Source organism: Bradyrhizobium sp. 199 (assembly GCF_023073355.1).
GTDB lineage: Bacteria > Pseudomonadota > Alphaproteobacteria > Rhizobiales > Xanthobacteraceae > Bradyrhizobium.
In genome coordinates, this window is the sequence record NZ_JADPJI010000005.1 from 1,799,306 (window position 1) to 1,854,491 (window position 55,186).

58 protein-coding genes and 3 pseudogenes (2 of these 61 cut by a window edge) are annotated in these 55,186 nt (G+C 63.8%); 26 read left to right on the forward strand and 35 right to left on the reverse strand.

The genetic code is table 11. The features are described from left to right. Positions 1–106, reverse strand: partial view of an SDR family oxidoreductase gene (locus tag IVB28_RS17195; RefSeq protein ID WP_247527702.1) — the beginning only. Its footprint begins 680 nt before the window's first position; the window shows 106 of its 786 coding nt (coding positions 1–106); its start codon is at positions 104–106; the stop codon falls past the left edge of the window. Positions 107–236: 130 nt separating this feature from the next. Here IVB28_RS17195 and IVB28_RS17200 point away from each other — a divergent pair, with 130 nt between their 5' ends. Both IVB28_RS17200 and IVB28_RS17205 read left to right on the forward strand, forming a co-directional pair. Continuing rightward, entirely contained in the window at positions 237–626 is a 390-nt protein-coding gene (locus tag IVB28_RS17200) for a hypothetical protein (RefSeq protein WP_247527703.1), read from the forward strand. A 113-nt stretch (positions 627–739) separates the two neighbouring features. Then, positions 740–985: a hypothetical protein gene (locus tag IVB28_RS17205; protein WP_247527704.1), complete on the forward strand. Its 246-nt coding sequence runs from the start codon at positions 740–742 to the stop codon at positions 983–985. Positions 986–1,378: 393 nt separating this feature from the next. Here IVB28_RS17205 and minE read toward each other — a convergent pair whose 3' ends face one another. From minE to IVB28_RS17230, 5 genes are all read right to left on the reverse strand, one after another. Next, the gene (minE, locus tag IVB28_RS17210) at positions 1,379–1,660 is read right to left on the reverse strand and encodes a cell division topological specificity factor MinE (RefSeq protein ID WP_212326333.1); all 282 of its coding nucleotides are present in this window, start codon (positions 1,658–1,660) and stop codon (positions 1,379–1,381) included. Further along, on the reverse strand, positions 1,657–2,472 hold the full coding sequence (gene minD / locus IVB28_RS17215; protein ID WP_247527705.1) for a septum site-determining protein MinD: 816 nt from the start codon (positions 2,470–2,472) through the stop codon (positions 1,657–1,659). The genes minE and minD overlap by 4 nt, the downstream gene beginning before the upstream one ends. A 19-nt stretch (positions 2,473–2,491) precedes the next feature. Next, a complete protein-coding gene (minC, locus tag IVB28_RS17220) occupies positions 2,492–3,190 on the reverse strand; it encodes a septum site-determining protein MinC (RefSeq protein ID WP_247527707.1) in 699 nt (232 codons plus the stop codon). Positions 3,191–3,430: 240 nt separating this feature from the next. After that, the gene (locus IVB28_RS17225; protein ID WP_247527709.1) at positions 3,431–4,522 is read right to left on the reverse strand and encodes a substrate-binding domain-containing protein; all 1,092 of its coding nucleotides are present in this window, start codon (positions 4,520–4,522) and stop codon (positions 3,431–3,433) included. Between the two features lie 179 nt (positions 4,523–4,701). Continuing rightward, on the reverse strand, positions 4,702–5,283 hold the full coding sequence (locus IVB28_RS17230; protein WP_247527710.1) for a MarR family transcriptional regulator: 582 nt from the start codon (positions 5,281–5,283) through the stop codon (positions 4,702–4,704). A 312-nt stretch (positions 5,284–5,595) separates the two neighbouring features. Between IVB28_RS17230 and IVB28_RS29370 the strand changes: the two are divergent. Together IVB28_RS29370 and IVB28_RS29375 are read left to right on the forward strand one after the other, a co-directional pair. Further along, positions 5,596–6,240: pseudogene (locus IVB28_RS29370) on the forward strand (tannase/feruloyl esterase family alpha/beta hydrolase); the annotation flags it as partial. 82 nt (positions 6,241–6,322) lie between these two features. Continuing rightward, on the forward strand, positions 6,323–7,420 hold the full coding sequence (locus IVB28_RS29375; RefSeq protein WP_253075162.1) for a tannase/feruloyl esterase family alpha/beta hydrolase: 1,098 nt from the start codon (positions 6,323–6,325) through the stop codon (positions 7,418–7,420). 243 nt (positions 7,421–7,663) lie between these two features. On the opposite strand, the gene IVB28_RS17240 is transcribed toward IVB28_RS29375, so the two are convergent. Continuing rightward, positions 7,664–7,921, reverse strand: coding sequence for a hypothetical protein (locus IVB28_RS17240; protein ID WP_247527711.1), 258 nt, complete (start codon positions 7,919–7,921; stop codon positions 7,664–7,666). 73 nt (positions 7,922–7,994) lie between these two features. After that, positions 7,995–8,942, reverse strand: a complete 948-nt coding sequence (locus IVB28_RS17245) for a DUF2778 domain-containing protein (RefSeq protein WP_247528575.1) — start codon at positions 8,940–8,942, stop codon at positions 7,995–7,997. Positions 8,943–9,142: 200 nt separating this feature from the next. On the opposite strand from IVB28_RS17245, the gene IVB28_RS17250 reads away from it, so the two are divergent. Beyond that, a complete protein-coding gene (locus tag IVB28_RS17250; protein WP_247527713.1) occupies positions 9,143–9,583 on the forward strand; it encodes a DUF1810 domain-containing protein in 441 nt (146 codons plus the stop codon). 88 nt (positions 9,584–9,671) lie between these two features. Further along, complete coding sequence (locus tag IVB28_RS17255; RefSeq protein WP_247527715.1) at positions 9,672–11,753, forward strand: methyl-accepting chemotaxis protein; 2,082 nt, start codon at positions 9,672–9,674, stop codon at positions 11,751–11,753. 6 nt (positions 11,754–11,759) lie between these two features. Here the strand turns inward: IVB28_RS17255 and IVB28_RS17260 are convergent, their stop codons facing one another. The 3 genes and pseudogenes from IVB28_RS17260 to IVB28_RS17270 form a co-directional block, all read right to left on the reverse strand. After that, a complete protein-coding gene (locus IVB28_RS17260) occupies positions 11,760–12,344 on the reverse strand; it encodes an NADPH-dependent FMN reductase (RefSeq protein WP_247527717.1) in 585 nt (194 codons plus the stop codon). Between the two features lie 72 nt (positions 12,345–12,416). After that, positions 12,417–12,770: a hypothetical protein gene (locus IVB28_RS17265; protein ID WP_247527719.1), complete on the reverse strand. Its 354-nt coding sequence runs from the start codon at positions 12,768–12,770 to the stop codon at positions 12,417–12,419. Continuing rightward, positions 12,751–13,369, reverse strand: a pseudogene (locus tag IVB28_RS17270) (nitroreductase). Before IVB28_RS17270 ends, IVB28_RS17265 begins: the two are co-directional and overlap by 20 nt. On the opposite strand from IVB28_RS17270, the gene IVB28_RS29500 reads away from it, so the two are divergent. Both IVB28_RS29500 and IVB28_RS17275 read left to right on the forward strand, forming a co-directional pair. Further along, positions 13,305–13,436, forward strand: coding sequence for a hypothetical protein (locus IVB28_RS29500; protein WP_346730749.1), 132 nt, complete (start codon positions 13,305–13,307; stop codon positions 13,434–13,436). The pseudogene IVB28_RS17270 and the gene IVB28_RS29500 overlap by 65 nt on opposite strands. 112 nt (positions 13,437–13,548) lie before the next feature. Beyond that, positions 13,549–14,511, forward strand: a complete 963-nt coding sequence (locus IVB28_RS17275) for an alpha/beta hydrolase (RefSeq protein WP_247527720.1) — start codon at positions 13,549–13,551, stop codon at positions 14,509–14,511. A gap of 6 nt (positions 14,512–14,517) precedes the next feature. On the opposite strand, the gene IVB28_RS17280 is transcribed toward IVB28_RS17275, so the two are convergent. Continuing rightward, a complete protein-coding gene (locus IVB28_RS17280) occupies positions 14,518–14,982 on the reverse strand; it encodes a cupin domain-containing protein (RefSeq protein WP_247527721.1) in 465 nt (154 codons plus the stop codon). 199 nt (positions 14,983–15,181) lie between these two features. On the opposite strand from IVB28_RS17280, the gene IVB28_RS17285 reads away from it, so the two are divergent. Then, on the forward strand, positions 15,182–15,430 hold the full coding sequence (locus IVB28_RS17285) for a hypothetical protein (protein ID WP_247527722.1): 249 nt from the start codon (positions 15,182–15,184) through the stop codon (positions 15,428–15,430). Between the two features lie 194 nt (positions 15,431–15,624). Here the strand turns inward: IVB28_RS17285 and IVB28_RS17290 are convergent, their stop codons facing one another. Further along, positions 15,625–16,500, reverse strand: coding sequence for an MBL fold metallo-hydrolase (locus IVB28_RS17290; protein ID WP_247527723.1), 876 nt, complete (start codon positions 16,498–16,500; stop codon positions 15,625–15,627). A 510-nt stretch (positions 16,501–17,010) separates the two neighbouring features. Between IVB28_RS17290 and IVB28_RS17295 the strand changes: the two genes are divergently transcribed. From IVB28_RS17295 to IVB28_RS17305, 3 genes are read left to right on the forward strand one after another with little or no spacing between them, the layout of a single operon-like run. Next, positions 17,011–18,801, forward strand: coding sequence for an adenylate/guanylate cyclase domain-containing protein (locus tag IVB28_RS17295; protein WP_247527724.1), 1,791 nt, complete (start codon positions 17,011–17,013; stop codon positions 18,799–18,801). 40 nt (positions 18,802–18,841) lie between these two features. Further along, the gene (locus IVB28_RS17300) at positions 18,842–19,687 is read left to right on the forward strand and encodes a PA-phosphatase (protein ID WP_247527725.1); all 846 of its coding nucleotides are present in this window, start codon (positions 18,842–18,844) and stop codon (positions 19,685–19,687) included. Positions 19,688–19,722: 35 nt separating this feature from the next. Next, positions 19,723–21,129: a S8 family serine peptidase gene (locus IVB28_RS17305; protein ID WP_247527726.1), complete on the forward strand. Its 1,407-nt coding sequence runs from the start codon at positions 19,723–19,725 to the stop codon at positions 21,127–21,129. Positions 21,130–21,349: 220 nt separating this feature from the next. On the opposite strand, the gene IVB28_RS17310 is transcribed toward IVB28_RS17305, so the two are convergent. Next, entirely contained in the window at positions 21,350–22,972 is a 1,623-nt protein-coding gene (locus tag IVB28_RS17310) for an ABC-F family ATP-binding cassette domain-containing protein (protein ID WP_247527727.1), read from the reverse strand. A gap of 263 nt (positions 22,973–23,235) precedes the next feature. Further along, positions 23,236–24,012, reverse strand: a complete 777-nt coding sequence (locus IVB28_RS17315) for an alpha/beta hydrolase (protein ID WP_247527729.1) — start codon at positions 24,010–24,012, stop codon at positions 23,236–23,238. Positions 24,013–24,851: 839 nt separating this feature from the next. On the opposite strand from IVB28_RS17315, the gene IVB28_RS17320 reads away from it, so the two are divergent. After that, entirely contained in the window at positions 24,852–25,187 is a 336-nt protein-coding gene (locus IVB28_RS17320) for a hypothetical protein (protein WP_247527731.1), read from the forward strand. A 191-nt stretch (positions 25,188–25,378) separates the two neighbouring features. Here IVB28_RS17320 and IVB28_RS17325 read toward each other — a convergent pair whose 3' ends face one another. The 5 genes from IVB28_RS17325 to IVB28_RS17345 all read right to left on the reverse strand — a co-directional run bounded on the left by IVB28_RS17325 (position 25,379) and on the right by IVB28_RS17345 (position 30,214). Then, positions 25,379–26,212 (reverse strand): class I SAM-dependent methyltransferase, encoded by an 834-nt coding sequence (locus tag IVB28_RS17325; RefSeq protein WP_247527733.1) that lies wholly within the window; start codon positions 26,210–26,212, stop codon positions 25,379–25,381. 265 nt (positions 26,213–26,477) lie between these two features. Next, positions 26,478–27,182 carry a hypothetical protein gene (locus IVB28_RS17330; protein ID WP_247527735.1) on the reverse strand — a complete coding sequence of 235 codons (705 nt, stop codon included), beginning with the start codon at positions 27,180–27,182 and terminating at the stop codon, positions 26,478–26,480. A 397-nt stretch (positions 27,183–27,579) separates the two neighbouring features. After that, complete coding sequence (locus tag IVB28_RS17335; protein WP_247527736.1) at positions 27,580–28,263, reverse strand: substrate-binding domain-containing protein; 684 nt, start codon at positions 28,261–28,263, stop codon at positions 27,580–27,582. A 17-nt stretch (positions 28,264–28,280) separates the two neighbouring features. Further along, positions 28,281–28,982, reverse strand: a complete 702-nt coding sequence (locus IVB28_RS17340) for a GrlR family regulatory protein (RefSeq protein ID WP_247528577.1) — start codon at positions 28,980–28,982, stop codon at positions 28,281–28,283. Between the two features lie 197 nt (positions 28,983–29,179). Beyond that, on the reverse strand, positions 29,180–30,214 hold the full coding sequence (locus tag IVB28_RS17345; RefSeq protein ID WP_247527737.1) for a glutamine synthetase beta-grasp domain-containing protein: 1,035 nt from the start codon (positions 30,212–30,214) through the stop codon (positions 29,180–29,182). 540 nt (positions 30,215–30,754) lie between these two features. Between IVB28_RS17345 and IVB28_RS17350 the strand changes: the two genes are divergently transcribed. Then, positions 30,755–30,958 (forward strand): DUF2735 domain-containing protein, encoded by a 204-nt coding sequence (locus tag IVB28_RS17350; RefSeq protein ID WP_247527738.1) that lies wholly within the window; start codon positions 30,755–30,757, stop codon positions 30,956–30,958. 112 nt (positions 30,959–31,070) lie between these two features. Here IVB28_RS17350 and IVB28_RS17355 read toward each other — a convergent pair. Continuing rightward, positions 31,071–31,381, reverse strand: a pseudogene (locus tag IVB28_RS17355) (MliC family protein). Between the two features lie 73 nt (positions 31,382–31,454). Here IVB28_RS17355 and IVB28_RS17360 point away from each other — a divergent pair. Further along, on the forward strand, positions 31,455–32,198 hold the full coding sequence (locus IVB28_RS17360; protein WP_247527739.1) for a tyrosine-protein phosphatase: 744 nt from the start codon (positions 31,455–31,457) through the stop codon (positions 32,196–32,198). Between the two features lie 14 nt (positions 32,199–32,212). Here IVB28_RS17360 and IVB28_RS17365 read toward each other — a convergent pair whose 3' ends face one another. Then, positions 32,213–32,932 (reverse strand): SGNH/GDSL hydrolase family protein, encoded by a 720-nt coding sequence (locus tag IVB28_RS17365; RefSeq protein ID WP_247527740.1) that lies wholly within the window; start codon positions 32,930–32,932, stop codon positions 32,213–32,215. A 118-nt stretch (positions 32,933–33,050) separates the two neighbouring features. Here IVB28_RS17365 and IVB28_RS17370 point away from each other — a divergent pair, with 118 nt between their 5' ends. Then, on the forward strand, positions 33,051–33,731 hold the full coding sequence (locus IVB28_RS17370; protein WP_247528578.1) for an SDR family oxidoreductase: 681 nt from the start codon (positions 33,051–33,053) through the stop codon (positions 33,729–33,731). Here IVB28_RS17370 and IVB28_RS17375 read toward each other — a convergent pair whose 3' ends face one another. Further along, complete coding sequence (locus IVB28_RS17375) at positions 33,732–34,079, reverse strand: GrlR family regulatory protein (protein ID WP_247527741.1); 348 nt, start codon at positions 34,077–34,079, stop codon at positions 33,732–33,734. It lies immediately after the preceding gene. A gap of 127 nt (positions 34,080–34,206) precedes the next feature. On the opposite strand from IVB28_RS17375, the gene IVB28_RS17380 reads away from it, so the two are divergent. From IVB28_RS17380 to IVB28_RS17390, 3 genes are all read left to right on the forward strand, one after another. Further along, positions 34,207–34,893 (forward strand): DUF2161 family putative PD-(D/E)XK-type phosphodiesterase, encoded by a 687-nt coding sequence (locus IVB28_RS17380; protein WP_247527742.1) that lies wholly within the window; start codon positions 34,207–34,209, stop codon positions 34,891–34,893. 23 nt (positions 34,894–34,916) lie between these two features. Further along, positions 34,917–35,216, forward strand: coding sequence for a putative quinol monooxygenase (locus tag IVB28_RS17385; RefSeq protein WP_247527743.1), 300 nt, complete (start codon positions 34,917–34,919; stop codon positions 35,214–35,216). A gap of 85 nt (positions 35,217–35,301) precedes the next feature. Continuing rightward, positions 35,302–35,607 carry a hypothetical protein gene (locus IVB28_RS17390; RefSeq protein ID WP_247317233.1) on the forward strand — a complete coding sequence of 102 codons (306 nt, stop codon included), beginning with the start codon at positions 35,302–35,304 and terminating at the stop codon, positions 35,605–35,607. Positions 35,608–35,693: 86 nt separating this feature from the next. On the opposite strand, the gene IVB28_RS17395 is transcribed toward IVB28_RS17390, so the two are convergent. The 7 genes from IVB28_RS17395 to IVB28_RS17425 all read right to left on the reverse strand — a co-directional run bounded on the left by IVB28_RS17395 (position 35,694) and on the right by IVB28_RS17425 (position 42,331). After that, entirely contained in the window at positions 35,694–36,305 is a 612-nt protein-coding gene (locus IVB28_RS17395) for a GNAT family N-acetyltransferase (RefSeq protein ID WP_247527744.1), read from the reverse strand. 150 nt (positions 36,306–36,455) lie between these two features. Continuing rightward, complete coding sequence (locus IVB28_RS17400) at positions 36,456–36,857, reverse strand: PaaI family thioesterase (RefSeq protein ID WP_247527745.1); 402 nt, start codon at positions 36,855–36,857, stop codon at positions 36,456–36,458. Positions 36,858–37,116: 259 nt separating this feature from the next. Further along, the gene (kynU, locus tag IVB28_RS17405; RefSeq protein ID WP_247527746.1) at positions 37,117–38,319 is read right to left on the reverse strand and encodes a kynureninase; all 1,203 of its coding nucleotides are present in this window, start codon (positions 38,317–38,319) and stop codon (positions 37,117–37,119) included. Between the two features lie 8 nt (positions 38,320–38,327). Continuing rightward, positions 38,328–39,167: a tryptophan 2,3-dioxygenase gene (gene kynA, locus IVB28_RS17410; RefSeq protein WP_247527747.1), complete on the reverse strand. Its 840-nt coding sequence runs from the start codon at positions 39,165–39,167 to the stop codon at positions 38,328–38,330. A gap of 36 nt (positions 39,168–39,203) precedes the next feature. After that, positions 39,204–40,013 carry an alpha/beta hydrolase gene (locus IVB28_RS17415; RefSeq protein ID WP_247527748.1) on the reverse strand — a complete coding sequence of 270 codons (810 nt, stop codon included), beginning with the start codon at positions 40,011–40,013 and terminating at the stop codon, positions 39,204–39,206. 261 nt (positions 40,014–40,274) lie between these two features. Then, a complete protein-coding gene (locus tag IVB28_RS17420) occupies positions 40,275–41,552 on the reverse strand; it encodes an ArgE/DapE family deacylase (RefSeq protein ID WP_247527749.1) in 1,278 nt (425 codons plus the stop codon). Positions 41,553–41,605: 53 nt separating this feature from the next. Next, on the reverse strand, positions 41,606–42,331 hold the full coding sequence (locus IVB28_RS17425; protein WP_247527750.1) for a pyridoxamine 5'-phosphate oxidase family protein: 726 nt from the start codon (positions 42,329–42,331) through the stop codon (positions 41,606–41,608). 75 nt (positions 42,332–42,406) lie between these two features. On the opposite strand from IVB28_RS17425, the gene IVB28_RS17430 reads away from it, so the two are divergent. Together IVB28_RS17430 and IVB28_RS17435 are read left to right on the forward strand one after the other, a co-directional pair. After that, positions 42,407–43,879, forward strand: coding sequence for a PLP-dependent aminotransferase family protein (locus IVB28_RS17430; protein WP_247527751.1), 1,473 nt, complete (start codon positions 42,407–42,409; stop codon positions 43,877–43,879). A gap of 66 nt (positions 43,880–43,945) precedes the next feature. Further along, entirely contained in the window at positions 43,946–44,191 is a 246-nt protein-coding gene (locus IVB28_RS17435) for a DUF6719 family protein (RefSeq protein ID WP_247528580.1), read from the forward strand. Between the two features lie 12 nt (positions 44,192–44,203). On the opposite strand, the gene IVB28_RS17440 is transcribed toward IVB28_RS17435, so the two are convergent. From IVB28_RS17440 to IVB28_RS17450, 3 genes are all read right to left on the reverse strand, one after another. Next, complete coding sequence (locus tag IVB28_RS17440; protein ID WP_247527752.1) at positions 44,204–44,566, reverse strand: hypothetical protein; 363 nt, start codon at positions 44,564–44,566, stop codon at positions 44,204–44,206. 34 nt (positions 44,567–44,600) lie between these two features. Beyond that, positions 44,601–44,765: a hypothetical protein gene (locus tag IVB28_RS17445; RefSeq protein WP_247527753.1), complete on the reverse strand. Its 165-nt coding sequence runs from the start codon at positions 44,763–44,765 to the stop codon at positions 44,601–44,603. 650 nt (positions 44,766–45,415) lie between these two features. Further along, the gene (locus IVB28_RS17450) at positions 45,416–45,964 is read right to left on the reverse strand and encodes a CreA family protein (protein WP_247527754.1); all 549 of its coding nucleotides are present in this window, start codon (positions 45,962–45,964) and stop codon (positions 45,416–45,418) included. A gap of 206 nt (positions 45,965–46,170) precedes the next feature. On the opposite strand from IVB28_RS17450, the gene IVB28_RS17455 reads away from it, so the two are divergent. From IVB28_RS17455 to IVB28_RS17470, 4 genes are all read left to right on the forward strand, one after another. Then, positions 46,171–47,784: a L,D-transpeptidase gene (locus IVB28_RS17455; RefSeq protein WP_247527755.1), complete on the forward strand. Its 1,614-nt coding sequence runs from the start codon at positions 46,171–46,173 to the stop codon at positions 47,782–47,784. 88 nt (positions 47,785–47,872) lie between these two features. After that, positions 47,873–48,442 carry a glutathione peroxidase gene (locus IVB28_RS17460; protein ID WP_247527756.1) on the forward strand — a complete coding sequence of 190 codons (570 nt, stop codon included), beginning with the start codon at positions 47,873–47,875 and terminating at the stop codon, positions 48,440–48,442. 165 nt (positions 48,443–48,607) lie between these two features. Continuing rightward, the gene (locus IVB28_RS17465; RefSeq protein ID WP_247527757.1) at positions 48,608–49,630 is read left to right on the forward strand and encodes a polysaccharide deacetylase family protein; all 1,023 of its coding nucleotides are present in this window, start codon (positions 48,608–48,610) and stop codon (positions 49,628–49,630) included. A 7-nt stretch (positions 49,631–49,637) separates the two neighbouring features. Continuing rightward, a complete protein-coding gene (locus IVB28_RS17470) occupies positions 49,638–50,189 on the forward strand; it encodes a dihydrofolate reductase (RefSeq protein WP_247527758.1) in 552 nt (183 codons plus the stop codon). A 9-nt stretch (positions 50,190–50,198) separates the two neighbouring features. Here IVB28_RS17470 and IVB28_RS17475 read toward each other — a convergent pair whose 3' ends face one another. Together IVB28_RS17475 and IVB28_RS17480 are read right to left on the reverse strand one after the other, a co-directional pair. Beyond that, positions 50,199–50,651: a DoxX family membrane protein gene (locus IVB28_RS17475; RefSeq protein ID WP_247527759.1), complete on the reverse strand. Its 453-nt coding sequence runs from the start codon at positions 50,649–50,651 to the stop codon at positions 50,199–50,201. Between the two features lie 304 nt (positions 50,652–50,955). Next, positions 50,956–53,265: an NADP-dependent malic enzyme gene (locus IVB28_RS17480; protein ID WP_247527760.1), complete on the reverse strand. Its 2,310-nt coding sequence runs from the start codon at positions 53,263–53,265 to the stop codon at positions 50,956–50,958. Between the two features lie 245 nt (positions 53,266–53,510). Between IVB28_RS17480 and IVB28_RS17485 the strand changes: the two genes are divergently transcribed. Continuing rightward, positions 53,511–55,186 carry the 5' portion of a hypothetical protein gene (locus tag IVB28_RS17485; RefSeq protein WP_247527761.1) on the forward strand. 292 nt of this gene lie beyond the right edge of the window, so 1,676 of the gene's 1,968 nt are visible here — the first part of the coding sequence; its start codon is at positions 53,511–53,513; the stop codon falls past the right edge of the window.

Consider the following 55,186-nt stretch of genomic DNA (forward strand, 5'->3'; position numbering starts at 1 on the left):
CCTCGCCGACCAGGGCCTGCGCGATCGCACGGCCGATGCCGTTGCCCGCGCCGGTCACGAGTGCTGTGTCACGGGCAGGATCGAACGGCGTGCTGAACAGGCTCATGTCGCTCTCCTCGGTCGGATCTCGGGCGACGATAGCGCACTGCGGTCGGAAGCGACAAATTCGCCCCGGCACCATTGCGGAGCAGCCCGCCGGACGCTAGCCTCCCAAAAAACGGAGGAGATACCTGAGGATGCGCTACGGTTTGCTGATCGCCAGCCTGTTGCTGATCGCCGCTCCGGCCGAGGCCGAGGACCACCCACGTTCAACCTACGTCACGCTGGTGTTGCAGGCCTTTGCCGCCAAGATCGAATGCCCGGGCACTGATGTCGTCTACCAGGACCTGGTACAGAAGGCGGAGCAGATGCACCTGCCCGACGGCACCACCGAAAAGGTGCGCAAGGCGATCGCGTGGATGCACACCGGCGGCAAGATGGGCGAGAAGCAGGACGACGATTTGATGGCCGAGGTCGCGGTCGCGACCCAGGCGACCGATCTCAACCAGCGCCGCCTCGGCATGCCCAATTGGTGCGAGGCCCAGAAGACCAACCTCGCCGGGCTGATCCGCGCCAAGGGCGGCTAGCAGGCCGGCTGTCGCGGCACTAAGCACGCGCAGCAAGGTTCTGCGCCGGCCAAAAATTGTCACAATTCTGGAAAGCATGCGGGGCCCTCTTCGAATTCGAACAGGAGCCTCTCATGCGGATGATCCATGTCGTCTTTGCCGGCGCGCTCGCGACCGCCACCGTGCTGACCGGCCCTGTGCTGGCGAAGAATTCAGACAGCCAGAAAACCGAGGGCAATTCGCCCTCCTCGCCCTGCAGCGCGTATCAACAGGCCCCTGACGGGACTTGGGAGCAGCTTCCCTGCAAGGAGGCGGGGGACCGGAGCCAGTCGCAAACCCGGAGATCCCAGTCTCAGGGGAACGAGCGCGAGGGCCGTTAAGGCGACCGCACATCCAGGTGGTTCAGCTCTGGTGAGGCCCGCGGATGATCTTCATGGTGTCGGCGGTGTGACGCCACTGCCTGGCCTCATCGCCCTCGCTGCGGCCCTCGCAAGCCTGGGCCTGCTCGGCGGCCTTCACGATCGCAGCAAACCGCGCTGTTCGAGCATCTGCCGCGCGATGGTATGGACCTGGACCTCGTCTCTCGAAACCACGGGGCCAGGCTCGGCTCTCCGTGGTCTTCGATCACGATTTGGCCGCAGGCCCCGTTTCGCCGCCGTCGATCACATCGGCAGGCTCCGGGATCGTGCATGACGCGAAAGACAAGGCGGCCCGCTATGCCCAGCGGACCGCCTTCTCACCCACCCCAAATGGGTCGTCCTTAGTCGCGTGCCCTATGCGACCGCCGCCTTCTTGCGCTCGAAATCGTTGGGCACCTCGATGTCGACCTCCAGGGTCGACACCTCGTCGCCGCGCTCGAGCCGCACGATGACCTTGGTCGGATCCAGCATCACATGCTTGGAGACCACAGCGAGAATTTCCTCACGCAGCACGCCGAGCAGATCGGGCTGGCCGCGCATTCCGCGTTCATGAGCAAGCAGAATCTGCAGCCGTTCGCGTGCGACGGGTGCAGAGGCCTTGTTGCCGCGGAGAAGCCGAAGCAGACCCATGCTCATGCCGCCCTCCGTCGCAGCAGACGATCCATGAAGCCCTTGCGCTCGGTCGGCACCTGCATCGGCACGGTGTCACCGCACAGCCGGCGGGCCGCGTCGATATAGGCCCGCGCCGGCGCGCCATCGGCGTTCGCCAGCGTCACCGGCGTGCCGACGTTGGAGGCGCGCAGCACGTCCTGGCTCTCGGGGATGATGCCGAGCAAGGGTGTCGCGAGGATCTCGAGGATATCCTCGATCGTCAGCATCTCGCCGCGCGCAGCGCGCGAGGGATCGTAGCGCGTGATGAGGATGTGCTTCTCGACCCGCTCGCCCTTCTCGGCCCGCACCGTCTTGGAATCGAGCATGCCGATGATGCGGTCGGAATCGCGCACCGATGAGACTTCCGGATTGGTGACGATCACCGCCTCGTCGGCAAAGCGCATCGCCATGGAGGCGCCGCGCTCGATGCCGGCCGGGCTGTCGCAGATCACCCAGTCGAAACGGGCGCGCAGATCGTCGATGACCTTACCGACACCCTCTTCGGTCAGCGCGTCCTTGTCGCGGGTTTGCGAGGCCGGCAGCAGCCAGAGGTTCTCCAGCCGTTTGTCCTTGATCAGCGCCTGCGGCAGCTTTGCAACCCCCTGCACCACGTTGATGAGGTCGAACACGACGCGGCGTTCGGCGCCCATCACCAGGTCGAGGTTGCGCAAGCCGACGTCGAAATCGACGACGACGACCTTTTCGCCGCGTTGCGCGAGCGCAGCTCCCAGTGCGGCGGTCGTCGTGGTCTTGCCGACGCCCCCCTTGCCTGACGTTACGACCAGTACCTTGGCCATCTCTCAAATCTCCTTCTGGTCAGTTCAGCGCGGTAATTCGCATGGTGTCGCCCTGCAGGAAGGCTTGGGCAGGCCGGCCGCGAAGGGCGGCGTCGATATCGTCGGCGGTCTGGTAAAACCCATCGATCGCAAGCAGTTCGGCCTCGATCTTCTGGCAATAGATGCGCGCGCTGGTGTGACCGTTCACGCCGGCCATGGCGCGGCCGCGCAGCGCGCCGTAGATATGAATGGAGCCGCCAGCGACGACCTCGGCGCCGGAGCCGACCGAGCCCAAAATGGTGACGTCGCCTTCAGGAAAGATCACGGTCTGGCCCGACCGCACCGGATTTTCGAGCAGCAGTGACGTCGGCTTTGCGGCGGCCTTGGTCTCGGCCTTCTTGGGCGCGCTCGGCTCGACCACGCAGCTCCGTCCGCCCGACAGCAGCGGCGGCATCATGGGGGTCAACCGGCCCTCCTCCACGCCCTCGATGCCGAGCACGCGGATGTTGCGGTCCTGCAGGCTGGTGAGCAGATGGCCGATGCCGGTCTGGCTGAGATCGACCGAGGACAGATCGATCACCACGGGCCGGCCGGCAAAGAAGCCCGGCGAGCGGGCGATGGTAGTGTCGATCTCGTGCAGCCAGTCCTGCACCGGAACCGTCGGCGTGAACACGAAAGCCACGTAGGAGCGCCCGCGCAGGCGCACCATTTGGCGTTGAGGTTTGACTGCAGCCTCCATAGCGGCCGACTCGTTTCCTGTTATTGAATGGTTAACGATGCGGCGGATATGGTTAACGGCCGGTTAATTTCTCCGTGGGGTTACGTGGAATGACCGATGTCGTGCTCTCGTGTCCCGGACGCGCTGCAGCGCCCAAGCGCTGCTGTGCAGAGCCCGGGACAGCGGCCGCACGGGTCATGTGCTCGGCAAATATGGGCCCCGCTCCGCAGCGCACTGCGGAGGAGGCGCTGCGCTGCGCGCTCAGCTCTTGTTGCGCATCTTGCCGAGCAAATAGTTGTCGTAAAAATTCTCCGCGATCTGCGTATAGAACAGCAGCTCCTTCATATAGGCGTCGTGGCTGTCCTTGGTCCGCTTGAACAGCTCGCTCTTGGCGGCGAGTTCGTTGAGATGGTCCTGGGTGGCGTTGTAGCAGGCCTCCAGCACCGGTTGGGGAAACGCCTTCAGCTCCGCGCCATTGGCGATCAGCCGCTTCAGCGCCGCCGGATTCACGCTGTCGTATTTCTCGAGCATCCAGGCGCCGGCTGCCGCGCCCGCCTGGTTGACGATCGCCTGGTACTGCTTGGGTAGCGAGGCCCATTTCTCGTCGTTGACGATCATGTGCAGCATGGCGCCGCCTTCCCACCAGCCGGGGAAGTAGTAGTATTTGGCGACCTTCTGGAAGCCGAGCTTCTCGTCGTCATAGGGACCGACGAACTCGACCGCATCGATCGTGCCCTTCTCCAGCGCCGGATAGATGTCGCCGCCCGCGATCTGCTGCGGGACGACCCCGAGTCTTGCCAGCACATGGCCGCCCATGCCGGCGATACGGAATTTGAGACCCTTGAGGTCGTCGACAGTCTTGATCTCCTTGCGAAACCAGCCGCCCATCTGGGTGCCGGAATTGCCGCAGAGGATCGCGTGTGCCTTGAACGGTTTCAGCGCCTCATTGGTGAGGTCGGCGCCGCCGCCGAAATGCCACCACGATTCCTGATGACGATGGTTCATGCCGAAGGGCGCGCCGGTGGCATAGGCCAGCGCGGGCTCCTTGCCGATGTAGAAATACAGCGGGGTCTGCGCCATCTCCACCGAGCCGGTGCTGACGGCATCGAGCGCCTGCAAGCCCGGAACGATCTCGCCGGCGCCAAAGGTCTGGATCTGGAATTTGTTGTCGGTGGCCTCCGCGACGTATTTGGCAAAGGTCTGCGCCGTGCCGTAGATGGTGTCGAGCGACTTCGGGAAGCTCGAGGTCAGGCGCCATTTGATCTCGGGCGTGCTCTGCGCGATCGCAGGAGCAGCAACCAGCGTCGTCGCGCCGGCGACCGCGCCGCCCCTGAGGAATGTACGGCGTTTCATGTGGAGGTTCTCCCTTGATGTCAGCTTCGAAACGGGTGGCTCTGTGAACCGGCCTGGCCACGGACTTGGCTGACCGTTTGCCTGTTCCTGCTGCGGAGTTCAAGCTGCGAGAACGCATGGCGCCGCGGCCAACGGCCCTCAGAACGGGCGCACCGAACCAAGGGCTTGCCGAAAGTGCCTCAGGTATCCTGGAGAAAGACCGCGAGCGCCTGCTGTAGTTCCTTGAACGCGCGCGCTCCGATCTTGGCCGCAAGCATCTTCTCGCTCTCGGCAATCGCCGGGCGCAAGCGGCCCAGCAGCGTCGCCCCGGCCGGCGTAAGATACAGGACATAATAACGGCGGTTGATCGCGGAGGCCGAACGCTGCACCAGGCCCCGCCGCTCCAGATGATCCACCAGCCGCCCGAGCCCGGCCCGCTCGATCGACAGGGATTGCGCAATGGCGAGCTGATTGACGCCCGGGTTGGCATCGATCACCGACAGCACGGAGAACTGCGCCGGGCTGATGTCGAAGGCGGCGAGCCGCCGGCTGACGTCCTTGAAGACCCAGAGCTGGGCCCGCCGGATACGGTAACCGAGCGAACGAGACAGATCGTCGGAGGCGAGCAGCTTCGGCCGAGCGGGCTTTGCAGCCGCTGCCGCGCGCGGTGCGGATCGCTGCGGCTTTCCTACAGGCGCCCCGCGCGGCGCGCGCTTGGACGATCGCTTCCTGACGCCCGTCTTCTTCGGCTCCATCGACGATGATCTTTCGCGCAGCGGCATCCCGTCCCGGTCATCCGCCCGCCGCAATACGAGCGGGGCCAAAGGGGGATGACGTCCGTGTTTCCATCAGAGATGAGGGCTGCGAAGCGTGCGCTGGCGCGCGGTGCGATACCATGCAGCGCGCCTCTGCACGCTCCGTGCAGAATGGTGCCGCTGCGCGCCCGGCGATCGCACCGTCACCGGCGCCTTTGCAGCGACATCAATCAACGACACCGACTGAACGCGCGCGCCTTCATGGGCCGCATCCGCTCGACCATCATATGAAAACAGGGAGGGACTGACATGAAGCGCCTATTTCTCGCATCGACGATCATGGCCGGCTATGCCGCTCTCGGCGCGCAGGCTCTTGCGCACGGATTTCCTCCGAGCGGCGTCGCGCCGCGCGCGTCCTGCACCGCCCTCACCGGCCTCACACTGCCGAACACGAAGATCCTGAGCGCGACGCAGAAGTCCGGCTATTGCAACGTGATCGGCATCATCAACAAGCGCGTGTCTACGCAGGATCCCGACCATTTCACCTACGGCATCGGCTTCGCGCTCAACCTGCCCAACACCTGGCACGGCCGTTTCGAGATGATGGGCGGCGGCGGCACCGACGGCAGCCTCAATGCGGATCCGCAAGGCGCTGCCGGCACCGAGCTCGGCCAAGGCTGGGCTGTCGCGGCCAATGACGGCGGCCACGAAGACAACGCCAACAATGTCGTGGGCGGACATCAGGATGACGATGTCAATGCCGGCGGCTCCGCGCATTTCGCGATCGACGCGCAAGCACGCAGGGACTACGGCTACAACGGCATCGAGAAGACTGCGACGATCTCCAAGCAGGTCATCTCCTATTTTTACGGCCTCGACACCGTTTATTCCTACATCACGGGCTGCTCGAACGGCGGCCGTGACGCCATGATGGCCTCGCAGCGCTTCCCCTGGCTGTTCGACGGCGTCATCTCGCAAAATCCCGGCTTCAACCTGCCCCAAGCGGGCCTTGCGGAAGCCTGGAACGAGCAGGTGCTCGGCACACTTGCGACCAGCAACGACATCAATGGGCAGCCCTTCATTCCCGACACGTTTCCCGTGCAGGATCTTCAGGTGGCCTCCGCCGATCCTGAGTGCCTGCGACGCCCTCGACGGTCTGGTCGACGGCATCATCGACAATTATCACGCCTGCACGGCGAAGAAGGTGTATCCGGCTCTTGCCTCCTACACCTGCGGCACCGGCTCGCATGGCAGCAGGCCGCATGGCGGCACCTGCCTCACTCCCCCGCAAGTGAACGCGCTCAAGAAGATTTATGCCGGGCCGGTCAACTCGAAGGGGCAGCGGCTCTATTCGAACTGGTTCTGGGATGCCGGCATCTGGACACCGCCGACTGCGCCGGGCGCGGGCTGGCAGCTCTGGAACGTCGTCACCGCGCCGGTGCCCGGTGTCAACACCGCGATCAACCTGACGCTCGGCGCAGGCGCGATCCCGATGATCTTCCAAACGCCGCCGGTCGTCACGCCCGTCAACGGGCCGAACGGCCAGGAAGCCTTCGTGTTCAAATTCAACTTCGACACCGACGCGCCGAAGATCTTCACCAAGACAGCGGCCTATCCCGAAAGCAGCATGGACTTCATGGCCGCGACATCGGCCGATCTGCGGCCGTTCAGGGCTCGCGGCGGCAAGCTGATCATCTCCTCCTCGGTGAATGACGGCATCTTCTCCGGCGCCGCGATCGCCCGCTGGTATCGCAGCATGGACTGGCGCATGGGGGGACGCGCCGAGGATTTCGCGCGGCTGTTCATGGTGCCGAACATGGCCCATTGCGGCGGCGGCGCGGCCACGGCCAACTTCGCGGGCAACGAGCTCAAGGCTATCACCGACTGGGTCGAGAAAGGCATCGCGCCGGAACGCATCGTCGCGGCCAACACCAACGCGACTTCACCCTATCCGGCTGGCGGGCTGTTCGATCCGCGCATTGCCATCAACTTCCCGGCCAGTGGCACGCGGCCGCTTTGCGTCTATCCGAAGATCGCCGCCTACAAGGGCAGCGGCCTGACCAACGATGCCGGCAACTTCGCCTGCATCGACGCGGGCTTCAGGCGCGGCGGCGATCACGACTTCCACGACGACGACGATGGGCACGACGGCCACGGGCACTGATCGTCGCAACACTCACGCTGGCGCCCGGACGCAGCGCATTGCTTTCCTGGCGATGCGAAGCATCGTTAAGTAGCGGTGCGCTGCAGAGCCGGGACCCATGCTCCGCGGTGTACCGTGTTGCTTTGGGTCCCGGCTCTGCGCAGCAGCGCTGGAGCGCTGCGGCGCGTCCGGGACACGGGATCCCTTACGCGCGCGTCGCCATCCCGTCCTTGCGAAATCCGAGGCCTCATGCGGGGCACTGCGTCAGAGCAGCTTCGCGCTCACGAACAGCGTGCGCACGGCGTTGGTCGCCTGCACCACCAGCATCGCGTTACCGGACGCGCCTTCCAGGGCCGCGACGGCATCCTCATGCAGGGAGCGGAATTCCATCCACTCGACCGACTTGAAGTTGGTGAGAAATTGATAGGCCTGGCCGACAGTCGCGATCGCCAGCGTGTCGCCGTTCAACTTGATCTTGAACGTCGTACGCAGCGGGGTCTCGGAATTTGTTGGATCACTCATGGGCTGCTTCTGGACGATGCCGGCTTAACGAACGGGAAATGGCAGCCCGCCGTAGCAGGCCAGCAGGCAAATGTCAGGAGTCGGTGCTGGCGCGCTGCGAGGCGGTCGCCGATCCGCTCAGGCTCGGCACCACGACAAGACGGTTGAACTCGCCATTGTCGTAAGCCTTGAGGAAACGATCATAGTCCTTGATCGAGACGCAGCCGTTGGAGTCGCCGCGCGGCCCGAGCATGTAGCTATGGGTGAGAAGGCCGACGCGGCCGAGCGCACTGGTGCCCTCGGTCGGCGTCAAGCGCAGGGCGCGGATGCCGTGGAACGGCTTTTCGCGTGGCTTCAGGTCGTAGATCGCAGGCGGGGTCGCCCCCACCATGCGCTGATCGACATGATCGGGGTCGTCCATCAGCGCGCCCATGCCCGAATGGGCTTCCAGCGCGACGCCGCTCGGCAGGTACAGCGCCTTGGCCTTGATGTCATAGACCGCCGTCCGCGAATCGTAGCCGAGGGCGGCCAGATCCGGCGCCTTGCCGAACAGGCCATCACCGGGGGTCAGCGAAGCCAGCCTGATCTTGTCGGTGAATTTTTCGAAGAAGTTGCGGTTGTCGACCCTGGGGTTGGTCTCCGCATAGGCCTGGCTCGAGGCGATCTGGGCGGAGAAGTCTGCCTGGGTCGGGCGCGAGCGCGGCATCGGGACCGCGTCGGCGCGCTGCGAGGGCCTTCTCTCGTCAACGGGCCTGTCGTCATCGGTCAGGGTCGAGCGCCAGTCATCGCCCTGCAGCTTCTGGGCGAGCATCGCCCTGGCATCGCGCAATTTGAGCTGGACCGCATTCACGGCGGAGCGCTCCAGCGTCCGAAGGCCAAGCTCGCGGGCGGGCGGGTTGCCGGACGCCGAAGCAAAACGATCATCGAACGAAGGGGCCTTGGCCGGCGGCAGTGCGGCGGTGACCAGCGAGGCCGAATCCCCGATGTCCGCGACCCAGGCGGCGGCGCCCAGTGCCAGCGCGAAGGCAGCAAGTGACAGCAAAACGCGCTCGGCCCGCCCGATACGGCGGCGCGACAACAGCCTCTCGGCGTGTGCTGCGTCGGAAACCATCAGCTCCCCAAATCGACCCCCGGGGGGCCCAACCCCCACCCAGAGACTCTATACCAGCTACCACATTGGGAGCCAAAAGTTAGGCATAATCGCGGCCGGCAAGGGTCCGACTGGGCATATCGAGGTACCAAATGACCGATCCTTTCGATCTAGACCGGTTTGTCCGGGCCCAGGACCCGGTCTATCGCGAGGTTCAGGGGGAGCTGACCCGAGGGCGGAAGCAGAGCCACTGGATGTGGTTCGTCTTCCCCCAAATCGCAGGCCTCGGCTTCAGCGCCATGTCGCAGCGCTACGCCATCGGCTCCCGCGCGGAGGCGAGGGCCTACCTCGCCCACCCCATCCTCGGTCCGCGCCTGATCGAATGCACGAGGCTCGTGCTTGCCATCGAAGGCCGGACCATCAACGCCATCCTCGGCGCGCCCGATGACACGAAATTCCGCTCGTCGATGACGCTGTTCGACGCGGTGTCCACAGAAGCCGTTTTCGACGGGGCGCTCGCCAGATATTTTTCCGGCGAGCGCGACCGTGCAACGCTCGAAATCCTCGCGGCGCTTGACCACGACGCCAAGTGACCAAGGCCACCAGCGTAAACCCGGGATTAACATCGCCTGCCTATCGTCCGTGCAAAATACGTCTCCTCCCGCAATTGCCGGACAGATCATGAAAATCGGTACGCTCCTGACCGCCGCCATCGTCTCGCTCTCGGCCGTGGGCGGCGGCCTCGCCGTCTATGTTGCCGTGACCAAGTACCAGACGATGGAGCGGATCACCGAAGCCCAGGGGCGGCTCGCGATGGCCCGCGCCGTCGCCGACATCCCGCGCTATCTCAATCCCGAACGCGGCTTCTCCACCAACATTCTCTACGGGTCTGCGACCATCGACCCCGCGTTGCTTGTCGAGCAGGACAAGCTGCGCAAGCAGACTGACGGCGCCCGCGACAAGATGAACGCACTGCGCAAGGAGCTGCCCGGCCCGTTCGACGACGGCACCACCATCGGCAGCAACATCGACGGCATCAATGCGAAGTTCACGGCGTTGCGCGAGGCCATCGACAAGGCGATGGCCGGGCCGGCCGAGGCGCGCAAGGACGCGGCCAAGAAGATCGTCGCCGACAACGCGGTGCTTAACAGCGGGGTGACCACACTGCTCAACGAGCAGGTCCGCCGCATGGCGATCCTGAACGGTGACGCCTACCGGCAGGCCAGCTACGCCAATACCGCGATGACGCTGCGCGACGTCGGCGGCTTCAATTCCAGCCTGCACAAAAATCTTGTCGGCGGGAAGAAGCCGGCGACCGACGCCGAGAAGGCCGACATCGGCCGCTCGCAGGGCCGCAACGACCAGCTGGTGATGGCGCTGCTGGAACTGCGCGGCAATCCGGCAACTCCGGCGAACGTCGCCGCAGCGCTGGAGAAGTTCAATTCCATCTATGTCGAGGAGTTCGGCCGCGAGCTCAAGCTCGTCAAGGACGGGGCGATCAGCGGCAAGTACGAACATGACATGGAGACCTATTACGCCTCCACGCAGCGCGGCCTCGGCACCGTCATCGAGGTCCGTGACGCCTTCTACGACAATGCCGAGCACATTCTCGGCGGCGCCTCCTCCGCCGCGCGCACCAGCTTCACCATCGCGCTTGCGGGCCTTGCCGCCGTGTTGACCGCGAGCGTCGGGCTCATCGTGATGGTTCGCCGCCGCGTCTGCGCTCCAATCGTCAACCTGACGACGCGGATGTCGCGGCTGGCCGAGGGCGAGGTTACGAACAGCATCCCCGGCGCCGAGCGCTCCGACGAGATCGGGGCGATGGCCGCGGCCGTTCAGGTCTTCAAGGACAACATGATCCGGGCCGACCGGCTCGCAGCCGAGAAGCAGGCCGAGAACGACGGCAAGATGCGCCGCGCGCAGGCGCTCGACGGGCTCACCCGCGCCTTCGAGGCCAAGGTCACCGAGCTCGTCGGCGGCCTGTCGCGCGCCTCCTCGACCATGGAAAGCACCGCGCAGTCGATGACCTCGACGGCAGCCCAGACCAATAGCCAGGCCGCGGTCGTCGCCGCCGCCTCCGAGCAAACCTCGACCAACGTGCAGACCGTCGCCAGCGCCACCGAAGAGCTGACCTCCTCGATCTCCGAAATCGGCCGTCAGGTCGCACAGAGCACCGAGATCGCCGCCCGCGCCGTCGACAACGCCCGCCGCACCGGCGACACGGCACGCACGCTCGCTGAGGGTGCGCAGAGGATCGGCGATGTCGTCACGCTGATCCAGAGCATCGCGGAGCAGACCAACCTGCTCGCGCTGAACGCGACCATCGAGGCCGCCCGCGCCGGCGATGCCGGCCGCGGCTTTGCCGTGGTTGCCTCCGAAGTGAAGTCGCTGGCGGGTCAGACCGCAAAGGCCACGACCGAAATCTCCGAGCAGATCACGGCGATCCAGACCGCGAGCGACGAGACCGTGGCCGCGATCCGCAACGTCGCCGAGGTCATCGGCGAGATCGACCAGATCGGCACCGCGATTGCGGCTGCGATCGAGGAACAGGGCTCCGCCACCAAGGAGATCGCCCGCAGCGTCCAGGAGGCCGCCCGCGGCACCCAGGAGGTCAACACCAACATATCTGGCGTGCAACGCGCCGCCGACCACACAGGCGCCGCCGCGAGGGAAGTGCTGGTCGCCGCCGAGCAGCTCTCGACCCAGTCGCGTGATCTCGCCGGACAGTTCGACCGCTTCCTCGGCGAGGTCAGGGCCGCATAGCCCGACTCAATACGGCGGGGGCTTGCGCGCCCGCTGCGCCTTGGCGGCCTCGATCCACCAGGCGAGATCGTCGGCAAAGCGCGGGAACGAGCGTTCCAGTGCCTTGCCGCCCTCGCCGATCGGCTCGCCGTCCCCGGACAGGGTCTGCGCGATCGGCCCGACGCCGATGGTGCTCGACACCACCACCATGCCCATCTCCGACAGCGTGCCGTGCCAGGCGGTGGCGGCGCGGGCGCCCGAGAGCCGGCCGGCGGAATAGCTGACGATCGCGGCGGGCCGCCAGAACCACTCTTCGAGGAAGTGGTCGGTGAGATTCTTCAGGCCGGGCTGGATGCCCCAATTGTATTCGCCGGTCACGAAGACGAAGCCGTCGGCGCCGCGGATCTGTCCGGCCAGCTTTTCCAGCGCCTCGGGCGCCGAACCCTCAGGATATTCCTTGTACATGCGGTCGAGCATCGGCAGGCCGATCGCCTTGGCGTCGATGAATTCGACCTCCTCGCCGCGGCTGCGCAGCCGATTGATGACGAAATTCGCAAGGCGGATGCCCATGCGGTCGGAACGGTAGGAACCGTAGAGGACGAGAATGCTCATGATGGCCGCATGCTCCATGAATCGGCGCGCGCGGCGGTTTCTTGCGTCGCGGCGTTTCGTGCGCGGCGCGTTTCAGTGCGTGGCGCGATAGCTGGCGCGGCGCGGGATGGACCGGCAGGCCAGTCCTTCGGCCAGCACCTTCATGTCCTCATGTCGGCCGCTGCGTATCAATCGGCCGAACTCTTCGGGTGTGAAAGGAAGACTTGGATCATCATCGATCCTGGGCCGCATTCGCGGACCGAAGAACCGCCGTACCAGGCTAGCCAGCCGCCGCATATCAATTCCCTCGCGCCAGCAACAAACCTCACAGTCTGCATATTGTTCCTCCCGCACCTTCGAGATTGCAAGGGTCGCTGAGGACTCCGCACCAAAAAATCGCCAGAGAATAATCTCCTCCTCGTCGTGCTTAATCGGCAAACCCGACATAGCGTACAAACTCCTGATTGTGCTCGCGGTCCGAGCGCACCGCGTTCGCGGCGAAGTCATCGTCGGGATAGCCCATCGCGACGCAGGTCATGATGACCTCGTCTTCCGGAATCTTCGCGACCTCACGCACGATGTCGGAGCGCATGATGCCCTGCCCGTTGATGACCGAGCCGAGGCCGCGATCCCACGCTGCGAGCACGATGCCGTAGCAGAGCGCCCCGAGATCGAAATGGCAGACCGCGCCGGGATCGAGCGCGCGGTCGTAGGTCAAGACCAGCGAGACCGGCGCGTCGAACTGGCGGAAGCCGCGCAGCACCCAATCCTGCCGCATCGGCTTGTCATCGCGCGCGATCCCCATCGCGCCGAACAGTTTCTTGGCGACGTCGACCTGCCGCGTGCGGTGCACGCCCTGATACTCGCCGTGACTGATGATGTCGCGCTTGACCTTGGCCCCGCCGACCATCTCCTCCATGTTGCGGCGGCGCACCTCTTCGAGCGGGAGGCCGGTGAGCACGTGGACATGCCAGGGCTGGGGTGTTCATCGACGATGGCGCGCGCTTGGCGCTCTCGATGATCGCCTCGATCACCGTGCGCGGCACCGGCTCGTTCTTGAAACCACGCACGCTGCGGCGCAACTGGACCAGCGTTTCGAATTCCACCTCGTGAACCTCCTGCCCGTTTATCCCTTGGCGTTTACGACACGACGCCCGGTTGCCGACGCGGCGCGCAAAATCTATGCTAACCCGCAAGCAAGACCAAGAACCCCGGAGGAGCCGCCATGGCCGCGCCACTCGACCCCGTCATCGCCCAGATCATTCCGCTCATGCCGATGCGCGATCTCACGGTCATGACGCCACAGAGCGCCCGCGATTCCTTGCGCCAACTGGCTGCCTCGCGCGCTGCCATCCCGCCGCCGCCGGTCGATCACGTCCAGGATATCAAGGTGAAAGGCGGCGCCGGACAGCTCGATGCGCGCGTCTACCGGATCGGCACCACGCCGGCGCCGACCGTGGTGTTCTTCCATGGCGGCGGCTGGGTTGCGGGCGACCTCGAAACCCACGACCGCCAGGCGCGCAACCTTGCGATCGAGACTGGCGCGGTCGTCGTCTCCGTCGACTATCGCCGCCCGCCCGAGACGCGCTTTCCGGGCGCCTTCGAGGACGCCTTCGCTGCTGCAAGCGACATCTTCACCCGCGTCGCGGAATTTGGCGGCGATGCAAAACGCCTGGGCGTTGCCGGCGACAGCGCCGGCGGCAATCTCGCGGCAACCACCGCGATCGCCTGCCGCGATGCCGGCATCAAGCTCGCCGCGCAACTGCTGGTCTATCCCGTGACCGACGTCCTCGGCGGCTATGCCGATGCGCGCGAGAACGCGCGCTATCCCTCGCGCGCTGAGAATGCAGACGGCTACTTCCTGACGCGTGCCACCATGGAATGGTTTTGCGGCCACTATCTCGCCGATCCCGTTCACGCCGGCGACTGGCGGGTCTCACCGCTCCGCGCCGCATCGCTCGCCGGCGTCGCCCCCGCCATCGTGACCACCGCCTGGTTCGATCCCCTGCGCGACGAGGGCGCGGCTTATGCGCGGGCGCTGGAGGCCGCTGGCGTCCGCGTCAAGCACCATGAGGGCCCCGGCCTGATCCACGGCTATTTCGGCATGGGCGACGCCTCGGACGTCGCGCGCGCCGAGGCGCAACACGCGCGGGCCGACTTCAAGGCGCTGCTCGCACGCGGCGTATGACGACGATCAGGTGCTCCGCGCCTGCTGCTCGCCGCTGTGCCCCCACGTTTCGTCCCAATCCTGACCGGCGGCGTCGACGACGCGGCCGTCGGCTTCAAAGAACTTGTTCGGCACCTGGAAGATCGCCAGGATCAGGGCCCCGTCCGGACACCAGGCGGCGTGCCGGCTGCCCGCCTCACGCCAGATGAATTCGCCGGCATTGCAGGCGATGCCCTGAGCGGGCCCCTCCTTGTCGACGAGCGCGCCTTCGATGACGTAGCTCTGCTCGATGCCGACATGCTCATGGTCGGGCAGCACCGATCCCGGTGCGAACCGCATCAAGGCGGTCATCAGACCCGTGCGGCGGTCGAACAGCAGTGTCTTGGCCTCGCAGCCCGGAAAGCGCGTTGTCTGCCATTCCATGTCTTGAGGCCGAACCAGGTGAGAATGCTGATCGGCGGCTTGCTGGTGTTTGGGGATCACGGTGTCCATCACGATGCTCCGTCTAACTCGACGGCCGGAAGCTAGCAGGATAGCCAGGCCGGGTCAGCGAGCGGTGCAACACGACGGGACAAGTGCCGATCGCGCGAAAATCGGCAGGCAAACCGTGCGGCAAGGTGCCGATCCTGCTTGATTGCGCCACGATTCCCGGCTCCAATCTCCCCGCCATTTCTGGTTTAGGGAGACACCCATGATGAAGCGGATTTTCCTGGCTGCGATCGTTGCCACCTTTGCGGCAGGCTCGGCCTTCGCGGAGGACACCTGCGAGAGCAAGGCCGTCGGCAAGGACGGCAAGGCGCTCGCAGGCGCGGCCAAGTCTTCGTTCCTGAAGAAGTGCAAGGCCGATGCCTGCACGCCCAAGGCCGTCAGCGCCGACGGCAAGCCGCTCGCCGGCGCCGCCAAGAACAGTTTTTTGAAGAAGTGCGAAGTCAGCGCGTAATCGCCTCCCAAATATCTCGTGCCCGGACGCAGCGCAGCGCTTCCCTGGCGATGCGAAGCATCGTCCAGTAGCGATGTGCTGCAGCCGGGGCCCGTCCTTCCATATGCGGTCCAAGAAATGGGTCCCGGCTCAGCGGAGCGGCAGTGCGTACCGCATCGCGTCCGGGACACACGCCTCGCGCTCAGTTCGCTGCCTCACCCCCGCCTGAACCGATAATCGAACGCGTTGCCGAGCGGCTTGATCCATCCCGCCGTCGGCGCCGGAAAATGCACCGGCAGGATCAGCGTGTCGGTGTCCGCCACGGAGGCGAAGAATTTTCGCCGCGATGCCGCCGACTGTTTCGGATCCCAATCGGGCTTCGCCGACCAGTCCGGCTCGCGGCACTGGATCTGGTGATGCATGAGGTCGCCCGCGACCACCGCGCGCTGGCCCTTCGAGACAATGTTGACGCAGCAATGGCAGGGCGAATGCCCCGGCGTCGGCGTCAGCGTGACGGTGTCATCGAGGGCGTAGTCGTCGTCGACCAGCAGCGCCTGCCCGGCCTCGACGATCGGCAGGCAATTGTCGCGAAACACGGTGCCGGGCGGATTGCTGCCCTTGGCGTGCTCGGCTTCCCAAGCCGCGTACTCGCCCTTGTGGAAGACGTATTTCGCATTCGGGAACGTCGGCACCCAGCGGCCGTCGCGCAAGGTCGTGTTCCAGCCGGTGTGGTCGATATGCAGATGGGTGCAGAACACGTAGTCGATCTGCTCAAAACCGATGCCGAGCGCGAACAGCTCGTTGCGCCAGCGCTCCTTGCCGGGGAAATCGAACGGCGGCGGATGGCCCTTGTCCTCGCCGGTGCAGGTGTCGACCAGAATGGTGTAGCGCGGCGTCCGCACCACAAATGTCTGATAGGTGATCACCATCATGCCGCGCGCAGCGTCGAACACCTCCGGCTCCATCGTCGGCAGATGTCGTTTGAATACGCCCTCGTCATAGGCCGGGAAGAAATCCTGCGGCCGCCGCCACGGCCCTTCCCGCTCGATCACCGCATCGATGGTGATGTCGCCGATCCGGAGTTGCTGCATGGTTGTTTCGCTCCCTTTTGAAGAAGCCTAGCTACGGGCCTTGACACGTCAAGGCTCCCAACGATGTCCGCTCAACTCGCATCACAAAGGTCTGCGCTGACCACTTTCGCCATCGCATGTCGTGTCCGGTGGAGGCACGGAGCTCTTACCGACGTCCGGCGGCTGGGGCTGGGAGCTGGTTCGATGTCCATGGCTGACCGGGACATATCTGCGCGACAACGATGCCGGGGCCCGCGCGAGCAATTCAACGAAACACAACTTCGACGCCAACAAACGAGAATCCGCGTCTGTGCCGTGATTTAGCTTACATCGCCTTTGTAGTTCGGCTGTAAAGCGGCAGCTGCGCAACCGCGATGAAGGCTCCCGATTTGCCGTCCACCGCTGAACGCCCGCGATTCTTTGCGGATAGGGCTGAAAGGCCCGCCGGGCCGGAGTCGACCAGCCAACGGCTATCAATGGCGTCACGTTCTGCTATCCTCCGCCCATTCTGCCGAGTAGCGGGCGATTGCGGTGAACCATCCGGGGATCGAGATTGCAGAAGTCCCACCGGGGCGACGGGTGCTTGCTATCCTGGCTGCCGACGTCGTGGGCTATGCTCGGCTGACCGAGGTGGCGGAGGAGGCCACCCACATCCGCTTGCGAGCGCTCCGTTTCGGCGTGATCAACCCGTGCGTCGTCTCCTTCCGCGGCAGGATCGTGAAGAATACGGGGGACGGCTTCCTCGCCTCGTTCGATTCCTCCCTTGATGCTGCGCGGTGTGCAGTCGCCCTGCAGCACGAAGTCGCTGCGGCAGAGGCCCAGGAAGGATACGATCGCAAGATCCAATTCCGCATAGGCCTGAACGTTGCGCAAACCATCGTTGAATCCGAGGACATCTTCGGAAAGGGCGTCAACATAGCAGCGAGACTCGAGCAGTCAGCGCCGGCCGGCGGCGTGGTGCTTTCAGATGAAATGTTTCAGCAGATCAAGGACCGGCTCGACGTTCGTGTCCAAGATCTGGGCATCCTGCGGCTCAAGCATCTGTCACGCCCCGTTCATGCCTATTCTCTCCTGCTACCCGAGGCCGAACGATTGCCGCCAAGCGGTGGGCGCAGGGCAAGCCGCCAGGCCAAGGTGCCCTACATCGCCGTCCTGCCGTTTCGCACGCAAGGAGCGAACCCGCAGGAGGATTACTTCGGCGATGGGACGGCTGACGAGATCGTCGTAGCGCTTCAGAGCCTCCGCGGGCTGTTCGTCATTTCAAGCATGTCCACGTTTCCCTATCGTGCTGGACGGATCGACAGTCAGAGGATCGGCCAGGAACTCGGCGTCCGATACGTCTTGAGCGGCAGCATCCGACGAGCCGACGAGCGGATTCGCATTGGAGTGGAATTGAAGGACGTCGAAGCCGGCATCGTGCTCTGGGCAGATCACTATGACGGCGATGTCTCCGAACTATTCGAATTTCAGGGCCGCATTGCGACCCGCATCGTATGGAGCATCGCTCCCCAGGTTCGGGAGGCAGAGCTAAAGCGCGCGCTTTACAAACGTTCGGACAATCTCAATGCCTACGAGATGCTCATGAAGGCGATCGACTTCATGTATCGCATGAATTTCTTCGACTTCGGCCGAGCGGGCGAGTTGTTACAGGCCGCGATCGCTGCGGATCCGAACTACGCGACTCCCTATGCCTATGCAGCGCTTTGGCACATTCACAATGTTGCGCAAGGTTGGGGAGCCGAGGGCGGGCCCGATGCGGCGGAAGCGGCCCGCCTTGCCGCTGCGGCGGTCGATCGGGCCCCGGCAGACGGCTTCGCCTTGGCTGTTCTCGGACACACCAGGGCGCTGTTGTTCAAAGATTACGATGCAGCACTCGACCTCTTTGATAGAGCATTGAGCGCGTCGCCCGGAAATGCTATGGCGTGGACACTTAGCAGTGGCGTGTACGGCTATCTTGGGGAGGGCCAATCGGCGGTCACGCGCGCTGAACAGGGATTGCGTCTGTCGCCGGCCGATACACAGGCTTATTTTTACCTGATGTTCCTCGGCCAAGCGCATTATATCAACGGCAATTATGATGAAGCCGTTGTGTGGGCACGCAAGACCGCAGCTCTGAACGGACGGCTTTCCGCCAACCTGCGTGTTCTGGCAGCCGCCTATATCGCAAAGGGCCAAGGCGCGGAGGCCCGGGGCGTCACCCGGATGCTTTTGGATATACAGCCTCTATTCAAGCTGTCTAACTATCGTGAACGCTGCCCCTTCAAAGTAGATTTGCGGGAACGCTTCATCGAACATTTGCGAGAGGCAGGCTTGCCGAATTGAACCGTGCTGCATGTGCAGCGAACCACAGGAGGATCCCGTCATGGGGGGCAATTGGTTCGGAGGCAACTGGTTTGGTGGCAATTGGTTCGGAGGAAACTGGACAGGCGGCTCGGGCGCCGGCAACGGAACGCCCGTGTTCGCCATGCGGGCTGATCGGCCCCTTGCCGAGATCGCCATCACGCGAGCATACGACGCCAAATTTCGAGACGCGGAATGGGATCCGGACTTGCGCGCCATAGCGATCCTGCCGGAATTTCTGACGCAGCACATCGGAGGCAAGCAATGGCAGGCCGCGGTGGCGCTGCCACCGCCCACCTACCCGGTCACGGCGAAGATGATCGACGAGATCTTGGTGCTGGCTGTCGCGGAGCGCCCCGAAGCGCTTGGCGAAATCGTGGAGGAGAATCAAAACTTTCAGCTGCGCTGGATGCAGCTTCTCAACATCACCGGCGCCTCCCACCCGCAAACGTTCCTACTGATGAAGATCACTGCCCGGGTCGGCGAGTTTGCGATGGTGCAGCTCAAACTTCAATATTCGAACCTGGTTGGTGCCGGCCCCCCGCCCGCTTGGTACCAGCCGCGACCAAGCCAGGTCTGCGCGACGCTGTATCCTCCAGTCCCGGTCCCGGGGCACCCGGCGTATCCAGCCGGACACGCGCTCATTGGCACGCTCACCTCCGAATGCCTGGCCGACCTGCTGCCTCAGTACAAAGAGCCGTTGCGCGCGTTGGCTGCGCGGGTCGGGATGAACCGGATGATCGCAGGGCTGCATTATCGCGAGGATATCGACGCCGGAGCCCGGGCGGCGCTTGCGCTGAAACCCTTCTTGACAGCTTGCCCGTTCTACGTGGCCACGTTCAAACGCGCGCAGACCGAATGGCAATGAGATCACGCGCAACCTGACACGCAGCGGAGGCAGCAATGAGACCTTGGGAACTGCGCACCGGCTATGTACGGGTGCTGGCACAACGCAACCAAGACAGCGCACTCGTCCAGGCGGCAAACGACCTGCTCCAGGGCATCAGTCCGGCCGACACGATGCGGCGTTACGTCCACGCGAACGCGACGCTCGACTTTTTGATCGACGGCGAGTTCGGCGCGCTGCCGGCCTGGGAGGGCGTCGATCGCCGCCCTGCAATCTCGATCAACGACAGAGGCGAGAAAGCGCGCGCGCTTCTCGCACTCGACAAATCGAAGAAATTCCTGATCCGCGCCTACGTGGCTCCCGCGAACCTCGCCAAGCCGGATTTCAACGGCGGCGAGCCGGTCTGGTTGGATCCGGACGTGCACGGCGAGTATGCTTTCCCTGCGAACAAGGCCACGGGTGATACCGACGCGGTTCGGCAGGACCTCAACACCGCGACGCTGCAGGACAACGGCCTTCACGGTGCGGGCGTCGCCGTCGCTATCGTTGATACCGGCATCTGCAGGCCACACCTTGCGAAGCGGCTTGGCTTCAACCCGACCTTGGATGTCGGCAATTCGTGGACGCCACCGACGCTGGCGACCAAGCCGGGCCTCAATCGCATCGGACATGGCACAATGTGCGCCTACGGTGTGCTCGCGGTTGCCCCGAACGTGACCCTGCTCGACTATCCCTTGCTGCTTGGGCGTCCGGCCGGGGAGCACACCGTCAGTGCAACGATCGGGGAAATGATGCGCGGCTATTTGATCCTGATCTGGCGCTGGGCGGTCATCAGGACCATCAACCAGAGCGCCCTCGTGGTCAACAACAGTTGGGGCATCTTTCATCCGAGCCTCGACGAATTTCCGCCCGGCGATCCGCAGCGCTACATCGATAATCCCAAACACCCCTTCAGACTGTACATCTGGCTGATCACGGCGTTCGGGGCCGATGTGGTTTTCGCTGCTGGTAACTGCGGCAAAGGCTGCCCGAGCGCTGTGTGTCTGCAACGGACGTCGGGAACAATCATGGGTGCCAATGCATATGACGAGGTGCTGACCCTCGCCGGCTGCGACATCAACGACACGCGCGTCTGTTATTCCTCGCAAGGACCCTCGATCGCGGGCCTGCCGCCGCAGAAGCCGGACATCACCGCTTACACGCAGTTTCTCGGCTCGAAGATCCAGCGGGGCCCGCGGGGCTTTGAACCGGATACGGGAACGTCGGCGGCGTGCGCTGTGGCATCGGGGTGCGTCGCTGCGTTGCGAACCCGGCGGCCGCCGACGGCGACGGATTCGGCAACCATGATTGCGACATTGCAAGCGACGGCGCGGCCCATGGGCGGCGCAGTGCCCAATTACGATGACGGCTATGGCATCGTTCGGCCCGTGGCTGCGGGGCGTCACCTAGGCATCATTCCATGAGCGCGCAAACCGCCCACCGAGCCAATGGTCGAAGAGCTCTCCGCTGGAATGCGCTCGGTCAGGTGTTGTGACTGTGCAGGACGGAACGAAAGACGTGCCCCAGCCCAGTGAGCGCCGCTGCCGCCCATGAGATCCGCTTCGGTTTGGGGCGGTATGCTCCGGCTGGTCGGAGCGCTTCCGTTTGACGATTGCAGGGGACGTGCGTGCCTGACTGGCTGACCTAGCTCCGCAACCCCGGCGCTTCCTGCCCGGTCCGTGCGACATATTCCGTGTAGCCGCCGCCGAACTGGTGGATGCCCTCCGGCGTCAGCTCCAGCACGCGGTTCGACAACGTCGCCAGGAAATGCCGGTCGTGCGAAACAAACAGCATGGTGCCTTCGAAATCCGACAGCGCCGTGATCAACATCTCCTTGGTGGCGAGATCGAGATGGTTGGTCGGCTCGTCCAGCACCAGGAAGTTCGGCGGATCGAACAGCATCTTGGCCATCACCAGCCGGGCCTTCTCGCCGCCCGACAGCACCCGGCAGCGCTTCTCGACGTCGTCGCCGGAGAAGCCGAAGCAGCCCGCGAGCGCGCGCAAGGATCCCTGCCCCGCCGTCGGAAACGCGTATTCGAGTGAATCGAACACCGTCTGCTCGCCGTCGAGCAGATCCATCGCATGCTGGGCGAAGTAGCCCATTTTGACGCTGCCGCCGACCGCCACCGTGCCCTGGTCCGGCTCGCTTGCGCCTGCGACGAGCTTAAGCAGCGTCGACTTGCCGGCGCCGTTGACGCCCATCACGCACCAGCGCTCCCTACGACGGATCATGAAATCGAGCCCGTCATAGATCCGCTTTGAGCCGTAACCCTTGTACACGTTCTTGAGCGCCACGACATCCTCGCCCGAGCGCGGCGCCGGCGGGAAGTCGAACGCCACGCTCTGGCGCCGGCGCGGCGGCTCGACTCGCTCGATCTTGTCGAGCTTCTTGACCCGGCTCTGCACCTGGGCGGCATGCGAGGCGCGCGCCTTGAAGCGCTCGATGAACTTGATCTCCTTGGCGAGCATGGCCTGCTGGCGCTCGAACTGGGCCTGCTGCTGCTTCTCGTTCTGCGCGCGCTGCTGCTCGTAGAATTCGTAGTCGCCGGTGTAGGTGGTGAGAGAGCCGGAGTCGATCTCGATCACCTTGGAGATCACGCGGTTGATGAACTCGCGGTCATGCGAGGTCATGAGCAGCGTGCCTTCGTAATCGTGCAGGAATTTTTCCAGCCAGATCAGGCTTTCGAGATCGAGATGGTTGCTCGGCTCGTCGAGCAGCATGACGTCGGGGCGCATCAGGAGAATGCGCGCGAGCGCCACGCGCATCTTCCAGCCGCCGGAGAGTTTCCCGACGTCGCCGTCCATCATCTCCTGGCTGAAGCCGAGGCCCGACAGCGCTTCGCGCGCGCGGCCATCCAGCGCGTAGCCGTCGAGCTCCTCGAAGCGATGCTGCACCTCGCCGTAGCGGGCGATGATCTCGTCCATCTGGTCGGCCTTGTCAGGATCGGCCATGGCCGTCTCGAGCTCGCGGAGCTCGGCCGCGACCTCGCTGACGGGACCCGCACCATCCATCACCTCGGCGACCGCACTGCGGCCAGACATCTCGCCGACATCCTGGTTGAAATAGCCGATGGTGATGCCGCGATCGGTCGAAACCTGGCCCTCGTCGGCCAGTTCCTCACCGGCGATCATCCGGAACAATGTGGTCTTGCCCGCACCGTTCGGCCCGACGAGGCCGATCTTCTCGCCCTTATTCAGGGCGGCGGAGGCTTCGATGAACAGGATCTGGTGGCCGGCTTGCTTGCTGACGTTGTCGAGGCGGATCATGAGGTCTTTTTTGGGGGTTTTTGCGTTGCAGCGTCATAGGCCATACGGCCCCCAAGGGGAAGCCCGGCGGGGTACGGATTCCGCCATTGTTTGGCGTATTGCAGACTCAAACCGGACATCGCCTCAAGTCCGAAAACCTTCACAGGAACGGACACGTGCTCGCAGCAGTTTTCTTCACTCCTCGATCACATCGTCGGGGCGGGCGAGCAGGTTCATTGGAAATGTAAAAGCGGAAATGCAACGTGTACCGCGACAGGCTGTTTTCAATGCTCGGAAGTAAACTTTAAAACAGCTTCATTGAAAGCCTTTGGGTTCTCGGCGGTCATTGCGTGACCCGCGTGAGGAATAATGACCGGCGGCTCGAAATTGCCCCGATTTTGCATCTCTGAAATCAAAACACCGTACATTGGCGGCGATTTCTCGCCATTTATCATAAGGACGGGAAAATTGAAATTCCGCAGCTCTTCGTCGGTGGTGAGAGGAAGTGGATCATCGACGATCGCCGTCCGAATATTCTGAAGAAACTCTTTCTGCCGCCCCGCTGATAAACTCTGCCAGAAGTCCGGACCGACCAAGCGATGCATGAAGCGGGCCGTGCCGCCCTCAACATCTCCATCGGCTACATCTTTCCGCAACTCAGCAAACAATTTTGATCGGAAAGCAGTCGCCGTCAAATTTGCTTCCGTTTCAGGAAGCTCAAGCCTGACACCTGGATCCGCAAGAATGAGGGTTCGGATGAAGTGCGGATATTTTTTCGCCACTTCGATAGCAACTGCACCGCCGCGAGAAACACCCAACAAGTGGACCGGACCAAGGTCCAGGTTTTTTACGAAGGCGCCCACATCATCGGCGTGCTGGGCAAATGAGAAATCGTTTCCGACGCCGTCCCACAATTCAGGGAAATAGTGTCTGAGGCTTACGTTCAGAACTCGATGCTGTTTGGAAAACGGTGCGAGCTGATCCGGCCAAATTCGATAATCACAGAACGATCCGTGAATGAGCACAAGTGGCGGTCCAGCTCCACGATCTTGATAGGCCATGGGATATCCATTGACCTCGGTCCATTTTACATCAGCAGGGATCAACCACTTCGGAGGAAGATAAGACATCAGCGCAGCCCCAGTATGGTCCGTCAATGGCCCGAAATCGTACCACTTTGGGATCGAGCAGAATACTAGCCGCGCTGTGGCGCGCATCGCAACCCGGTATGACAAGCTCGCCCCAAAAGACCTTGTCTTCATCAAGATCGTAGCCATTCGGGCTTGGCTACGGGCTTATGAGCCCACCCTAGTAAACTCGAGTGAAGCAAAATTATCGACTTGGATGACAGATCAGTCGAGAGAGCAATTCAGTGCGCTTTCGGATCACTCTCGGAGCCATAGTCGTCGCGTGATCCACGGACGGCGGTGCCGATACTTGCGATGCGATGGCCGCGAGCTACAACTCGATCTCGAGGACCATGCGCCCAAATACAGGGTATACGAGATGGCAATTTGACCGTCTATCGGAGGCAAAATTTAGCCCAGTTCGCCCTGATAGCTGCAATGGCTGCGAACCGATGCAACACGACGGGCACGCCTGCTCTCTTCAACACGGCACCGAGTGAAAATTTCTGTCCGTAGGATCATGCGACGAGCTGTTTCCAGAAAAATAGCAAGCGCTCGACGCGTTTGCAGGGCACTATTTGCGGACGTTTCGGATCGCCTGCCGTTTCTTGTGGGACGCGAGGGCTTGCGATCGCCGAGAAGCTCGTAGATTTTATCCGGCCGATGCGCCGCAAATGGGATCAAGTTCTGTGGTTTTCCGTTCCGTCATTACCCCGGTAGTCGTTTTGGCTCTCTCCGCGGCCCCCGGACCCGCGACGGCCGCGCGTGCGGCCATGCCAAGATTGGACCCCATAACCGACTTCATGCGCATCCACGGTCGGCCCGATTCCATCGACGTCGTCGGCAAGCACAACCGGGCCTACCATTGGCGATTGACCACAGACGTCAGCTTCTCGGACGATGCGTTGGTGAGCCACGAGAAATTCACCTGCAACGTGACGGTGTTGGCATCAGCGAGTGGACGTATCCTGCGCATAGCTGTCGAACCGCTCAATCCCGGCGCGGCGGCGATCGCTTCGGTCGGAGCGTTCGGCCCGCTCTGCGAAAAGAACTTCGGCCTGAGGCCCCACGCCTCGCAGGGCACGACACTGCGCACCAGGGCGCGCTGAGGGTTCGACCTGGTCGCGCCCGATCGATGTTGCGGACGAGACCATTTCGCGATTTTCATGACGTCCCGAGCCCGTCGTTTGACGATCGGAAGCCATCTTGCTCGTATCGCCCAGCTGGAGGCCAGATTTGGCGCTCCCATCAGCAGCAGTCTTGTTCAATCAACCCGAAGACGCGAACATAGCGTTGCCGCCTACGTGCTTGCTACGATGCGGACGCCACCGAGCTTGCGTTGTTGAATGAGGTCGACAAATCGAATGTAAGACTCGTGAAATGCATCATGTCCCGTCGGGGCTCCGGACTGCCTCGCTTCCTCGCGAAGCCGTTGATACATCGCGAGCCGCTCTTCGAGTATCGGCCTCCACTCCTCCGTCAAATCGGTGACCGAAAGCACCCCGAAGCCGACGTTCTCGACCAGTCTGCGGTAATCGGCAATGGAACGGAGCGGCTGAATTGCCATCCCGTCCCACATCAGTTGCGCGTCCGCAGGTGCAAGCGGCTCGTTGGCGACCCAATCTGTAAAAGCCAATCGGCCGCCTGCCTTCAGAATGCGTCTGGCTTCCGCCAATGCCCTTTTCACATCAGGGACGTGACAGAATGATTCCTGGCTGACGACCGCGTCGACGCTTGCATCGGGCAGCGGAGCGTCCATCACGTTGCCTTCGACGATCCGCGCTACTTCCTGAAGGCCGACAAGCCTGGTCAGTTCTTGCGCGCCTGCAGCGCGCACAGGCGTAAATTCGACGCCGGTGACGTTGGCTCCGTATTTGTGAGCGAGGTAGCGTACGGTCCCGCCAAGGCCGGCGCAGAAATCGGCAACGGCTGTTCCGGGACCGATCCGCGCCTGTCGTGCCAGTTCGTCCGTGGCGGTGAGACCACCATAGTGGTCCTGGTCGTGCGCATACAGTTCCTCAGGGCGTAAGTCGTCGAGATGCCCGCGGCTTGCCCGGAGTTTGGTGACGATAATGTCGAGCGAGATGGGATGGCGATTGTAGAAATACAACAATTGCGAAGAGGTGTCGCTCATGAAGCTTGCTCCGCAGTCTGGATTCCGGCGGGAAAAGTGACTCGGCCAGCTGCCAGATCAACAAATGCTTTCCCGTGACCTCAACGGGCCGAGGTCGCGCCCGATGATCCTATAGGTCGAGCGGGGACGATGCCAGGAATGCGGCGTCGGTGCACCGCTGCGGCTACTAGCTCGGTGTTAGCTACGGGCCAGTAGCTGGCAATCGGCCTCGGCAAGCACGGCCAGGTGGGGTGCCCCGATACGGACACCCTTATCAATACGCCTCCTAAGCCCGCCGCATCAGCTTGAGCGAAGCCGCCAGCCGCAGGCTCCGCTTCCCTGCGAGCGCGATGCCTTCGAGCTCGCCGGTATCAGCCGTGCAGGTCCCGGAGAATCCGATTCCGACCTCGAAGCCGCCGAAGACGGGGTTTTCGCCTTTCGCCGGCGTGTGCTCCTGGTTCAGCATCTCGCCCTTCCAGCGGCCGTCCGCGGAGGAATATGAGCCGAGATAATAGAAGAATGCGTCGCCCCCGAGGATGCGCCCGTCGATCAGCAGCATCACCCCGGAGAGGCTGGCCTGGACACCATCGAGCGCGCGCAGGCTCATCCCGTAGAGCCCGTTGGCGATGCCGCCCTGCCCGATCGTGCCGCGCGGCGGCAGCGCCCCATCGTCGAGCCGGGTGAGATTGGCCCGGAAATTGGCGCCCGGCATCGTATTCGCACTGCCCTGAAGACGGATCTCGTTCCCGATCAGCCGGCCGCGTGCCCCGATCGAGGCGACGTCCGCACCCATCAGCGGCTTGTAATTGGGATCGTGGTTATGCCGCTCGGTGATCACCTCGGCGACGATCTCGCCGCCCTGCTCGGCATAGGTGCCAAGATGCGCGAAGCCCGAATTGCCGCCGAGCATCTTGCCGTGATGCAGGCACATGATGCTGCGCCCGAACGCATCGTTGACGCCGTATTCAACCTTGTAGAGACCGTCCAGCACGCAATGAACCCGCAAAATCGGAAAAGAATCGCGGGCTACCTAGCATTGCCGCCGCAGCTCGGCCATCCGGCTTTTCCGCGCAGGGGCCTTGCGGGACCTCCGCTGCCACTGTGCCATCATGCCCCTGTTTTGCCCGAGGGGTCAACCATCCACTTCGCTTAATCCGCAGGCAGCGATTTCAAGGGCTTGGCTACTGTGCATGGGGTTGTTTTCGCGTTTCATGTTTGCCGCAAGGCTGATCAGGCGTCAGTGACGCTTGAAACACTGCACCTCGCGCTCGTGCTTCTCGGCTGCCGCACGGCTCCTGAAGGTCGCGAGATTACGACGCTTGCCGCTCTTCGGATTCACCTTGCGTGAACGAAGGCGGCATTCGCCCGACGCCAGTTTGCGGATCACGTCAAGGCTCGAGTCCCGATTGGCGCAGGACGGGCACGACCTCCGGCGATGCCAGATAGCGCAGCAGGCGGCCCGCGGCATCGGCATGTTTTGCGTTCGCCATGCGGCCGGCGGAGAACACCGCCGGCATCTGCAATTCATGCGGGATCGGCCCAATCACCTCGATGCCTTCGACCTGCTTCAGCTCGCTGATCTGCTGCACGGCGAGATCGGCCTCGGCGCCGACGATCTGCTGCGCCGTAAAGCCCTGCTCGACGACGGTGGCCTTGGCGTTGATCTCGGCTGCGATCCCCATCCGTACGATCAATCGGGCGAAGTAGACGCCGCTCGCGCCAAGCCGCGAATAGGCAACGGATTTGGCTGCAAGCAGCGTCTTGCGCAGCGCCGCTTCGCTTGCGATGTCGGGGTGCGCCTGCCCTGCCCGCACGGCAATGCCGACATAGGAGCGCGCCAGATCGGCCGCGCCGGCCGCGAGCACACGGCCCTCCGCGATCATCTCGTCCAGCCCCTTGCGCGTGAGGATCACGAGATCGGCGGCCTCGCCGTCGCGTAGGCGCTTCAGCAAGGCCAGGGTGGGCGCGAAGTCGGCGTCGACATGGATGCCTGTTTCAGCCTCGAAGACGGAGGACAGGCTGCGCATCGCGCCCATCAATCCGAGCGTCGAGAGCATACGAACTTTTTCCATGAGCGATCCTGTAGCGATCAGGCGCGGTGCATCAGCTTGAGCGCCGCAGTCAGGCGCAGGCTGCGCTTGCCGGCGAGTGCGGTCGCCTCCAGCACAGCCGCTTCCGCGTCGTAGCTGCCGGAGAAGCCGATGCCGACCTCGCGGCCGCCAAAAATCGGATCGTCCTTGGCCGGCGTGTGCTCCTGGTTGAGCACCTGGCCCTTCCAGCGGCCTTTCGCGGCAGTGTAGCTGCCGAGATAGTAGAACGAGGCATCGCCGCCGAGGATGCGGCCCTGGTTGAGCAGCATCACGCCGGTCAGACCGCCGTCCAGGCCGTCGAGCATCCGCACGTGGATGGAGTAGAGACCATCGGCAATGCCGGCTTCGCCGATGCGACCGGCGGTCGGCACTTCGTCTTCCGTGATCGGCGTCATCACCGACTGGAAGGACACGCCTGGCAGCTCTTTCAGCTCGCCCTTGAAGCGATAGAGATCGCCGTCCGCCCAGCCCTTGGCGAGCAGGGTGGCATCGTCGGTGCCCGCCATGGCGCGGTAGTTCGGATCGGGGTTATGGCGGACGGTGCTGATCACGACGTCGATGCCGCTGTCGGTCTTCTCGTAGGTGCCGATATGGGCGAAGGCCGAATTGCCGCCGAGCATCCTGCCGTTGCCGGCATGCATCACGCTCCGGCCGACGGCGTCGCCGAGCTGAAATCTCACCTTGTAGAAGCCTTCAAACACCAGCCGCGTCCCCGGCCCCGCGCGCATCCAGTCTCACTCTATCTCGCATTCCGCGGCAGTGGACAAGTGTCGCGGGGCCGAGCTCGGCAGGCATAGGAACGGCCGTCATCCAAATGCAAAAAATCCGCCGGAGCCTTGCAGCTCCGGCGGATTGAGACCAACCCGGGCCAGCCCCCCAGCCCGGGCCGGGAGGATCTTTAGGCCGCGGCCTTCTTGTCGACCGGCACGGACGCAATCGTCTTCAGGATCTGCGAAGCGATCTGGTATGGGTCGCCCTGCGAGTTCGGACGGCGGTCTTCCAGATAGCCCTTGTAGCCGTTGTTGACGAAGGAGTGCGGAACGCGGATCGAGGCGCCGCGGTCGGCAACGCCGTAGCTGAACTTGTTCCACGGCGCGGTCTCGTGCTTGCCGGTCAAACGCTTGTCGTTGTCCGGGCCGTAGACGGCGATGTGGTCCATCAGGTTCTTGTCGAAGGCGGCCATCAGAGCTTCGAAATACTCCTTGCCGCCGACGGAGCGCATGTACTCGGTCGAGAAGTTGGCGTGCATGCCGGAGCCGTTCCAGTCGGTGTCGCCGAGCGGCTTGCAGTGGAATTCGATGTCGATGCCGTACTTCTCGGTGAGGCGCAGCATCAGGTAGCGAGCCATCCACATCTGGTCGGCAGCGGTCTTGGAGCCCTTGCCGAAGATCTGGAACTCCCACTGGCCCTTGGCGACTTCCGCGTTGATGCCTTCATGGTTGATGCCGGCAGCCAGGCAGAGGTCGAGATGCTCTTCGACGATCTTGCGGGCGACGTCGCCGACATTCGAGTAGCCGACGCCCGTGTAGTACGGACCCTGCGGCGCCGGATAGCCGGCGGCCGGGAAGCCGAGCGGACGGCCGTCCTTGTAGAAGAAGTATTCCTGCTCGAAACCGAACCAGGCGCCGGCGTCGTCGAGAATGGTGGCGCGCTTGTTGGAGGCGTGCGGGGTCTTGCCGTCGGGCATCATGACTTCGCACATCACGAGCACGCCATTGGTGCGCGCGGCGTCCGGGAAGACGGCTACCGGCTTCAGCACGCAATCGGAGCTGTGGCCTTCGGCCTGCTGCGTGGAGGAGCCATCGAAACCCCAGAGCGGAAGCTGCTCGAGCGTCGGGAACGACGCGAATTCCTTGATCTGAGTTTTGCCGCGCAAGTTCGGGGTCGGCGTATATCCGTCGAGCCAGATGTACTCGAGCTTATACTTGGTCATTGAGCCTCTCTGTAGATGATGCGAAAGGTTGGGGGGCCCGGGGGCCCGCGAACTTTTTGTACCCGGCCACCATCGGCCGGCCCGCTACAAGCATTTGTCGTGCCAAAAGGCCGCAGTCCGGCAGGTTTTCCACCGCGGCCGGGGTCTGCTTGCCGCGAGCAAACCGCCTCCTGCCCCGTGCGTCATAGCCGCGCACCTTCGCGTGTAGCTGCAGCGCAAAAACCCAGGGAAATCGCCCGATTCTGAAGCAGACGGCGCCGTGCTGGAGGTTGCCGATGAAACGCGCATCAACGTCCGGCAACTTTCGCAAAGTCACTTGCCCCTGCCCAGCAACCTTTGCGATGGCCCAGGCATTGGTCACCTGCGGCGTGCCCCACGAGATGCAGACCTCCGACTGCCTACAAATTGGGCGGCAACTGATTTCCTTTTCAGCACTTTCCAATCCGGGGAGACGCGGCCGATATGGGGAATCCTGTAACCACAATCGAACGAGTCGCGCGCACCATGGAGGCCAAGGCGCTTCGACCAAGGAGAATCGCAATGATGAACGATGGTCTGAGTCACGGATCGGCAACGATCTACCAATTCCCGGTCGGGGGCCGCGCAGCTCTCGCCGGACGCCGCTATGGCGAGACCCGCCTTGCAGCCGATCACGCCTCGCTTCCTGCGAACGCCTCGATTTGCAGCGACAGCTGGTACCACCAGGACGCGGTCGACGAAGCCAAGCCGAAATGGGATCGTTGATCCCCACGCCTCGTTTGAAACCGCCACGCCGGCGGAAGCCTCCGGCGACAGTTCAAAAAGGGTCGAGACAACGGCGTTTCGGCCCTTTTTGATTCTCGCGCGATGACGCCGTTCAGGTCATTGCGCAGGCCGTCGCGGCCGCTTCAGATGCTTGACTGTGCTGGTGCCGGACTTGGCGATGGTCAGCGTGATGCCCGCACCCGAATAGCGTATGCCGGAGACCGTCAGCCGCTTGGCGAGGGTGACCGGCTCGCCGTCAATCTGAAGAAAAGCGCGCTTGTCGTCGTCATAGAACCCCACGATGAACTGCGTCCCGTCGGTGCAGCGATAGGTCTGGAACGTCTGCGCTCCAGTCTGCCGCACGCCGCAAATTCCAGCTGCCAGCATGGTGATCCCACAAAGAATGGCCTTGTGCCGGACCATGATCGCCCCCTGTAATAGACCTCAACGACACGCCAACTCGTGCGTCCAATGGAACGTAACCGAAGCCGATCCCATGTCAGATTCCCCTGCCCGCCACCTCGCCTTGCAAGGCGCCAGCAATTTTCGCGATCTCGGCGGCTATCCGACGTCCGATGGCCGCACCACGCGCTGGCGGCACATCTTCCGCTCCAACCATCTCGGCCAGCTCACGGCCGCCGATGTCGAGATCGTCCGTGCGCTGGGCGTGCGAAGCGCGTTCGATTTCCGCGGGGTGGAAGAGCGCGCGGCCGGCATCTGCGTCGTGAACGAGATCACGGTACATTCGCTGCCGATCGAGCCGAGCGTCGTTGCCGGGCTGCGCGCCGAACTCGCGCGGGGCACGCTAACGGCACCGGTCGCCCTCGAGCTCATGCGCGAATCCTATCGCAACTATGTTCGCCACCACACGCACAGCTTTCGCGCCCTGTTCGGCCATCTCCTGGAGGACCGCGCGCCGCTGGTGATTCACTGCACGGCCGGCAAGGACCGCACCGGCTTTGCCATCGCGCTGATCCTGCGCGCGCTCGACGTGCCCGAAGACGTCATCTCCAAGGACTACCTGCTCACCAACCAGCACTACAAGCGCGATGCGACGGCGGCCACCGACCTGCCGGAAGATGTGCGCAATGCCATCGGCAGCGTCGAATCCTCTTACCTGGGCGCGGCTTTCGAAGCGGTCGTCAAGGAATACGGCGACATCGAGAGCTATTTTCGCGACGGGCTCAAGCTTGGCACGGCGGAGCGAGCCGCGCTCAAGGACCGCTATCTGCAGGCGTGATCTGAGCGGCTGCCTCAAGCCATCGGCCCGAGGGACTTGATGATAGTGCTCTTGAGCGCCAAGGAGATTTGTTGGGTGCTCCAATCATTCTGATGCAGCTTGTCAGGATCACCCGTGTCGATCAATTGCTCGAAAGAGACGTTGTTTTGCACGTGCCAATGCCGCATCAGCGCCCAGCGCTGGAACAGATTCACCTGGGCCTCATTGGCAGCATCGCGGATCAGCCGGACAATCTTTTCCGAGAGCTCAGCCCGGCCGTCCCAAAGCATCTTCGTCACATACTGGGGATCAATCACCAGAACCTCGAAGCCGCGGGCGCGCAATTGTCCCAAACCCTTCCTGATGTCCGCGGCAACAACGTCCACGTCGTACTTGTCGTTGTGAAAGACCGCGTTCGTTCCAACCTGCCAGATGACCAGTGCCGGATCATCATGAAAAATATCGGCCTCGAAGCGTCCGAGCTCTTCGGTTGCCTCTTCTCCGCCCTTGCCCCGGTTCAGCACGTCAATTCGGATGTCCGGGCGCGGGATAACGTCCTTGAAGTATTGCCGCAGGTACATCTCCAGCCGATAGGGATATGGGACGACATCGCCCCGTCCGGCCGTTGACGACGAGCCCATGGCCACGATGCGCACCGGACCCTTTCCGTCCAATGCCTGCCGAAGCCGCACCAGCGGATATTTCAGGTCGACGATCGCTGGGGGAAACTCGACGGTTGGCAAATTGTCAGACATGAAACAATCTCCTCGCGATCTAAAGTTGCATCTATAGCCCAGCCTTGAAGCTGCCGCCATTGCAAGTCCAATTCGCTCGACGCAAAAGTCGCAGCAAAGCGAAACGGCGGAGAGCATGGTGCAGGGAAAAATCATTGTCGTGACCGGCGCACTCGGTGCGCTCGGCAAGGTCGTTGCCGAAACCGCACAGTCGCGCGGCGCGCGCGTCGCCGGCATCGATCACGCGCCTTCGCAAGTACCCACGACGCCCGACCGCATCGAGATCGGCGGCGTCGACCTATCCGACGCGGTCGCAGCGAAGACAGCGACCGATGCGGCGGCAACGCATTTCGGCCGGCTCGATGCGCTGATCAACATCGCCGGCGGCTTCGCGTTCGAAACCGTTGGTGACGGCGACATCAAGACCTGGCAACGCATGTACGCACTCAATGTCCTGACCGCGCTCAACACCTCGCGCGCGGCGCTGCCGCATCTCGCGGCGTCCAAGGCCGGCCGCATCGTCAATATCGGCGCTGTGGGCGCGCTCCAGGCCGGCAGCGGAATGGGACCTTATGCGGCCTCGAAGGCTGGCGTGCATCGCCTCACCGAGGCGCTCGCCAACGAGTGGAAGGGCAAGGTCACGGTAAACGCGGTGCTGCCCTCGATCATCGACACCAGGGCCAACCCTGCCGACATGCCGAAGGCGGACTTCTCCAAATGGGTGACGCCGCAGGAACTCGCCGAGGTCATCCTGTTCCTCGCCAGCGATGCCGCATCCGGCATCACCGGCGCGCTGATCCCGGTGGCCGGGCGGGTGTGATCAATCCGGCACCAGCAGCCGAAGATTGCCTTTGAAACGGATGCTCTGCTTGCCGGCGAGCGCCATGCCTTCGCCATAGGCGGTCTCGTCGGTGTAGGTGCCGCTGAAGCCGATGGTCACGATTTTGCGTCCCCACACCGGGCGTTCGTCGAACGAGGGCGAGTGCTCCTCGTTGGTGAGCTCGCCCTTCCACTTGCCCTCAGCCGAGGTGTAGCTGCCGTAGGCGAAGAAGAATGAATCGCCGCCCCGCATGGTGCCGTCGCGCAGCACCATGACACCCTGATTGCCGCCCTGGACAGCATCCAGCATCTGGATGCGAATGTGATAGAGCCCGTTCCTGATCGTCATCTTCATCGAGCGCCCGGCTATCCCGCTCGCAAGATAACCCCACCACAGGTTCCCGATCAAATGCGCAGGGTCCCAAATCCGATCCGGGCTAGACTGCGCTCGACTGATTCTCCGATCGGACGCGCCCTTGGAAACCGCACTTTACCTGCCCGTCAAACGCTTCCTCGAAGAGCTCGGCTTCGCCGTGAAGGGCGAGATCGGTGGCTGCGATCTCGTCGGCCTCAGCGCCGGCGACCCACCGGTGGTGGTGATCGGGGAGCTCAAGCTCGCCTTCAATCTCGAGCTGATCCTGCAGGCGGTCGACCGTGCGCCGGCCGGCGACGAGGTCTGGATCGCGGCGAAGATGTCGATTCGGGGCAAGGGTCGCGAGAGCGACGCTCGCTACCGCAATCTCTGCCGCCGCCTCGGCTTCGGCATGCTCGGGGTCACTGATCGCGGACAGGTCGAGGTGCTGGTGAAGCCGCCGACGGCGGCGCCGCGCCGCGAGCCGAAGGTACGTTCGCGCCTCGTCGCCGAGCATCAGCGTCGCCAGGGCGATCCCGTGCTCGGCGGCAGCACCCGCGCGCCGATCATGACAGCCTATCGGCAGCAGGCGCTGGCCTGCGCCTCGGAACTCGCCGGTGGGCCACGGAAAGTGCGAGAATTGCGCGAACGTTGTCCTGATGCGGGCAAGATCTTGCTTAACAATGTGTATGGCTGGTTCGAACGGGCCGACCGGGGAATCTACGGGCTCACCGAGGCCGGACACGCCGCCTTGAAACGCTGGCCGCAGACGGCGATCAGGGACTCCGCACGCGCGGCATCCCTGCCCTAGCGGAATTCACATCGGGGATTCGCATGATCGTTGTGACTGGCAGTGTGACGGTTCGGCCCGAGACATTCGAAGAGGCGCGCCGCCTCAGCCTCGAACACGTTCATCGCTCGCGCCTGGAGCCCGGCTGCATCTCGCACGCGGTGCATGTGGATTGCGAGAACCCCCTCAGGTTGGTGTTCTTGGAGCAATGGGCCCACCGCGCCGCCCTCGCCGCGCATTTCGCGGTACCTGCATCCGGGGCGTTCGTGCGCGGCCTGCGCTCGTTGGCCGAGGGGCCGACGACCCTCGACCTCTACGACGCCAGCAGGCTTGAAAATCTGTGAGTGCATAGCTGAGATGCCACACCATTTTCATATTGCAATGCAACATTGGTGGCACTAGGTATCCCGGCATCGAAACGAGGCCGTTATGAACGCAGACTGGAATACCAAATATGGCACGCGGCGCGTGCGTCATGATCCGCCCACCCTGGACGAGGCGATCTTTGCCGCCATCGGCATCACTGACGATCACGAGCAGCAGGCCGAGATCGCCGCTGCCTTGATGGGGATGCCGCTCGACGTCGTGCAGGCCGAGGTGAAGAAGCAGGCGCGCACCAACAGCCGCATCACTGCGACGCGCGTGATCGCCGGTGAACAGGGTGCACAGCGCTCCGTCGTGGTCGAACGCCGCGTCGTCCGCCGTTTCGGCAACGACAAGCGCACCGGGACCTGAGCGGCCCGGTCGTCTACCCCAATACAATGCAAGAGCGGGCCGGTTTTGCCGGTCCGCTTTTTTGATTCCGGTCCTGCTTTTTTAGGTCAGGCGGCGCGATTGCCGTACATGCTGGAGATGATCTTCCAGCACGTCGAGTTGAAGCTGAGAAGAGCACGACCGGCTGTGAAGGGCGAAGCCGCGAGGTCAGCGAGTTCGGCCTCGGGCGCCTTGACGAGATCGATCGTGCCGGTCGATTCGCCATGGCGGAAGGTGAGATGCGCCCCGAACTTCCGGGCGAGCGCCCGCATCGCGTGGTTCTCGGCGCCGGTGGTGATGCGCAGGCGCTTGTAGCCTTTCCAGCGCGCCTCCGCGATCAGCCGGCTGAACAGCACGGTGCCGACGTTCTGACGGCGCGCCGAGGCCTCCACGCTGAAAGCGACCTCGGGCAGCGAATCGCCCGCCGGGGGATGCAGTTCGGCCGCACCGCGGACCACGCCGTCAACGATGTAGGCGACGATCACAGTGCCATCCTCGGCACAGCGCGCGGCGTATCGCTCGATGAAGCTGTCGTCGAGAAAACCGTTGAAACGATCATGCCGGCTTTCGGCATCGAGTCTCAGCAGGTGATCGCGCAGCAGTGGCAATTCTTCCTGCTGGCTCAAGGTCCGCACATAGCCCGGAACGGACATCATGCGGGTAGTGTCTTCAAGTGCCACGTCAAAACTCCTCTTGGTGTCCCTCAAGGAGGCGTTCGAATCCCTAGGTCCCTAATATTGTGCGTCGCAGCACACCTTTCAAGCCGGGAACCTGCCCAAGTTTAGGGCATGCGGGGCGACTAATTCGTTAATGAGATCAAGGCCCCGTAGTCACAAGAGGACCAGTTGGGTTTGGGTCACCACCGCGACCAGCTTACCGTCTTCGGTCTCCAGCCGGGTGGTCCAGACCTGGGTCCGGCGGCCGCGATGGACCGGCCTTGCAGTGGCAATGACCGTGGTTCCCTCCTTGGCCCCGCCGATGAAATTGGTCTTGCTCTCTAACGTGGTCGTGCCCTTGGCGTCCTCAGGCAGGTTAATCACGGTCGCGGCCGCGCCAACCGAATCGGCCAGCGCCATCACGGCCCCGCCGTGGATGGTGTGGTGGAGCGTGCAGAGATCGGCCCGGACCGTCATCCGCGCTACCACGCGGTCCTTCTCAGCCTCGACGAACTCGACGCCCTTGAACTCGGCGAACGGCATCTTCATCGCTTTAAGTTTCTCGAGCGGCGTCATCAGATGTCCTCCCAATTCCTTGTTGTCTCAGCGTGAATGGCTTTGCGTGGCAAGGCAATGACGTCTGAGGTCATGGCCGCGCCAACATCGGCGTGTAACGTCAACAATCGCGTGTCCCGGACCCGCTGCAACGCGTCAGCGTTGCTGCGCTGAGCCGGGACCATCTCGCGACAGAGCACAATGCAGCGTGGGCCCAGGCTCTGCAGCGCATCACGCCGCAAGTCCGGCGCGCTGCGCTGCTTCCGGGGTACGGCGGAGCTCACGTTACCGCATGCACCACCTGGTACTCCGGCCTGCGCCACACATCGCCTGCAATCACCCCCTCGATGATCTCGGCCGCCCGGACGATCTCGTCCTCACCGATATACAGCGGCGTGATCCCGAAGCGCATGATGTCAGGCGCGCGGAAATCGCCGATGACCCCACGGGCGATCAGGGCTTGCATCGCGGCATAGCCGCCGTCGAAGACGAAAGAGACGTGCGAGCCGCGCTGCTCGTGCGCCCGGGGCGTCACCAGCGTCAGCGACGGACAACGCCGCTCGACTTCGGCGATCAGCAGGTCGCCGAGCGCCAGCGACCGTGCGCGAACCTCCGCGATATCGACACGCTCCCAGATGTCGAGCGAGGCCTCCAGCGCCGCCATCGCCAACACCGGCGGCGTGCCGACGCGCATGCGCTCGACACCGCCGGCGGCCGCATAGGCAAGCTCGAATGCGAAGGGTTTGGCATGGCCCATCCACCCCGACAGCGCAGCGCGCGCGCTGTCGGCGTGGCGCGGCGCGACGTAGAGGAAGGCCGGCGCGCCGGGGCCGGCATTGATGTATTTGTAGGTGCACCCCGCCGCGAAATCGGCACCGCTCCGGGCGAGATCCACCGGCAGTGCCCCGGCGGAATGCGCGAGATCCCAGACCGTGACGATACCGAGCGCATCGGCCTTTGCAGTCAGATGGGCCATGTCATGGCGCCGGCCGGTGCGGTAGTCGACCTCGGTGAGGTAGAGCACCGCGACCTCCTCCGACAGCGCGGATTCGACCTCCTCCGGCGCGACCAGCCGCAATCGATGGCCGCGCCCGAGCGTGGCGATCAGGCCTTCGGCCATATAGATGTCGGTCGGGAAGTTGCCGGTGTCAGACAGGACGATCTTGCGCGACGCATTCATGTCGAGCGCCGCGGCGAGCGCCTGATAGACCTTGAGCGACAGCGTATCTCCAACCATCACCGAGCCGGCTTCCGCGCCGATCAGGCGCGCGATGCGATCGCCGAGATGGCGCGGCTGGGCGTACCAGCCTGCACTGTTCCAGGCACGGATCAGCTCATTGCCCCACTCAGTGGTGATGACGCGGTTGACGCGCTCGGCAACCCCGAGCGGAAGCGCGCCCAGCGAGTTGCCGTCGAGATAGATCACGCCGTCCGGCAAATGGAACAGAGCTCTGGTGTCGTGATAGACGCGGTATTTGGTCATCGGCATTTCTACAGAATGGTTCGCACGCGCCAGAGCTCGGGAAACAACTCTACCTCCAGCATGCGTTTGAGATAGCTGACGCCACCGGTGCCGCCGGTCCCGCGCTTGAAGCCGATGACGCGCTCGACCGTCGTCACGTGGTTGAAGCGCCAGCGGCGGAAATAATCCTCGAAGTCGACCAGTTTTTCGGCGAGCTCGTAGAGCATCCAATGCGTCTCCGGCGCCTCGTAGACGACGCGCCAGGCCTGCAGCACGCCTTCGTTGAAGCTGTGGGTCTCGCGGATATCGCGAGCCAGCACCGCGGCCGGCATCTTGAGCCCGTTGCGGTCTGCGAGCCGCAGCACCTCGTCATAGAGGCTGGGCGTCGCGAGTTCAGCCTCCAGCAGCTTCGCCGTTTCCCCATCGTGCGCGTGCGGCTTGAGCATGGCATGATTGCGGTTGCCAAGCAGGAATTCGATCAGCCGGTACTGGCGCGACTGGAAGCCCGAGGACTGGCCGAGTTGCGAGCGGAAGCGGGTGTACTCGCTCGGCGTCATGGTGCGCAGCACGTCCCAGGCGTTGTTGAGCTGCTCGAAGATGCGCGACATCCGCGCCAGCATCTTCATTGCAGGTTGCACCTCGTCGCTGGCGATGGCGCGGCGCGCAGCGCTGAGTTCGTGGATGGCGAGGCGCATCCACAGCTCCGTGGTCTGATGCTGGATGATGAACAGCATCTCGTCATGGGCTTCCGAGAGTGGATGCTGCGCGCCGAGGATTGCATCCAGCGCCAGGTAGTCGCCATAGGACATCCGCCGGGTGAAATCGGTCTCGGCGCCTTCGCTCGTGGGATCGTAATCGCTGGACGTCATGGACAGGCCCTTTCGATCTATCTTCCCCGGCTTTGCTCAGTCGAGGCCGATCAGGCGCGCGGTGATCGGCGACGACGGATCCTTCAGTCCGTCGATCACGGTAAAATGGTTCAGCCCGGGGTCGACGACGAGGCGGGTCGGCACGTCGAAGCCGGTCCAGATATTGGCCATCAGATCGGACTGGCGGATGAATTCGGGCCGCTCGCCGCCACCGACCCAGGCGGTCACCGGCGAATGCCCGCGCGGCAGATGCAGTGCCGCGCTCTCCAGCGTCGCCTCCTCCATGGTCATGCGCAGCGTCTCATTCATCTTTGTCTTCAGGAGCGGGCGCAGATCGTGCAGGCCGCTGATCGAGAGCGTCCCGGCGATACGGTTGACGACGGCAGGCTCGAGCCGGCTGTCGTCGCACAGCATGCGCGTGACGAGGTGGCCGCCCGCGGAATGGCCGGCAAGCCGGATCGGCCCAGCGACGAGCGAGGCCGCCTTGGCGATCGCGGCAGTGATCTCGGCGGTGATGTCACAGATGCGCGCGGCCGGCGTGAACGTGTAGCTCGGCAACGCCACCGTCCAGCCGTGGTGGCGCGCGCCTTCGGCGAGATCGGTCCAGGTCGACTTGTCGAACCGCATCCAGTAGCCGCCATGCACGAACACGACGAGACCCTTGCTGTCGACGTCGGGCAGGATCAGGTCGAGACGCTGCCGCTCACCGGAGCCATAGGCGATGTCGGCGCGAAAATCCTTCAGTCCGGCGCGGTACAACGCCGCCCGCTCCGCCCACAGCGCCGGAATCTTGTCCGAGCCAGGGATATGGGCCGAATTGGCATAAGCATCATCCCAATCGCGCATTGTTGCTCCCGAGGACTCGTCTCACGAACCGGACGCAGTCTGCCACTGGCGCGGGCAGCATCCTAGTCTTTATTTTAAGCTTAAAGGAATTGGAGGGCTGGTGGATTGAGCAAGCAAGCGCCTCAGCTACTGTGTCGTAGGGCGGGCAAAGCGAACCGTGCCTACCAATTTCGCAGGCAACCGAAGCAAGACGGGGGGCACGGCGCAGGAGCGCCTTTGCCTACCCTACGAGACCTGCGACTACGAGACCTGCGACTGCAGCTACGCCTTCTCCACTCCGCACCATTCCGCGATGAACAGCGCCATCGCCTTTGTCGTCTTCTTCAGCGACTCCAGCTCGACATATTCGTTGAAGCCGTGCATCTCGCCGCCGCTGGCGCCGAAGCACAGGCTCGGGATGCCATGGTTGAGGCCATAGAAGCGGGTATCGGTGAGCGCTGTGAAGACGAGGTCCTCGACCGCGCCGCCATAGACCTTGTTGAAGGCCTTGCCGAACGCGGCCTCCGGCGCGGCGGCGTCGGTCAGTTCGTAGCCTTCCGACAGGAAGCCCGACCATTCGATCTCGGGCGGATTGTTGGCGAGGAAGCGGTGGTTGCGCGCTGCGGCAGCGACGCAGGCCGTGATCTCCTTCTGGTGATCGGCGATCGACCAACCCGGCAACACGGCGATCCGGCAATCGACGTCGCACCAGGCCGGCACGCTGGAGGCCCAGTCGCCGCCTTTGATGATGCCAGGATTGAAGTTGATGGGATGGTTCAGCGTCTTGAAGTGACGATCGGCTTTGGCGCGCTCGTTCCACTCGATCTCGAGTTTTTGCAGCGCCTGGATCAAATGATAGGCGGCCATGATCGCATTCGCCCCGGAGCCGGCAAAGGCGACATGGGTCGGATGGCCCTTCACGCGCAGGCGAAACCAGATCACGCCGACCTGCGAGCGCACCATCTTGCCGCCGGTCGGCTCCGGAATGAAACAGGCGTCCGCACGATAGCCGCGCTGGAGCGTCGAGAGCGCACCGACGCCGGTGCTCTCCTCCTCGATCACCGACTGGAAGTGAATCCGCGCTGTCGGCTTGAACCCCGCGGCCTTGATCGCATCCAGGGCATAGAGCGCGCCGATGGTGCCCGACTTCATGTCGCAGGCACCGCGGCCGAACATCTTGCCGTCTTTGACGACGGGCGAGAACGGCGGCGTGTCCCATAATTCCAGCGGCCCGGCCGGCACCACGTCGCAGTGCCCCTGCAGGATCAGCGACTTGCCACTGCTCGTTTGCGGACGGTAGGTGCCCACCACCGAGCGCGCCCTGGAGAAATCATGCTCGATCGGGCCGAAGCCGCGCAGATCCTTGAGGTCGTCGACGTTGATGTGCCAGTCGTCGACCTCGTAGCCCCGTTCGCGCAGGAGGTCGCCGATCATGTCCTGGCACGGCCCCTCCGCCCCGCGGGTGGAGGGAATCGCGACGAAATCGCGTGTGGTGGCAAGCTGGGCCTCAAAGCCGACATCGACGGCCTCGAGAATCCTCTGCTGCGTTTCGGCATTCATCAGGCAACTCCAGCCATTCCAATGGTCCCAGGGAGTGCGCAAACTAACCGATTTCAGCCGTTCGGGTACTGCACAAAATAAGCATCCCGCAATGCATCTTCGAGCAGGCGGCCTTCCGAATAACCGTTCAATGTCGCAGGGCGCGTCACGCCGTCGAGCAGGCGCGGGCACGGCTGCGGCATGCCGATCACGGTGCGAACCGGGATGCGCTCGGCATAGATCGGCAAGGCATAGTCCTCCTCGTCGTCAGCGACGCCTTTGGCGCGGATCTTGGCTGAAGCTTCCTCGATCTCCATGGCGATGAATGACGTTGCCTTGATCTCCTGCGTGTTACTTGCCCTGAGGCCGGCGGTGCGATCCGGGAAGAAGCGGTCGACCATCGCGATCACCGCGCGCTCCTTCTCCTCGGGGTCGGTGACGAGATAGGCGGTGCCGAATGCCATCACCGCGCGGTAGTCGGCGGAGTGGTTGAAGCCGCAGCGCGCCAGCACCAGGCTGTCGAGATGCGCGACCGTGAGACACACGCGCTCGCCCTTGGTCTGATTGCGCAGCATCCGGCTTGCGCTCGACCCGTGCCAGTAGAGCCTGGTGCCCTCGCGCCAGAAGAAGGTCGGCGTGCAATAGGGCTGGCCGTCAATCGCGTAGGAGACGTGGCAGAGCATCGAGGAATCCAGGATGCGATGAACCGTATCGTGGTCATAGAAGCCGCGGTCGTGCCGGCGCTTCACCTGGTTGCGCGCCGATGTCGGATAGGAATTTGAGGTCTCGGTCTGGCTCACGGCCGCTCCTGCTCGGATTAGAACACTCTGCGAGCAGTTGTAGCGGCCCATTTGGTCTGCGATAGTTCCAATTCCATGGAAAAAAATCCAACCAATTCGCTCCCCTCTCCGGCCAAGACCGAGCTGCCGCTCGACCTTGCCGGCCCGCACGTCACGCGAGGCGCCTCGGCCGCGCACCGGCTCTATCAGGCGCTGTGCGAGATGATCGTCTCGGGACTCGTAAAGCCCGGCGAGGCGCTGCCACCGTCGCGCACGCTGGCCAGGCAGACCGGCTTTCGGCGCAACGCCGTCGTCACCGCCTATGAGCGTCTGATCGCCGACGGCTTTGCCGAGGCGACCGTCGGCTCCGGAACGTTCGTCGCCGCGCGCATTCCGGCAGGCGCGACCGAGCCGAACAAGCCGAAGGTCATTGTCGAAATGCCCGGGCAAGGCGCGTTCGCGCTCGGCTGCACGCATATCGACGAACGGGCGGTGCAGCGCTTCCGCGCCTTCGTCGGCCGCCGTATGCGTTCGTTCGGCGCGGAGCACCTTCACTATGGCGATCCACGCGGCAGCCGCGAGCTGCGCGCGGCAATCGCCGATCATCTGTTGTCGGCACGCGGACTGCGCTGCGATCCCGATCAGATCATGCTGACATCAGGCACCCTGCACGCGCTCCGCATCGTGTTGAGCGCAATCCTGAAGGCCGGTGACCAGGTCTGGTGCGAGGACCCAGGTTATCCCGCCGCGCGCAAGACCATCGCGCATTGCGGCTATCGCGCCGTGCCCGTTCCCGTCGACGAGCACGGCATGCGCATCGCCAAGGGCCGCGCCGCGGCGCCGTCCGCGCGCGCGGCTTACGTGACGCCGTCGCACCAGTTTCCGCTGGGCGTGCAGATGTCGATGCCGCGGCGGCTCGAGCTTCTGGACTGGGCCAAGCAGGCCGGCGCTTTCGTGCTGGAGGACGACTACGACAGCGAGTTTCGCTATGACGGCGCACCGCTGATGTCGCTCGCCGGCATCGATCGTCTGCAGCGCGTGATCTACCTCGGCACGTTTGCCAAGACGCTGTTTCCAGGCCTGCGCATCGGCTATTGCGCCCTGCCCGAACGCCTGATCGCGGACGTGACGGCTACGCGCGCGGCGCTCGACCGCTTCCCCGGCACTCTGATGGAAGGCGCAGTGGCCGACATGCTCAACTCGGGCGCATTCGCCGCAAACCTCAAGCGCGTGCGAAAGCTCTATCGCGCGGCGCGCGATGTGCTGGCCGAAACGCTGGAAGCCGCATCCGATGGCGCGCTGTCCGTGCCGGTGCCGTCACAAGGCCTGCATCTCGTCGCCAGGTTCGATCCCGCGGTCGACCTTGCGGTAGCCGCGCAAGCCAAGCAGACGGCCGGCGCGGGAGGCTGGCTATTGGCCGACACCTATTCGCGCGCGCGCCCTCTGCCCGGCTTCGTGCTGGGATTTTCCGGACATGCGGTTCCACAACTCGTGGCATCCGCCGAACGGCTCGCGCGGGAATCACGGTCAGCCTTGCGCGCGAAGAACCGGTCGGTTCGGCCGGCATAACAAGCTTCACTGTGAGAATCGCTGATCGCTCCCTACATTGCGCCATCGATCCCGGGAGCCTTCATGATGTCACTCCGCCACGCGACCTGCCTCTCGCTCCTGATCTCCCTCGCGTTTGCCTCGACGGCGCCCGCTGCCACCGTCGGACGTGAGCAAGACATCGTGGATCTGAAGCTCGGCCAGCGCGTTCTGGTGGACGACGGAACCTGCCCAGCCGGGCAGGTCAGGGAAGTGCGCGGCGCAAAGATGACCGACAAGGGCGTCTCGCGCACGAGTTCCTGCGTGCCGCGACACGGGCCGAAAACAAAATGATGGCCTGAGAGGCTATTTCGCCGGATCGAACATGCACTGCAAGGTTGGCTTGGCGATCTTGGTGAAGGTCGGGCCGATCTCGCCCTGTTTCGAGGCCGGGACCCAGTGGGTCTCGATGGTGGGCACGCCGGTCTCGCTGATGCCGCGCAACAGCGCTTCGCGCAGGTCGCGGTCCTCGACGGCGGCCGCGGCGTGATCGTGCAGGCAGCCGCAGACTTCCTCCGGGTGCTCCCAGCGGCCGATCATGCGCGGCGCGCACTGGCGCACGAATTCGCTGCGGGGATCCGGTAATCTCAAGGGCGCGCGCACCTGCGCCTGAGCGGCATTGATCGTGAGAACAGAGACGAACGCAGCGGCGCAAAATCGAACGATCATGACGGCCTTTATCGGCTGATTTTCTTGTTGTCGATCAGAAGCGCGCGGCAACCACGATCGAATGCGACGTCGTGGTGATGACCGGCGAGCCGCTGTACTGGAAGGTGCCGACCCCGGGCAGATTGCCGTCCGGCGAGCCCGCGAACGAGGAGCCGGCAACCACGAAAGCAAAAGCAAGGATGAAGCTGAGCGCGCGCATGGTCCTGTCTCCGAATTCCGTGGCCGGCGGTGCGCCGTTCGTCGTTGTCAAACTGATAACCATCGGCGGTTTCGCCCGTGATGCGCCAAAAGCGCAAAATGGTTTCATCTTGCGTGAGAATTGTTTCGTCCGGCCCGAGACCACGACACAATTCTCCGAAAACGCCAATTATTTCAGTTGGGTCTCGCTGGAGCTCAAGGTGGCGTGCCAAGTTCCGGCAGCGGTGGGCGAACACACCCGACGCAGCCGCCGTCATGCTCCCGCCTCACCCGCTTCACACGCACTTTACGTTTTTCTGCGAATGGAACGGCAAACGAAGGCTGGTCCTGTCGAACCGGAGGCGCGTCGGGTGCGACCCAAGCCATCGAAACCTGGACGCCCGGATCACCGGGCGCGTTCACTTAAGGGATGGCCATTATGGTGACGCAAGATCGCGCAACGCCGCGCGAGGCGGACCAACGGACGGACGGCGGAGGTCAACGACCCAATCGCGTGGCCTCAGCCGGCGCGATGTCGCAGCAGTCTGGCCGCGGCTTTGAGGCCGCGCCACAAGCCCTCGTGCGGCTGACTGGCTCGCATCTTGTCAAGCCGTAGGCCAGCCGCGCCTTTGCCCCTGAGTGAACGCAAGCTCGTTACTGTGTGAACGCGCATCACTGTGTAAAGAACTCGCCGCACTTCTGGACGTTTGCGTCCGCAGTTCCCCATGGCATGATCGGCACGGTCGAGGTCGAGTTCTTCGGCGAGCCCTCGATGATCCTGTCCGAATAGACCATGTAGACCAGTACGTTGCGCTTGGTATCGCAGCCGCGCACGATCTGCATCTTCTTGAAGAACAGCGACCGGCGCTGGCGGAACATGTCGTCGCCCTGCTCCATCTTGTTCTTGAACTTGATGGGGCCGATCTGGCGGCAGGCCAGCGAGATGTCCGAGACCTCCTCGGCAAGGCCGAGCCAGCCCTTGAAGCCGCCCTTTTCTGGCACCGTGAAATGACAGGCGACGCCCTCGACTTCAGGATCGTCGAGTCCGTAGGTCGCGAGCTTGTCGTTCGGGCTCATCCATTTGAACACGGTGGAGCGACGGAAGATCAGGTCGGGCTCGTCGGCGGCCGAAGCGGACGCCACCGGCACAGTCAGGGCCAGGAGGAATAAGACGAGGCCTTTCAAGCGGATGCCGGCAAGACCAGGGAATCGAGATGACATGAAGTTCTCCGCTAACGACACCCCGCAATGTAGGAACGCGTCAGCCCGACAGGAAGACGACAGACGGCCAGAGGCGGCCGCGTTTACCGGTCTGTGAGGCTTTTTTGCTACGTCTTGGACAAAAGTAGCTGACGGCAGAACCGCCTGCTGGTGAACGCGTATCCCCTTTGCGACACTAACGTCTGATTTGGATTATGGATTCGAGGATGAACAGCGTGAACGGGTCGGGTTCTTCTGCCAAGCCGGCGCGGCTGTGGCAGGTCGCCATTTTGACAGCGGCGGGCGCGATCGGCGCGACCAGCCAGGCAGACGCAGCATTTTATTATTGGACGGATTATTCCGACGGATCCTATTACGCCCGGCAGAACCGGCATCCCGAGATACCGCGCCAGAAGCCGCAGAAGCGTGGCGCCGCCGGCAAGAAAGAGGTTGTCGCCGAGAAGGAAGCCGGCACCAAGCCGCAAGGGCCCCTGGTCATCGTCGTCTCAATCGACCGACAGAAGGTGACCGTCTACGATGCCAAGGGCGTGTTCGCGGAATCTCCGGTGTCGACAGGCATGAAGGGCCATTCGACGCCGATGGGTGTGTTCAGCGTCATCCAGAAGCACAAATTCCACCACTCCAACATCTATAGCGGCGCGCCGATGCCGTACATGCAGCGGATCACCTGGTCCGGCGTCGCCATGCATGCCGGCGTGTTGCCGGGCTATCCGGCCTCGCATGGCTGCATCCGTATGCCGATGACGTTCGCGGTGAAGATGTGGAATTGGACCAGGATGGGCGCGCGCGTCATCGTCGCGCCGGGCGAGATGACGCCGCACAGTTTCGCCCACCCCCTGCTCGCCTCGTTGCGCGTGCCGCCGCAGCCTGCCGCCAGCCTCCAGCCGCAGACTTATGTCGGCGATAAGGCGGACAAGGGCGAGGCGCAAAGCAAGGCCGCCGAGCGCAAGTCCGTCGAGACCCGGGCCACCGAAACCAAGACGGCCAACGCCGATGACGTGCTCGAACTGCGCGCCTCCGTCGGCCATACCGTGATGTCGGATGTGACCACGGGCAATGCGCAAACCCACGAAGAAGCCGCCGCACCGGCCGACAAGGCCAAGACCGCCGAGGCAACTGCAACTGACGCGGCCAAGCCGCCGTCGGACGATGCCGCCAAGCCTGCCAACGAGGACCAGCCCGCCGACAAGGCTGAGACTATGAAGGCCGAGCCGGTCAAGACGGAAGCAGCGGACGCCGCAAAGACGCCCGATGCACCGGCACCTGCGCTCGCCGCGTCGCCCGACGCGAAGAAGGACGAGAGCCGTGTTGCCGATCCGGCGCTGGCTGCAAAGCCGGAAACACCCAAGCGGACCGGCCAGATCGCAGTCTTCATCAGCCGCAAGGATTCCAAGCTCTATGTGCGGCAGAATTTTGCGCCGCTGTTCGAGGAGCCGGTCACGATCGCCACCAGCGACCGGCCGCTCGGCACGCATATCTTCACCGCCGAGCTCGACAAGACCGATACCAATGCACTGCGTTGGTCGGTGGTGTCTCTGCCAGTCTCCGCCCGTTCCGCGGCGCGCGAGGACGCTGGCAGCCTTACGCGCCGCCAGCGCGGCGCTACCGTGATCCCCGTCGCTGCCAAGCCCGTGACTGCCAAGCCCGTGGTCACGCCGGACAGTCCGGCTGCAGCCCTCGACCGCATCTCGATCCCTGCCGACACCATGGCAAAGATCAACGAGATGCTGACATCAGGCGGCTCGATCATCATCTCCGACCAAGGCATCAACCAGGGCGAGACCGGCGAAGGCACCGACTTCATCGTCCGCCTGTACTAGCCCTGTCGCCGCGCGATAACGCGGTGTTGACGAGGCCGATCGCACCGGCGGAGTAACATGCGCCCGGTTCATTTCGGGGGACGCCGGCATGATATACCGCAGGACCGTGCTCACCATGGCGCTGGCCGGCACGCTGATGCCGGTCACGCGTGCTTTCGCCGATGGCGGCATGAGCCGTATCTCGGCCTATGCCTTCTCCTTCCCCGCTTTGTCGGGCGACGACATCCGGCTTGCCGCTTTCACCGGCAAGCCGCTGCTGGTGGTCAACACGGCCTCGCTCTGTGGCTACACGCCGCAATATGCCGGCCTCCAGGAGATCTGGACCGAGTTTCGCGCCCGCGGGCTCACAGTCATCGGTCTGCCCTCGAATGATTTCGGCAGTCAGGAGCCCGGCGGCACCAGCGAGATCGCGCAGACCGCGCACCACCAATATGGTGTTAGCTTCCCGGTCGCGGCAAAGGCCGTTGTAGCAGGCGCGAAGGCGCATCCATTCTACAAATGGGCCGCCGAGTCGCGACCGAGGGAAGTTCCGCGCTGGAACTTCCACAAATACCTGATCGGCCGCGACGGCTATATCGCCGACGTCTTTCCGTCCGCGGTCGAGCCCGCCGATACGCGGATCAAAACGGCAGTTGCCAGGGCGCTGGCCGACAGTTGACGCGAAGCGCGCCTAATCCCGTTGGGCACAATCGTGGCGGCATGCCAAACAGCCGTTGCAATGGCGATGGCCCACCATCTAGGCTAGGATCGTTAGGGGCAGGACGGTTTTGCCGGAGGCGAAAAGCCGCGGCGGAACAATAAGATCAATCTCGAGGACAACACCATGCGCGTGGCGGCAGGACTGATTTTGGCAGGCGCGATGTCTCTGGCCATGGCCGGCGCAGCATGGTCGCAGACTCCGGCCGCAAAACCCGCAGCTGCGACGCAAGCCGCACCGGCGACAGCGCCGGCTGCGGCAACGCCCCCCGCCGCTCCAGTTGCAGCTCAACCGGCAGCCGCGCCAGCGGGTTTCGTCAATCCACCCCCGCCCAAGCAAGCGCCGCAGCCTGCCCGCGCCGCCTGCAACACGCCGGGCGCGCTCGGTGTCGCCCGCACCGTCGAGATCGACACCACGGGCGGTCCCGGCTTCGGCTTTGAGCATTTCAAGGAGCTCGACTTCCTGCGCGACAAGGAGGTGGTGCTGACCTTCGACGACGGCCCCTGGCCCAAGAACACGCCCGCGGTGCTGAAGGCGCTCGCCGACGAATGCACCACCGGCATCTTCTTCTCAATCGGCAAGCACGCGACCTACGAGCCGGAGATCCTGAAGCAGGTCTATGCGGCCGGCCACACCGTGGGCACCCACACCTGGTCGCATGCCAACCTCAACAACAAGAAGCTTAACGAAGCACAGCGCAAGGAAGAGATCGAGAAGGGCCTGTCCGCGGTGAAGTGGGCGCTTGGCGGCATCTCGCCCTCGCCATTCTTCCGCTTCCCGGCGCTCCAGCATCCGCCGGAGATGGTCACCTATCTCGGTAACCGCAATATGGCGATCTTCTCCTGCGACATCGACTCCTTCGACTTCAAGGCCTCCAAGCCCGAGAAGATCATCGAGACCGTGATGAAGAGGCTCGACACCAAGGGCAAGGGCATCATCCTGATGCACGACTTCCAGAAGCACACCGCGGAGGCTCTGCCCGAGCTGCTCAAGCGCCTGAAGGCCGGCGGCTACAAGGTGGTGGCAATGCGCGCCAAATTCCCGGCATCGTCACTGCCCGAATATGACCAGGAGCTGCTCAAGGACGCCAAGCTGCCGACGGTGAGCCAGCGCCCGGTCAATTCCGTGGTGACGACTGTTTCCGAATAGACGGCCATTGTCTTTCCGCATCGAAGGCTACGTCATCGTCTCAGCGGACGGCATGCTCGCCGACGCGGGGCACGTCATGCCCGATAGCCTGAAGTTCGAGGGCGACAAGCTATTCTTCGAGCAGGCGCTCGATCGCGCCGCGCTGATCGTGCACGGCCGCAACTCGCATGAGCAGCAGCCGAACTCGCCGAAGCGCAAGCGGCTGATCCTGACGCGCAAGATCAACGCGCTCACCGTCGATCCCGAGACGCCGAACGCGACGCTGTGGAATCCGGAACACGCGAGCTTTGAGGAGGCCTGCGCCTTTGCCGATGTCGCCTCCGGCATGGTCGCCATCATCGGCGGGCCCGCCGTGTTCGACATGTTCATGGGTCGCTACGATACGTTCTGGCTCTCGGAAGCCCCGCATGTGCGCCTGCCCGGCGGCGAAGGCTGTTTCGTCGGCGTGCCCCAGCGGATGCCGCACGAGGTGCTGGCGTCCCATGGGATGAAGCCGGGCGCGCCGTATCTGCTCGACGCGGCGCATGACGTCACCGTCACGCCGTGGCGCAGGGCGTAGGCGTAGGCGTTACACGTCCCCGTACGCCGCCTCGGCCGGGCGCGTGGTGCGGCCGTATCCCATGATCATGAACAATGCGCCGATGACCGACAGGTTCTTGAGCGCGTCGACCACCATCTTCGCATTGTCCGGCGCTGCCATATTCCAGAAGTCGTAGAACAACACGGTCGCGACCGCGACGTAGATGATCATCAGCATCGCGAAGAACCGCGCGCCGAAATTCAGCGCGATCATCAATCCGGCGATGATCTCGAGCCCACCGACTGCGATTGCCAGCAGTTGCGGCGTGGTCATGGCGGTCGCCGTCTCGAGCTGCTTGGCGTATGGCGCGATCACCTCGGGCACCACGACCTTGCTGGCGATGAAGTCGGAAGTCGCCTGGATGGCAAAGAGCTTGGTCGCGCCCGTGTAGATGAACAGCACGGCGAACAGGATCCGCCCGAAAGTCACGAACGCTGGCATGATCGGCCTCTTGGCAAGCTCAGAGCGCGGGAATGCTCGGCAGGATTATGGAGAGTCGTGCGTTGGTTTACAAACGGGGAAATGGAGAACTGAAAGGAATTCAAAAATTGCCGGTCTCTTACCTTCTCCCCTTGCGGGAGAAGGTGGCTCGCCGCGAGGTGGCGAGACGGATGAGGGGATATTTATCGGCACCGGAACTCGCGAAATATCGACTCGCGGAAACACCCCCTCATCCGGCGCTTCGCGCCACCTTCTTCCGCAAGGGGAGAAGGATTCAAACCGTCTACGCGGCAAAAGCGCGCCCTTAGGTAAACAACGTCGGCTGCTGCCGCGCCGCCCGCTCCTGCGCTTCCACCACGGCGACGGCCGTCATGTTCAGAATGCCGCGCGCCGTCACGGACGGGGTCAGAATATGCGCCGGGCGCGCCGGGCCGATGAGGATCGGGCCGACGGGAAGCGCGTCGGCCAGGGACTTGATCATCTGATAGGCGACGTTGGCGGTGTCGAGGGTCGGCATGATCAGGATGTTGGCCTCGCCCTCCAGCTGGGAGTGCGGCAGTACCATTTTTCGCGCAGCAGCGGAGAGCGCGGTGTCGCCCTGCATCTCGCCATCGGCCTCGATCTCCGGATGCTTGTCCTTCAACAGTTGCGTCGCCCGCCGCATCTTGCGCGAGGAGTCGGTGTCGTAGCTGCCGAAATCCGAATGCGAGACGAAGGCGATCCTCGGCTTGATGTTGAAGCGCTGGACGTGGACCGCGGCGAGCGATGCGATCTCGGCGAGCTCCTCAGCGCTCGGATTGGGCCGAACCTGCGTGTCGGCGATGAAGAAGGCGCCCTTGCTGGTGATCAGCAGCGCCAGGGCGGCGTAGTCGCTGATGCCGGGACAGAAGCCGACGATCTCGCGCACATGGCGCAGATGGCTCATGTAGCGGCCCTCGACGCCGCAGAGCATGGCATCCGCCTCTCCGCGCACCACCGCGAGCGCCGCGATGACAGTGTTGTTGGTGCGAACCACCGTGCGCGCCGCATCGGGCGTCACGCCGCAGCGGCCGGCGACCTCGACATAGGACTGCACGTAGGAGCGGTAGCGCGGATCGTCCTCGGGATTGACGAGATCGAAATCCTTGCCTGCCTTGATCGACAGGCCGAAACGCTTGATGCGCGCCTCGACCACGGAGGGACGGCCGACGAGAATGGGGCGCGCCAGCTTTTCCTCCAGCACCACTTGCGTGGCGCGCAGCACCCGCTCGTCCTCGCCTTCGGCGTAGATCACGCGGACCGGCTGGGTCTTGGCCTTGGCGAACATCGGCTTCATGACCAGGCCGGAGCGGAAGGCGAAGCGCTCGAGCAACGCGGTGTATTCGTCGAAATTGGTGATGGGCCGCGTCGCGACGCCGGACTCCATCGCCGCCTTCGCCACCGCCGGCGCGATGCGCAGAATCAACCTGGGATCAAACGGGCTCGGGATCAGCGAACCCGGGCCGAAGCCTTGCATCTCGCCGGTGTCGAAGCCTTGTGCGACGGCATCCGACGGCGCCTCGCGCGCGAGCTGCGCGATGGCCTCGACGGCTGCGTGCTTCATCTCCTCGTTGATGGCGCTGGCGCCGACGTCGAGCGCGCCGCGGAAGATAAAGGGAAAGCACAGGACGTTGTTGACCTGGTTCGGATAGTCGGAGCGGCCGGTACAGATCATGGCATCAGGGCGCACCTTGCGCGCCTCCTCCGGCATGATCTCCGGGGTCGGGTTCGCGAGCGCCATGATCAAGGGCTTGTCGCCCATGGCCTTGGCCATCTCCGGCTTGAGCACGCCCGGCGCGGAGAGCCCGATGAAGATGTCGGCGCCGCCGATGACGTCGCCGAGTGTGCGCTTGTCGGTCTTCTGCGCGTAGACCGCCTTCCAGCGGTCCATGGTGGTGTTGCGGCCCTCATGCACGAGGCCGTCGATGTCGCAGACCCAGATGTTCTTGCGCTGCGCGCCCATCGACACCAGGAGATTCAGCGTCGCGATCGCGGCGGCCCCTGCCCCCGACGCCACGATCTTGACGTCCGACAGCTTCTTGCCGTTCAGCCTGAGGCCATTGGTGATGGCGGCGGCGACGATGATGGCGGTGCCGTGCTGGTCGTCATGGAAGACCGGGATCTTCATGCGCTCCTTCAGCTGCGTCTCGATCTCGAAGCATTCCGGTCCGCGGATGTCTTCCAGATTGATGCCGCCGAAGGTCGGCTCGAGCGCGGCCACGGTCTCGACCACGCGCTCGATGGTGTCGGCGGCGATCTCGATGTCGAACACATCGATGCCGGCGAATTTCTTGAACAGAACAGCCTTGCCCTCCATCACCGGCTTGGACGCCAGCGGGCCGATATTGCCGAGGCCGAGCACGGCGGTACCGTTGGAGACCACGGCGACCAGATTGGCGCGGGTGGTCAGCGTGGCGGCTTCCGCCGGGTTCTTGGCGATCTCGGTGCAGGCGGCGGCAACACCCGGAGAATAGGCCAGCGCGAGGTCGCGCTGGTTGGCAAGCGGTTTGCTTGCCTGGATCTCGAGCTTGCCGGGGCGCGGCAGACGGTGATAGGCGAGCGCCGCCTGGTGGAGATCATCAGAATAGGACGACATGCGGTGTCTCGCCTCGCGTTACCGGCCTCAAAATGCACGATCCGGAGCGGCTGTCCAAGCCGATCATTTTCCGGGTCATGGAAGCGGGATGAAGCACGGCGGGCGCCCCGGTGGCAACATCCGATTGCGCGCCCATCAACAGGACGCGCGGTCAAATGTTTGAAAACCATAGCTTTCTCTGGACCGCGCGGCGTTTCACGAATATGGCAGGTTGCGCGGTGCAAAACGAGCAACTGGAGCCATGAATGAAGCGAATCCTGATCGGCCTGATCGCACTCCTCGTGCTCGGCGCGGGCGGATGGTTCGGCTTCAATGTCTATGTCCAGCATCGGGCGACGAGCGAGGTTGAGGCCACGTTCGAGCAGATCCGCGCAGGCGGTGGCCAGGCCAGCCATGGTAAGATCACGTTTGAGCTCGCGACCCGGACGCTGACGATCGAAGACATCAATGTCGAGTCCGCCCCGCCTCAGCTCGCCAGCGTCAAGGTCGCAAAGGTCACGGCCGTCGGCGTACGCCAGCCGGTTGAGACCCGTTTCACGGCCAACGGCATTGAGGTGTCCGGAGTCGAGGTCGCCTTTACGGCTACCGATCGAGCAAAGCTGAAAGCGAACTACAAGATCCCGCGGATCAGCGCGCAGGATTTTTCCGGTCCCACCCGTGCGGCCGCCGCGCCGCTGTCCGGCTCGATCATCGACATGTACCGCTTCATGCTCGCGCAATACGCGACCGTCTCGGCGGCCTCGATCGCCGTGCCGACCGTCACGGTCAACGTCGATGCGGGCACCGGCAATGCCGGCGGCGGCGATTATGTCTATTCGGGTCTGTCGATCCAGAACGTCGACCGCGGCAAGATCGAAACGGCAAAGACGGACCGCATCACGTATGCGATCGACCTCGCTCAGCCGGGCAAGCCCGCGAAGATGACCGGCGAGCTGTCCGGTCTGGCCGCCTACGATTTTGACGCAACCGCCGTACGGGCGTCGCTCGATCAGAAAGAATCGAGCGACGACAGCTTCCACAAGGTCTATCGACACATCTCGGTCAATTCGTATGTGGTTACGACCGCACCGGGCGTGCGCGTGCAGATCGACGGCATCAGCCTCGACGACATCGCGATCCGGCCCTCCAAATTCCGCCCGGCCGAGATCATCGCGCTGGTGCCCGCTGACGGCTCGATCCCGACGCCGGCGCAGTCGCGCGACATGATGGAGAAGGTGGCCGACTTCTTCGAGGGCTTCCAGATCGGCAAGGTCGAAATCGGCAAGCAAAAAGTCGACACGCCGCAAGGAACGGGGCGGCTCAGCGCCGTCAAATACGATCGAGACACCATCGCGCTGGAAGGCCTCGACATGCCGCTGCCGCAGGGGCAGCTCAAGATGGAGCGCTTCGCGCTGAAATCCTTCAGCGCAGCGAATCTGATGCGCTGGGCGGCAAGCCTTAGAACGCCCGGGCAACCGCCCTCGCCCGATCAGATGCTGGGCCTGTTCCGGGTGCTCGAAGGCGCCGAGATCAAGGGCGTGGTGGCTCCCTACAAGACGACGCGGCAGTTCGTCACCATCGACACGCTCAGCCTGAACTGGGGTCAGCTGGTCGGATCGATCCCGAGCAAGGTTAATCTGGTCGTGAAGATGGTCACGCCCACCGATCCCTCCAATCCGGCACAGCGACCGCTGATCATGGCGGGCGTCGACAAGCTCGCGATCAACCTCGATCTCGGCGCCGCCTGGACGGAGTCATCGGGCGCCTTCGCGCTCGCACCCGCCACACTCGATCTCGGCAACCTCGCCCGGGCGCAGGCCCGCTTCGCACTCGCCAACGTTCCGCGCGGTGTGTTCACGACCGATCCGGTGCAGGCCATGAGCGATGCCGGGAAGATCGAGACTGGCGCGATCGAGCTGTCCTTGCGCGACAGCGGCGCAGT

Excerpts from the sequence above, each read along its gene's own strand:
- IVB28_RS17200 (WP_247527703.1), top strand. The coding sequence starts at position 237 with ATGCGCTACGGTTTGCTGATCGCCAGCCTGTTGCTGATCGCCGCTCCG.
- IVB28_RS17205 (WP_247527704.1), top strand. The coding sequence starts at position 740 with ATGCGGATGATCCATGTCGTCTTTGCCGGCGCGCTCGCGACCGCCACC.
- minE (WP_212326333.1), bottom strand. The coding sequence starts at position 1,660 with ATGAGCATGGGTCTGCTTCGGCTTCTCCGCGGCAACAAGGCCTCTGCA.
- minD (WP_247527705.1), bottom strand. The coding sequence starts at position 2,472 with ATGGCCAAGGTACTGGTCGTAACGTCAGGCAAGGGGGGCGTCGGCAAG.
- minC (WP_247527707.1), bottom strand. The coding sequence starts at position 3,190 with ATGGAGGCTGCAGTCAAACCTCAACGCCAAATGGTGCGCCTGCGCGGG.
- IVB28_RS17225 (WP_247527709.1), bottom strand. The coding sequence starts at position 4,522 with ATGAAACGCCGTACATTCCTCAGGGGCGGCGCGGTCGCCGGCGCGACG.
- IVB28_RS17230 (WP_247527710.1), bottom strand. The coding sequence starts at position 5,283 with ATGCCGCTGCGCGAAAGATCATCGTCGATGGAGCCGAAGAAGACGGGC.
- IVB28_RS29375 (WP_253075162.1), top strand. The coding sequence starts at position 6,323 with ATGGGCAGCCCTTCATTCCCGACACGTTTCCCGTGCAGGATCTTCAGG.
- IVB28_RS17240 (WP_247527711.1), bottom strand. The coding sequence starts at position 7,921 with ATGAGTGATCCAACAAATTCCGAGACCCCGCTGCGTACGACGTTCAAG.
- IVB28_RS17250 (WP_247527713.1), top strand. The coding sequence starts at position 9,143 with ATGACCGATCCTTTCGATCTAGACCGGTTTGTCCGGGCCCAGGACCCG.
- IVB28_RS17255 (WP_247527715.1), top strand. The coding sequence starts at position 9,672 with ATGAAAATCGGTACGCTCCTGACCGCCGCCATCGTCTCGCTCTCGGCC.
- IVB28_RS17260 (WP_247527717.1), bottom strand. The coding sequence starts at position 12,344 with ATGAGCATTCTCGTCCTCTACGGTTCCTACCGTTCCGACCGCATGGGC.
- IVB28_RS17265 (WP_247527719.1), bottom strand. The coding sequence starts at position 12,770 with ATGTCGGGTTTGCCGATTAAGCACGACGAGGAGGAGATTATTCTCTGG.
- IVB28_RS17275 (WP_247527720.1), top strand. The coding sequence starts at position 13,549 with ATGGCCGCGCCACTCGACCCCGTCATCGCCCAGATCATTCCGCTCATG.
- IVB28_RS17280 (WP_247527721.1), bottom strand. The coding sequence starts at position 14,982 with ATGGACACCGTGATCCCCAAACACCAGCAAGCCGCCGATCAGCATTCT.
- IVB28_RS17285 (WP_247527722.1), top strand. The coding sequence starts at position 15,182 with ATGATGAAGCGGATTTTCCTGGCTGCGATCGTTGCCACCTTTGCGGCA.
- IVB28_RS17290 (WP_247527723.1), bottom strand. The coding sequence starts at position 16,500 with ATGCAGCAACTCCGGATCGGCGACATCACCATCGATGCGGTGATCGAG.
- IVB28_RS17300 (WP_247527725.1), top strand. The coding sequence starts at position 18,842 with ATGGGGGGCAATTGGTTCGGAGGCAACTGGTTTGGTGGCAATTGGTTC.
- IVB28_RS17305 (WP_247527726.1), top strand. The coding sequence starts at position 19,723 with ATGAGACCTTGGGAACTGCGCACCGGCTATGTACGGGTGCTGGCACAA.
- IVB28_RS17310 (WP_247527727.1), bottom strand. The coding sequence starts at position 22,972 with ATGATCCGCCTCGACAACGTCAGCAAGCAAGCCGGCCACCAGATCCTG.
- IVB28_RS17315 (WP_247527729.1), bottom strand. The coding sequence starts at position 24,012 with ATGGCCTATCAAGATCGTGGAGCTGGACCGCCACTTGTGCTCATTCAC.
- IVB28_RS17320 (WP_247527731.1), top strand. The coding sequence starts at position 24,852 with ATGCCAAGATTGGACCCCATAACCGACTTCATGCGCATCCACGGTCGG.
- IVB28_RS17325 (WP_247527733.1), bottom strand. The coding sequence starts at position 26,212 with ATGAGCGACACCTCTTCGCAATTGTTGTATTTCTACAATCGCCATCCC.
- IVB28_RS17335 (WP_247527736.1), bottom strand. The coding sequence starts at position 28,263 with ATGGAAAAAGTTCGTATGCTCTCGACGCTCGGATTGATGGGCGCGATG.
- IVB28_RS17345 (WP_247527737.1), bottom strand. The coding sequence starts at position 30,214 with ATGACCAAGTATAAGCTCGAGTACATCTGGCTCGACGGATATACGCCG.
- IVB28_RS17350 (WP_247527738.1), top strand. The coding sequence starts at position 30,755 with ATGATGAACGATGGTCTGAGTCACGGATCGGCAACGATCTACCAATTC.
- IVB28_RS17360 (WP_247527739.1), top strand. The coding sequence starts at position 31,455 with ATGTCAGATTCCCCTGCCCGCCACCTCGCCTTGCAAGGCGCCAGCAAT.
- IVB28_RS17365 (WP_247527740.1), bottom strand. The coding sequence starts at position 32,932 with ATGTCTGACAATTTGCCAACCGTCGAGTTTCCCCCAGCGATCGTCGAC.
- IVB28_RS17375 (WP_247527741.1), bottom strand. The coding sequence starts at position 34,079 with ATGACGATCAGGAACGGGCTCTATCACATTCGCATCCAGATGCTGGAT.
- IVB28_RS17385 (WP_247527743.1), top strand. The coding sequence starts at position 34,917 with ATGATCGTTGTGACTGGCAGTGTGACGGTTCGGCCCGAGACATTCGAA.
- IVB28_RS17390 (WP_247317233.1), top strand. The coding sequence starts at position 35,302 with ATGAACGCAGACTGGAATACCAAATATGGCACGCGGCGCGTGCGTCAT.
- IVB28_RS17400 (WP_247527745.1), bottom strand. The coding sequence starts at position 36,857 with ATGACGCCGCTCGAGAAACTTAAAGCGATGAAGATGCCGTTCGCCGAG.
- kynU (WP_247527746.1), bottom strand. The coding sequence starts at position 38,319 with ATGACCAAATACCGCGTCTATCACGACACCAGAGCTCTGTTCCATTTG.
- kynA (WP_247527747.1), bottom strand. The coding sequence starts at position 39,167 with ATGACGTCCAGCGATTACGATCCCACGAGCGAAGGCGCCGAGACCGAT.
- IVB28_RS17415 (WP_247527748.1), bottom strand. The coding sequence starts at position 40,013 with ATGCGCGATTGGGATGATGCTTATGCCAATTCGGCCCATATCCCTGGC.
- IVB28_RS17420 (WP_247527749.1), bottom strand. The coding sequence starts at position 41,552 with ATGAATGCCGAAACGCAGCAGAGGATTCTCGAGGCCGTCGATGTCGGC.
- IVB28_RS17430 (WP_247527751.1), top strand. The coding sequence starts at position 42,407 with ATGGAAAAAAATCCAACCAATTCGCTCCCCTCTCCGGCCAAGACCGAG.
- IVB28_RS17435 (WP_247528580.1), top strand. The coding sequence starts at position 43,946 with ATGTCACTCCGCCACGCGACCTGCCTCTCGCTCCTGATCTCCCTCGCG.
- IVB28_RS17440 (WP_247527752.1), bottom strand. The coding sequence starts at position 44,566 with ATGATCGTTCGATTTTGCGCCGCTGCGTTCGTCTCTGTTCTCACGATC.
- IVB28_RS17445 (WP_247527753.1), bottom strand. The coding sequence starts at position 44,765 with ATGCGCGCGCTCAGCTTCATCCTTGCTTTTGCTTTCGTGGTTGCCGGC.
- IVB28_RS17450 (WP_247527754.1), bottom strand. The coding sequence starts at position 45,964 with ATGTCATCTCGATTCCCTGGTCTTGCCGGCATCCGCTTGAAAGGCCTC.
- IVB28_RS17455 (WP_247527755.1), top strand. The coding sequence starts at position 46,171 with ATGAACAGCGTGAACGGGTCGGGTTCTTCTGCCAAGCCGGCGCGGCTG.
- IVB28_RS17460 (WP_247527756.1), top strand. The coding sequence starts at position 47,873 with ATGATATACCGCAGGACCGTGCTCACCATGGCGCTGGCCGGCACGCTG.
- IVB28_RS17465 (WP_247527757.1), top strand. The coding sequence starts at position 48,608 with ATGCGCGTGGCGGCAGGACTGATTTTGGCAGGCGCGATGTCTCTGGCC.
- IVB28_RS17475 (WP_247527759.1), bottom strand. The coding sequence starts at position 50,651 with ATGCCAGCGTTCGTGACTTTCGGGCGGATCCTGTTCGCCGTGCTGTTC.
- IVB28_RS17480 (WP_247527760.1), bottom strand. The coding sequence starts at position 53,265 with ATGTCGTCCTATTCTGATGATCTCCACCAGGCGGCGCTCGCCTATCAC.